Genomic DNA, 57671 nt, shown 5'->3' on the forward strand with positions numbered 1-57671 from the left:
TTCTATGTATGATAAGGAGCAGGGCGGCTTTTATTATCATCCGGGTGCAGTCATGTGCAATCTGTTTTTGGCAGATGAAATCAACCGTACTTCTCCAAAGACCCAGTCAGCCCTGTTAGAGGTTATGGAAGAGGGAAAAGTGACGGTAGATGGCATCAGTCATCCGGTTCCGAAACCATTTCTTGTAATGGCAACCCAGAATCCGAAGGGAAGTGCCGGGACACAGATGCTGCCGGAATCCCAGTTAGACCGTTTCATGATTTGTATGAGCATGGGATACCCGGATTTGAAAAGTGAGATTGAGATTGCCAAAGGAAAGAGCATCGGACAGAGCTATGAGAGCATAGAAGGTGTGATGACAGGGGCGCAGCTGCAGGCAATGAAAGAAACCGTAGAAAATATTTTTATTCATGACAGAATTTATGAATATATGATGGCGTTGATTCATGCCACCAGAAAAAATCCTTATATTGAGCTGGGCGTCAGTCCGCGTGGAATGGTGGCACTGACGAAAATGGTGCGTGCCAATGCATTTTTAAATGAGAGAGATTATGTGATTCCGGCTGATGTGGAGGATGTTTTTTATGATGTCACAAAGCATAGAATCGTATTAAATACCAAAGCACGGGTCACCGGGGTGTCCGGGGAAGCAGTTCTTGAAAAAATTATGGAAGATACCACAAAACCAACTTCGTTTAAGGGAAAAGAGTAGCCTATGGCAACAGGACTGATACTTGTACTTATTGTTGGTGCATTAGGATATCTTGGAACCATTTATACCAGCCCGGCATTGATACTTTTGTCGATTTGCTGCGGAGTAATGCTGTTTTTAGGCTATGGCTATATTTTATATATGATGTTTCGGGTAAAATGCCGGATTCAGATTCCGATTGTTATGGCAGAGCAGGAAGAAGGCATTATGATCTGTGCGGTGACGGAAAACCGGAGCAGGCTGCCATTGCCGAAGGTGGTATACCGGATCGATTATCAGAACTCCTTTGGCAGGAAAAAGAGAAAGTTATCCATACAGACGGCAGCGGATGCAAAGAGCAGCAGCCGGATGAGCGTGGAGGTAGCAGCAAAAAGCAGTGGAAATTATACATTCCGGCTGGTTCGGGTAAGATTTTATGGCCTGCTTGGAATCGGCTATCTGATCAGGTATGTGCGCTATGAGGAACGGCTTTCCATTATGCCAAAGATAACACCGGTAATGATAGAGGTGGGATTAGCTTCCCGGTATTTTCAGGGAGAAGCGGAAGTATATGATGATAAAACCGGAGGAGATGATGTATCGGAGGTGTTTCAGATCCGTTCCTTTCAGCCGGGAGATAAAATCCAGAATATCCACTGGAAGTTATCTGCAAAAGAAGATGAGCTGATGGTTCGGGAAAACAGTCTGCCGATGGGCTGTCCGGTGGTGATTCTGCTTGACATCAGCGGAGGGCAGAAAGAGACGGAGAAGCAGAGAAACCACTTTTTTGAAATGGTAATTTCGATTTCTTTTGGACTGGTGGAAAAACAGTGCCCTCATTATATCGCATGGTATGATGAAAAGGAACATGACCTTATCCGGGTAAGGGTAGATACAGAAGAGAAGGTATATTATTTTATTCTGCTTTTGTATGGAGCGGTTCAGAGCCGGGAAAAGATGGATATTGCACTTTTATATCAGGAGAAATACCGGGGTGAGACAGCAGTTACAAAGATAGAAATGAACCTTGCAGGAAAACTTATTGTGGCAGGAACGGAAATAGAAGATTTCGCAAAAGCGGAGATTAGAGTATGAGAAAAAAGAAGAAAACATATGCATCGGTTATGAAAAAGACTGGAAACATACGGTATTCGCAGAAAGGACGGCGGGCAGGAAAAATTGCATTGCCGCCGCAGGTCATGCGTGTGGGAATGCAGAGTCTGCTGGCTGTGCTTTGGGAGATTGCCATGTTCTTTATATTTGGAGACATCTTTCTGACTAACCGGTTTGGAAAGCCTGCATTGATATGGGTTTCTGTTTCTGCGGCAGCATTGACGGTTTCTTTTTCCTATTTTAAGAAGGCGGACAAGTGGCTGCTGCCTGTGGGAGAACTGCTGGTGGGACTGGTGCTTAGCCGGAAAGAGCTTTACCCAGGGCTGGCAGGACTGATCCGGCTGGTAGTGCAGAAAATCAATATGTACTATAATGTGCAGATTGTATCCGGATTTGAACGGTATCTTGATTTAAATCCGGTGGTAGCAGTAACAGCATGGCTGTTAGTTATCTTGTCTATTCTGCAGATTTATTTTCTGGTGGTAAGAAAACGGCTGGCTGGAGTGTTGATTCCACCGCTACTTCTTATAATGCTGGATTTTGCGGTGGGCTATGCACCATCAAAGCGGGCATTGATTTGTTTCTCACTGGCTGCGGCAGGAAGCTTTGGTTACCGGGCTGCCGGCCGGGTGGAATTAAAGCAGTTGGAATATCTAAGGCAGAAAGCAGTATGCCTTTTTCTGGTGGTGGCGGTAGTTGTTTCTTCGCTGGTATTTAGAGTGGCAGAACCGAAAGCCAAAGAAATGGTGGCAAGAAGAAGTGAAATTGAAAAAACTGCGCAGGATATGGTAACAGAAATGGCAATGACAGCTGCCAATCTTTTGGCAGAAATTCCTTTTGGTAAAGATATTTTCTCCTTCCATCAGCCGGGACGGGTCAGCAATATGGCACCGGAATTTGAGGACAAGCCGGTTATGGAAGTGACTGCTTATCAGATACCGGATGATACGGTATATTTAAGAGGTTATGTAGGCGATTATTACAAAAATGGAAGCTGGAAGACTTATGATTCCAGTGATTTTGTGACTGCCATGCAGGAAGTGGACAGCAGCCTTAAGGAACAGACCGCGGGACAGCAGGTACAGAATATTCTGGCATATACCCAGAGCTATTATACCTATTACTGGGATACCATTTACCGGGTGCAGTATTTTGATGAGAAAGATCCCTATGCATACCTGCCATACTATACGTTGGCAAGCTATTATCAGGATGAACGGCAGCCCGCCGGGGTTCTTATGGATGGAGACCGTACTGTGCTCCGGAATGGCAATGACGTTCTGGAAGTAGACGGAACCATAAGAAACAGCATGTCACATCTTTATATGAATGCTTTGTTTACAGCAGATTTGGCAGATGGTGCTTATGTGAACCGGAATGAGACACTGAGCGAATCTGAAGTAAATGAAATTATAGAGAATATGAATAGCTGGCGGTATGATTTGGCTGGGTTTAACAGTAAATTACCGGAAGACGAATGGGCATTTATAAAGAAATATAATAAGTATACGGAAAAGTATACGTATGTGCCGGAAAATCTCACAAGAATCCGGGAACTGGGAAATCAGTTGGAAGCGGAGTATGAAAGAGATTATTCGGATTTTGTAGATAACCGATTTACTGTGAATGGTACTTATTATGATAATATTTATAACTTTAAGGAAATCTATGCAGTCTATCTGGTGAAACGGGAACTGGCGAAGTGTAACTATAATCTGGAATTGGACAATGTGCCATGGGGACAGGATGTAACAGAACATTTTCTGTTTGATACGAAGGAAGGCTTCTGCCAGCATTTTGCCAGTGCGGGAACACTGCTTCTGCGGCAGATGGGAATTAAGGCACGGTATGTCAGCGGCTATGCTGTAAGTACATCGAAGTTTAAGAAGGACAGTGATGGTAATTATACGGCAGAGGTTCTTGATAATCAGGCACATGCCTGGACGGAAATCTATATAGACAGTGTTGGCTGGGTGCCGGTGGAAATGACGCCGGGAAATAAAACCGGCATTGACCGTCTGGAGATTCAGCAGGAAAGTGACAGCATTACCATCCGGATGAATGATGGCAGAACAGCAGACCTAATTACGCTGGAGCGAAGTGATTATCAGGACAGTTCCAAAGATGACAGTCAGTCGGATTTATCCGGCAGCGGAATGCAAAATACGGAAAATCAGAATACAGAAAGTCAGGATACAGAAAACCCAGATACAGAAAACCCGGATACGGAAAATCGGGGCACGGAAAACCGGAATACAGAAAATTCCATGCAGGATGGCAGCAAGGCAGGAAAACAGAATCAAAAGGGAAGCCGTTTAAAGGTCATTTTGATTGTTGTGGTAATCATCATTCTGCTTCTTACAGCAGGTATCTGGTATTACTTAAGAGAGATAGAAGGAAAACGGAAGAAGGGAACACATAGTTACAAGCGTATCATCCGTTGGAATTCGAACCAGATTTATCGCATTTTACGGCGGAAGGGCATTGTAAATGCAAAAGTACAATCCGACCGGACATTCCGGGAACAGCTTTTAAATTATGGGGGCTGGAGCATGGAAGAAAAGGAGCGTTATCTTCAGATTCTTGAAGTGGCAGCGTATAGCCATAAGAAACTTACCAGAGAGGATGTGCAGTTTGTACAGAAGCTTTACCGGAAACTGAAAGAATAAAAAGAGAAGCTTTGCAAAAAAACAACAGCCGCGCCAGTGTATACACTGATACGGCTGTTGCGATGGCATTATACGGTTTCTGGTTCGTCGTAATCAACACCAAAGGTTTCTACGGTAACGGTTTTCATTCGCTGGTCTTCCATTGGACGGTCGCTGTAGTCGGTTGCAACTTCTGCAATTTTATTTACCACATCCATGCCTTCGATGATTTTACCGAAAGCAGCGTAAGCACCATCTAAGTGTGGAGCATCCTTATGCATGATAAAGAACTGGGAGCCGGCAGAGTTTGGCATCATGGAACGAGCCATGGAAAGAACGCCTGCAGAATGCTTTAAGTCATTGGCAAAGCCGTTCTGTGCAAATTCACCCTTGATACCATATCCTGGACCGCCCATTCCGGTTCCTTCCGGGTCACCACCCTGAATCATAAAACCGTTGATGACACGATGGAAGATAAGTCCATCATAAAATCCCTTGTTGACAAGGCTGATAAAGTTATTTACTGTGTTAGGAGCAACCTGCGGATATAATTCCGCTTTCATAATATCTCCGTTTTCCATTTCAAATGTAATAATAGGATTCTGAGCCATTGTAAGATACCTCATTTCTGTTCATTGAATTCATCCTGCATAACAGAATGTAGTTCTACTATAGCGGAAAAAGGCTTTTTTGTAAAGAAAGAGAGAAGGAAATATGTGTCACTGGAATACTGTAAACTGGAACTGTATCATACGAAAAGAAACATTAGAAGAAAAACTTTCTGAAGAAGAGAAACATGCATTAAGCCGCCTGCAAAAAGAACTGTCAGAGCAGAAAAAAGTGGAACTTCTTTTTACAGATGCTGATTTGGAAAAAGATATCACATTTTTCCTGAGTGGACATCATGTAAAGCCGGAGGAATGTATGCTGCTTGCAACAGAACCGGAAGAAGTGGCATGGGCGAAAAAGGATGCAGATTCTGACTCAGACCAGCTTACCATCATTGGCTATGAAGTACCGGATTTTTCAAAACAGATGCCTTTAAGCAATGTGGATATGCTGCTTCTTGGACTGGAAGAAGTGGATACAGAATTTTTACTTCGGACATTTCAGCGGAAACACCATCTGCCGTGGCGGATATTAGAGACAAAGCGGTGTTATCTGAGAGAGATTACGTTAGATGACATGGACGATTTATTTGATTTATATAATAAGAAGGGAATCACCGATTATATCGAGCCCCTTTACGAAAGGCAGGAAGAGGAGGAGTACCAGAGAGCATATATTGAAAATATGTATGGCTACTATGGATATGGCATGTGGCTGGCAAAGGAAAAAGGTACCCACCGGCTGATTGGAAGAGCCGGAATCGACTATCGCATGCTGGGAGAAGAAGAAATTATTGAGATGGGTTATGTCATTGCACCGGAATACCAGAGGCAGGGTTATGCATATGAGGTCTGTCAGGCAATCATGGCGTGGGCAAAAAGCAATCTTGATTTTCGAAGAATTGACTGTCTGGTGGAGCCGGGGAATGAAGCATCGTTGGGACTGCTTCAGAAACTTGGCTTTCAGGAAACAGAGAAGATAAATCAGGATGGAAAAATATTCCGACATTTTCGGTATTTTTATTCGTGATTGGAAAGTTAAGCGGCAGGAGACATTTTTATACATAATATAAATCTTTTTTTCATATATAGTACAAAGCGAAACTGTATCCGGAACATGATATAAAAAATAAGTTACGGATGCAGGCGCAAGGTACGAAGATGGATGGAGGATATATGGGAAAAGAGAAGGTGGCAGGAAAAGGAAATCTTTTTACGACAATGGGCAAAGTGTTGCTGGTCATGTATATTCTGACGGGAATACTGCTTTTTATTCTGGCGGCAGTCTTATATAAAATGGAATTAAGCGAAGCTGCGGTAAATATCAGCATTATCATAAGCTATATTGTAGTGGGATTTGTCGGCGGCTTCATCATTGGAAAGATTAAGAAGAGCCGGAAATATCTGTGGGGAGCCGTGATGGGGCTATTATATTTTGCAGTGCTGCTCATTGTGTCCCTGATATTGAAAAAGGGACTGGATTCCGGAATGCAGCACATCCTTACAACACTGATTTTATGCACTGCTTCGGGAACTGTGGGAGGAATGCTCAGTTAAAAAAAGTGCTTTTCTTATGAAAGACTATGTGTTATACTAACTAGAGGTATTTTTTCGAAAGGAGATAACGAGATGAAACATATTAAGACCCTGAATACAAGAAAGTTACAGAATACAGTAAAGAAGGGCGGATGCGGCGAGTGCCAGACATCTTGTCAGTCAGCATGCAAGACTTCCTGTACTGTAGGAAACCAGACTTGCGAGCATTGCAAATAATTACCAGAAGTTCAGATTGAGAACGAACGAAACGACCGTACGCCTGCGCGGACGGTCGTTATAATGTTGTAAGAAAGTGAGGAAATATTGTAGTGGTTCACCAGTATAAAAACAACGGCTATAATATTGTCCTGGATGTAAACAGCGGCGCCATCCATATTGTGGATGACTTAACCTATGATGTCATTGCATTGTGGGAAGAGACAAGCCGTGAAGAAATCATACAGAGACTGAATAAGACCTATGATGAGGCGGAGATAAAAGAAGCAATTGAAGAGATAGAGGAATTGCAGAAGAACGGAGATTTGTTCACACCGGATGATTATGAAGAATACATCGGTGATGTAACAAAGCGTCCTACTGTAGTAAAAGCACTGTGTCTGCATATTGCCCATGATTGTAACCTTGCCTGCAGATACTGTTTTGCAGAAGAGGGAGAATATCACGGCAGACGTGCGTTAATGTCCTATGAAGTAGGAAAGGCTGCATTGGATTTCCTGATTGCCAATTCCGGCAACCGCCGGAACTTAGAGGTGGATTTCTTCGGTGGAGAACCTACCTTAAACTTCCAGGTGGTAAAAGATTTAGTAGCATATGGAAGAGAGCAGGAAAAAATACATAATAAGAATTTCCGGTTTACACTGACCACAAATGGCGTTCTTTTAAATGATGATATTATGGAGTTCGCTAATAAAGAGATGGACAATGTTGTATTAAGTATTGACGGAAGAAAAGAAGTCAATGATTATATGCGTCCGTTCCGTGGTGGTCAGGGAAGCTATGATGTGATTGTTCCGAAATTCCAGAAATTTGCAGACAGCAGAAATCAGGAACGCTACTACGTGCGTGGAACCTATACCCATCATAATTTAGATTTTTCCAAGGATGTACTGCATCTGGCAGACCTTGGGTTTAAGCAGATTTCCGTAGAGCCGGTTGTGGCACAGGAGACAGATGATTATGCCATCCGTGAGGAAGACCTGCCACAGCTTTTTGCAGAATATGATGCACTGGCAAAAGAGATGGTAAAACGGAAAAAAGAAGGAAAAGCATTCAATTTCTTCCACTTTATGATTGATTTGGAGGGTGGTCCTTGTGTTGCCAAGAGACTTTCCGGATGTGGTTCCGGAACCGAGTATCTGGCAGTAACACCTTGGGGAGACTTATATCCATGTCATCAGTTTGTTGGAAATGAAGATTTCCTGATGGGAAATGTTTTTGAAGGCTTAAAACGTACCGATATCCGGGATTCCTTTAAGAGCTGTAATGTTTATTCCAAGGAAAAATGCAGAGAGTGTTTTGCAAGATTCTACTGTAGCGGTGGATGTGCAGCGAACTCTTATAATTTCCATGGTGATATTCATAATACCTATGACATTGGTTGTGCATTACAGAAGAAACGTGTGGAATGCGCAATTATGATAAAAGCCGCAGAGGCGGAAATTTAAGTCAGGAGAAAGGAAGAAGAAAATGAAGAAAAGTAAGGGCGTAGCCATATTACTTGCAGTTCTCTTGGTTTTAGCAGGACTGTCGTATTATGCGTCTATCATCTTATCTTCAACCGGAAAAGGTGAAGATAAGAACATTAAGCTTGGATTGGACCTGGCAGGTGGTGTCAGCATCACATATCAGGTAGAATCTGAGAATCCGACTTCCGAGCAGATGAAGGATACTATTTACAAGCTTCAGAAGCGTGTGGAAGGCTACAGTACAGAAGCATCTGTATATCAGGAAGGTGATGACCGTATCACCGTTGAAATTCCAGGAGTAAAGGATGCCAACAAGATTCTGGACGAACTTGGAAAACCGGGTTCCTTAGAGTTCCGGGATCCAGACGGAAATGTTTACATGACCGGTAATGATGTAAAGGATGCACAGGCTGCAACACAGCAGGACAACCTTGGCAACAAGCAGTATGTGGTCCAGCTTACACTTACGGATGAAGGCGCACAGAAATTTGCAGATGCAACCACTGCCAACGTTGGAAAGGTCTGCCCAATTGTATACGATGATGAGGCAATCAGTACTCCTCGTGTAAAAGAAGCAATTACCGGAGGAAGCGCAGTAATCGATGGAATGAGTTCCTATGAAGAAGCAGAGACTTTAGCTTCTAACATCCGTATCGGTTCTCTTTCCTTAGAGTTATCTGAGTTACAGTCCCAGATAGTAGCAGCACAGCTTGGTACAGAAGCAATTTCAACGGCATTAAAGGCAGCAGCAATCGGTCTTGCCCTGATTGCAGTATTCATGATTGCTTACTACTGGATTTCCGGTGTGGCAGCAACCATAGCACTTGGAATTTATACTACAATGGTAGTTGCAGTTATTTATCTTTTTGAAATTACACTTACCCTTCCGGGTATCGCAGGTATCATCCTTTCCATTGGTATGGCGGTAGATGCAAATGTTATTATCTTCGCCCGTATCAGGGAAGAAATTGCATCCGGCAAGACTGTTTCGACAGCGATTAAGACCGGATTCCAGAAAGCGTTATCTGCAATTTTAGACGGAAATATCACCACCCTGATTGCTGCAGCAGTGCTGGCATTTAAGGGAAGCGGTTTCGTAAAAGGATTTGCTTATACACTGGCAATCGGTATCGTTTTATCTATGTTTACCGCATTAGTTGTAACAAGACTGGTATTACATGGACTGTATGTAATTGGTTTCCGTGATGCAAAATTCTATGGAAGACAGAAAGACCGCCGTCCAATGCATTTTATTGCAAAACGCCACGTATTCTTTATTATTTCAGCAGTAATTATCATTGCCGGATTTGTGGGAATGGGCGTAAACAAAGCCAATGGCAAGGGCGCATTGAACTTAAGCCTTGAATTTGTCGGTGGTACATCTACAACCGTAGATATGGGTAAAGATTATACTCTTGCAGAATTAGATTCTGAAGTAATTCCTCTGATTGAGGATGTGACTGGAGATTCCAGTGTACAGGCTCAGAAGGTAGAAGGAAGTACACAGGTTGTATTTAAGACCAGAAGCCTTGATTTGGACGAAAGAGAGCAGTTAAATACTACATTAGAAGAAAATCTTGGTGTAGATACTTCAACTGTTTCCTCTACTAATATCAGTTCCACTATCAGTGGTGAAATGACAAAAGATGCAGTCTGGGCAGTAGTAATTGCAACAATCTGTATGCTGGTTTATATCTGGTTCCGGTTTAAAGACATTCGTTTTGCAACCTCTGCTATTTTAGCACTGATTCATGATGTACTGGTTATTTTAACCTGTTACTCTCTGCTGCGGCTGTCTGTAGGAAGCACATTTATTGCAGTAATGCTGACAATCATCGGATATTCCATCAATGATACCATCGTTATCTTTGACCGAATCCGTGAGAATATGCATCTGGTAAGAAATGTGGATAAGGAAAGCTTAACCGAAATAGCTGACCGCTCCATTTCCCAGACAATTTCACGAAGCTTAAATACTTCAATTACAACCTTTGTAATGGTATTCCTGCTTTATATCCTTGGAGTTGCATCCATTAAAGATTTCTCACTTCCTCTTATGGTAGGTATTGTGAGCGGAACTTATTCTTCTATCTGTATTGCAACAGAGCTGTGGTTTGTATTCAAAACACGCTTTGCAAAGAAGAATGCATAAGTAACAGAAATGATTTCCCCTCTTCTGATTTGGAAGAGGGGATTTTTACATTTGGGCGTTGTTTAAAAATTAATATCCGGGGATTGCAAAAGGATAGAAGAGATTTGTTACAATAATATTACGTTGATTCGCAGCAGATTATCTTTCGTTATGAAATACCACAGTTCTAAAATGCGTGTTTTTCTTTTGGTTATGAAAACAGTCTTTCCAATGTTTGCCAGAATAGCTGCACGGTTCGTCGAAGTACAGATGCCTGATAAGGGCTGTTGGGGGCACTGGGAATTTCATCTGGCAACAGGCAACGCTGGTACAGGGATGTACCAGCGAGGCACATTTGAACATGGACGTGAATTTGTGCCGGTTGCCAGATGAAAGTATAATTATGCCGAAATTCCCTGTGCCCCTTGCAGGCGTTATGCGGCATCTGTTCTCGACGGACAGTGCAGCTATTCAGTCAAAGCAACCGGAAAGACAGTTTATCAGCAAGAAAAACACGCATTCTAAGAACTGCTGGCATTTCATAACGGATAAAGATAATCCGCTGTAAATCTCCGTAATATTTTCCAGCAAAGATTATTTCCGTTTGCAATCACCGAAAATTAATATTTGAAAAAGGAGAAAATAATGACTACAATTCAGAAAATAGTAATTGCATATGCAATAATTGCAAATATTGTTGGGCTATCCGTCATGGGAATAGATAAACGCAGAGCCATCTGTCATAAATGGCGTATTCCCGAAAAAACGTTATTTCTGGTAAGCATACTGGGAGGAAGCATTGGGACATGGGCAGGTATGTATCTGTTCCGTCATAAGACAAAACATTGGTACTTTGTAATAGGAATGCCATTTATACTGATTGTGCAACTGGTTTTATACTATTATTTTTGGTAAAAATATTTTCAAACCGGGATAGGCGTGATAAAATATATCAAACAGAAATGAGATATGGATAATAGGTGAGCAACAGTATCAGGGAGAAATGCAAATTATGGCAGGAATGATGGAGTTAAATGGCTGCCGGATTATTGTAAAGGAAATTGCCGGCGGGAAGATGGTATTAGATACAAGAATCAAATCTTATGATCCGATCCGTAAAGTAGTAAAGGTTAGTGCAGGAAGCCTTGACAACCGGATGGAGCATGCGGTGACGGTTATCATATTTGGACCGAATGGGAGCCTGGTAGAAGCTACCGGTAATCTTCGGAAGGTTATAATTGCCAATGAAGTAGAAATCGAGCTGGGCAGGAGTAAGAATGGTGAGAAGCGGAAGCATGCCCGTTATCCCTTAAAAGAAAAGGGATATATAGAATCTGTTATTGTGGATGGAACATTAATTGAATTGCAGAAGCCAATTGAAATGGAAACCTGTAATATCAGTGGAAATGGAATTCTGATTCAGACAATGGCAGGAAGCGGGACAGTTGGAACGGAACTGCGGATTTGTGTGAAACTTGGAGATACAATGTTACAGAAGACATATCGGATTGTCCGGATACAGAATGCAAATCTTAAGACAGAAGAGTATGGCTGCATGATGATTCGTGACAGGAATATATAAGGGCGGAGTGACAGAATGAGACTTAGAAAAATTCCAATTGATTTTTTATGGGAAGGCATGGAACTTTCCGGAGATATTTATAATGACAGAGGTTCGGTGCTGCTTTTAAAACGGGGCGAAGTCCTGACACAGGACCGGTTAGATAAACTTTCCAAGTTTGAACGTGGTGGATATATTACAACCAGTGAGGAAACTTATCAGGAAATTCTCAACAGTGGAAAAGCACCAAGAGCTGCATTGCAGAGAGTATACGAAGAAGCAGTCGGCTATACAGCATTAAAAAACGATGTAGACAGTATTTTTTCTGTAACCAGAAATGCTTCCGAAATTAATATGGAAGCAACGGAGACTGTTACAAAGGATATTTTTACTAAGATTAAGGTATTGGATTTCCCTAAAATATTTCAGTGTATTGATGCACCGAGAGAGATGGATGAGAATTTGCAGCGCCATTCCCTGAACGTAGCATTTACCAATGGTGTTATCGGGCAGTGGCTGAAGCTTCCGGAACCGATGATTAAAAAGCTGGTATGCGCCGGATTAGTGCACGATATCGGAAAGACGAAGGTACCGGAAGAAATCTTAAATGCACCGAGAAGACTTACGGAAGAAGAATTTGAAATCATAAAAGCTCATCCCGTTTATTCATATGAGCTGCTTTGGGATAATGTAGATGAAGATATCCGGTTAGCGGCAAGACATCATCATGAGCGGCTGGATGGAAAGGGTTATCCGGATCAGATTGCAGGAGATGAGATTTCTCTGCTGGCAAGGATTACCGCCATTTCCGATGTGTATGATGCCATGATTTCCCAGAGAAGTTATAAGGAATCCATGATTCCTTTTGATGTGCTGGAGAAATTTAAAAAGGGCGAATTTCCGGGACTGGATGAACGCCTGGTAGACTTATTTGTGAAAAATATGGTGGCAAATTACCGGGATGTAAAGGTACAGATGTCCGATGGAAGAATCGGTGTGGTGCGTTACATTCCACCAAATGACCTGAATCATCCGATTATCAACTGTAATCATGATGTCAGTCAGACAGATGATAAATGGTATTGCGTCTGCATTGCAAATCAGACAGGAAAATAGATTTTGCATAAATAAAAACCTCTTTACCAGAAAACTGGTAAGGAGGTTTATTATTTATAGGCTTTGTTTCAGGCAGGTTTTGATATCATCGGAAGCATTGCTGATTGGCTTTATGTGGAAGGTATCGGTAAGATACTGCAGCACATTTGGACTGATGAAGGCAGGAAGCGTTGGACCTAAATAAATATCATGAATGCCAAGGCTTAAAAGGGCAAGCAGGTCAGCAACCGCTTTTTGTTCATACCAGGATATAATCAGTGACAGTGGAAGTCCGTTTACGTCCGTTTCAAAAGCATCTGCAAGTGCAGTAGCAATGCGGATGGCAGAGTAGACATCATTACATTGTCCCACATCCAAAAGACGTGGCAGTCCAGCTACTTCACCAAAATCTAGTTTATTAAAACGGTATTTTCCGCAGGCAAGCGTTAGAATCATACAGTCGGATGGAACCATTTGGGCAAAGTCAGTGTAGTAATTTCGTCCCGGACGGGCACCGTCACAGCCACCGATAAGGAAGAAATGACGGATTAGTCCGCTTTTAACAGCTTCCACAAGCTGTGGGGCATAGCTTAAGGCAGCGTGGTGTCCGAAACCTACCAGAATCTCTTTTGCCGGCTGGTCTTCCTGGAAACCGCCAAGTTCAATTGCCTGTTTTATGATTTCACTGAAATCTTTGTCTCCATTTTCTTTCCGACCGACATGTTTCACACCATCCCAGCCTACTACATTCGTGCTGTAAATCCTGTCTTTGTAGGAATCTCTCGGGCGCATCAGGCAGTTGGTGGTCATCAGGATACAGCCTGGAATGTTGTCAAACTGTTTCTGCTGATCCTGCCAGGCTCCACCGAAGTTACCTACAAGATGAGAATATTTTTTCAGTCCATCATAACCGTGGCAGGGCAGCATTTCACCATGGGTATAGATGTTGATGCCGGTGCCTTCCGTCTGCTTCAACAGCATTTCCAAATCATTTAAGTCGTGGCCGGAGACAATGATAAATGGCCCTTTTTTAATAGTAACATTTACCTTATGCGGGGAAGGATTGCCATAAATAGTGGTATTGGCATCGTCCAGTTTTTTCATGACTTCAATAGCCATTTCACCGGTACGCATGGTCAGACGGATCAGGTCTTCGACAGTCAGCCGGTCATCGGTAATGGCTTCTAATGCCAGTATATAAAAGTCATCCACTTCATTACTGAAGTAACCTAATTCTCTTGCCTGATGACCATAGGCACTGATACCTTTTAAACCGTAGAGAATAGTTTGACGGAGGGAGCGGATGTCTGGGTCTAAGGATTTGTCATACATAATGCCCGCCATAGGAGCATCCTTTAACATATCCGTTTTTGAATCCGGCAGATGATAGGTGGCATGGAGTGTGGAATTCGAAATTTCACCTACCAAATTGTGAAGTTCTTCTTTGATTTGCTGTGATTGCCGGAGCAGTGCCACATGAACATCTGCATCAAAATTTACATTGGTAAGTGTCGTAAAAAGTACATTTTCAATAAAGCTTACAATCGATTTGTCCATATGTTGTCCCTGCTCCACCAGCACTTTTCCGTAGCAGCTGATCCCCTTTATCTGAAAAATAAGTAAATCCTGCAGGTTGGCAATTTCCGGTGTCTTTCCGCATACGCCAAGCTTTGTACAGCCTTTGCCACCGGCTGTCTGTTCACACTGATAGCAGAACATTTCATAATTTAAATCCATGTTATTTCCCATACGATAATCTCCTTTTATAGAAAATTTTTTGGACGATTGCGAAAAGATATATTTTTCTTTCAAAATTCTTACGTTCTTTTTCATAATCGCCTAAGAAAAGTTTAGATATCGGCATTAGCATGAGCCGGGAAAAGGAATATTATGCATGAAGAAATAGAGTAGATAAAATAGAAAGTTGACAATGGAATAAAATCTGACTAAAATACTTAGGAACCGAACTAATTAGAAATAGTAATAAGTTTAAAGAAAGGAACAGATTTGCCATGGAAACAGGAAAGGTAATTAATAAAATATCCAACCGGCTCCGCAGACGTTCTAAGAAAATACAGGAATCTATCGGAATCAGCGGAGCAAAGGGTAACATTTTAAATTATATTCTGGTGGAATCAGAAAACCATCCGGTATACCAGAAAGAGATTGAGGAAGAATTTGGCTTGCGTCCGTCTACTGCAACAGAGACTTTAAAGAATCTTGAGCAGGCAGAACTAATCTGCCGGGTGCCGGAATCAGAGGATGGAAGATATAAGAAGATTGTTTTTACAGAACAGGCGCGGAAGATTGAACATATTCTGCGAAAGGAAATTACGGAATCGGAAGAACTTTTATTACAGGGAATTACGGAAGAAGAAAGAAAAGAATTTTTAAGAATTGCAGAGAAGATGCTTCGGAATCTGGAATGAGAAATTTAAAGTTACAAGAGGTCGATGAGTGGCTTTGGAAAGCAGATTTTACCGGCAGAAAGGAAGGGTTACAATGGATGAAAATGAATTGATGGGCAGCATGAAGGTGTCGAAGGCAGTAGCAAAGATGGCAATTCCAAGTGTTATCAGCAGTCTGGTTACTGTCGTTTATAATATGGCGGATACGTTTTTCGTAGGGCAGACAGGGGATCCGTTGCAGGTGGCTGCGGTCAGTCAGACGAATCCGATTTTTATATTATTTATGGCATTTGCCAATATGTTTGGTATGGGCGGAAGCGCAGCGGCATCTATGGCATTGGGCGAAAAGAAGGAAAAAAGAGTAAAGCAGGTTTCTTCTTTTATTACCTATGCATCACTTATCGTGGGAATTGTTTTTGCTGTAATTTTACTGGTTGGAATGCAGCCGGTTTTACAATTGTTTGGAGCAGATGCAGATACTTATGAACTGGCGAAAGGATACACAACATACATTTCTTATGGTGCACCGTTTATTATCTGGTCTGCGGCAGCAAGCTTTGTTGTGCGTGCGGACGGAGCCAGCCGGGAAGCTATGACAGGAAGTATGATAGGAACCGTGGCCAATATTATTTTAGACCCGATATTTATCAGTGGATTTGGTATGGGTGCAGCAGGCGCGGCCATTGCAACGACTATTGGAAATATAATGGCGAGTGTATATTATCTTTGGTATTTCTGTAGAAAGAGCAGGAACATGTCTATGGCATTCCGGTATTTTAAATGTGGGGACAGAATTCTGTCCCAGGTATGCTCGGCAGGACTTCCAACAGCTATTTTTTCTGCATTGATGAGCATTTCTACGATTATTTTAAACCAGATTCTGGTGGCATATGGAAATGCACCGGTAGCGGCTATTGGAATTGTATTTAAGGCAAATATGTTTATCACATTTTTACAGATGGGACTGGCAAATGGAGTACAACCGTTATTAGGCTATAGTTACGGTGCAGGGAACAGGGAGCGTTTTATTGCAGTGGAACGTTATACGAAGAAATGCTGTCTGATTGTAGGTGTATTGGCGACAGCACTGTTTTTCTTTTTCCGGGAGCCGATTATCCGCCTGTTTATTTCTGATACAGAGGTCATAAATTATGGTGTGGAAATGCTGATTGCTTATATGATTTCCGGTCCGGTCATTGGCATTTTATTTATGAATATGAACTGTATGCAGTCTACCGGAAATGCACTTCCGGCAACGATTCTTTCTATATTGAGACAGGGCGTACTTTTGATTCCGGTGCTTTACGGCTTGAATGCATTGCTTGGTCTGCACGGTGTTATCTACGGACAGGCACTGACGGATTATGTGGCAGTTCTCCTTTCTATTGTAATCTGGCGGTGGAAACGCAGGAAAACTTTATAGGAGAAAGCGGTCAGGTTGCCTTTTTCACAGGTTGGTGCTATGCTGACGATAGTAGATTGGCAGAGTAAGTGGAGGAGAAGGCATGGAGCAGAATGTTCAGAAAGCAGAACAGATGAAATACCGGCTGGCAGATGCCATGAAGCAGTGTATGGCGAAGATGCCGATAGAACGGATTACAGTGCGGCAGCTTGTGGAACTGAGCGGAACGACAAGACAGACATTTTACCGTCATTTTCAGGATAAATATGATCTGATAAACTGGTATTTTGACAAAATTTTAGCAGAATCCTTTGAACATATGGGAGAGGGAAAGACGGTATATGAGGGGCTGGTAAAGAAATTTGAATATATTGAGCAGGAAAAATTATTTTTCCGGGCTGCATTTAAATCAGACAGCCAGAACTGCTTAAGAGACCATGATTTTGAACTGATTACCCGGTTTTATACGTATAAGATAGAAAAGAAATCAGGACAGAAATTATCGGAGCATCTTCATTTCCTTCTGGAAATGTATTGCCAGGGTTCAGTTTATATGACAATTCAGTGGGTGCTTGGAAGAAAGAAGGCTACACCGAAGGAACTGGCAAAGGCACTGACGGAAGCGGTGCCGGCGGAACTGAAAGCGGTATTTGAAAAATTGCAGATGATATAGTGGTGAAGGATGATGATTGAGAGTGGAATTTGCCCATGACAGATATTGAAAAATCAAGTGACAGAGTTGGCTTTTTGTAACTTTTTATTTGTCGCTTTCATTGGTAAAATAGAGGTATCAATAAAGGACAAAGGAGAAGATAAAATGGCAAACAGAATTATGTTAAACGAGACTTCCTACCATGGCGCAGGAGCAATTAAAGAAATCGCAAACGAGGCAAAGGCAAGAGCATTTAAGAAAGCATTTGTCTGTTCCGACCCGGATTTGATTAAGTTTGGTGTAACATCCAAAGTAACCGATGTATTGGATGAAGCAGGACTTGCTTATGAAATCTATTCAGATATTAAGGCAAATCCTACCATTCAGAACGTACAGCATGGTGTGGAAGCATTTAAAGCATCAAAAGCAGATTATATCATTGCAATTGGTGGTGGTTCTTCTATGGATACATCAAAAGCAATTGGTATCATTATTGCAAATCCGGAATTTGAGGATGTCAGAAGCTTAGAGGGTGTAGCTCCGACAAAGAAGCCTTGTGTTCCGATTATTGCTGTACCGACAACAGCCGGAACTGCAGCAGAAGTTACCATTAACTATGTGATTACAGATGTAGAGCGTAAGAGAAAATTTGTATGTGTAGACCCGCATGATATGCCGGTTATCGCAGTAATTGACCCGGAGATGATGTCATCTATGCCAAAGGGACTGACTGCTTCCACCGGAATGGATGCACTGACACATGCCATTGAAGGATATACTACAAAGGCTGCATGGGAAATGACAGATATGTTTCATTTGAAGGCGATTGAAATTATCAGCAGATCTTTAAGAAGTGCAGTTGCAAATGAAAAAGAAGGCCGTGAAGGAATGGCATTAGGACAGTATATTGCAGGAATGGGATTTTCTAATGTAGGACTTGGAATTGCACATTCCATGGCACATACATTAGGTGCTGTATATGATACTCCACATGGAGTTGCCTGTGCAATGATGCTTCCAATCGTAATGGAATACAACGCAGAATGCACTGGTGAGAAATATCGTGAGATTGCAAGAGCAATGGGTGTAAAAGGCGTTGATGATATGTCTGTAGAAGAATACAGAAAGGCAGCCATTGATGCGGTACAGCAGTTATCTGTAGATGTTGGAATTCCAACAAAATTAGAGGCGTTAAAGGAAGAAGACTTAGAATTCCTTGCAGAATCCGCTTTTGCTGATGCCTGTGCACCGGGCAATCCAAAGGATACAAATGTAGAGGATTTGAAAGTTTTATTCCGTAAACTGATGTAATCAGAAACTTGGAAAATATATGATAGAAGAAAAAGATAACAGACTCCCGGAGCATCGGAAAAACGATGTTCCGGGAGTTCTTTATGAAAAATTTATTTGCGTCTGATAGGATGGAACCGTATAATGAAATTGGATTGATATTCAATAGAGCATACTTTGTGAAGGGTTTGAGAGAGGAATCGGAAACAAAGGAGGCTATTAATCTGAACAGCGAAATTACAAATGCAGTAAAAGCTGCAAGAAATCGGGCACAATATGATGAATGTGCCAAAAGACTCTTAGGACAAAAAAGTATTCTGGCGCATATTTTGGTGAATACTGTGGATGAATTTAAAGGTATGAATCCCAAGGATGTGATACCGTATATTGAAGGAGAACCACAGGTTGGTGTTGTGCCCATAGAACCGGGACTTACAAATGCAAGCGATATGGCAGGACATATTGGCGGATTTAATTCAGAAAATGCAGAAATAAATGAAGGAACGGTCAGGTTTGATATTGTTTTTTATGTGCGCATGAGAGATGGAATTTCTCAAATTATAGTAAATATTGAAGCTCAGAAGAACAAACCTGTTACATATAAAATATTGAACCGGGCGATATTCTATGTAAGCAGGCTTATTTCATCCCAAAAGGAACGTGATTTTTGGCATTCGGATTATGATGACATAAAACGGGTATTTAGTATCTGGATTTGCATGAATATGGATATGAATTCGATGAGTTATATTCATCTGATGAAAGAAGATATCGTAAATGAATATGACTGGGAAGGAAATATAGACCTTTTGAATATTGTATTGCTTGGTGTAACAAATGAAGTTCCCAAAAGAGAGGAACGCTATGAGCTGCATCGGCTGATAAGCACACTTTTGTCAAATGAAATAGAAGCAGAAGAAAAATTAAATATGATAGAACTGGAATATCAGATTCCGGTAAGTGAAGAATTGAGAGAGGAAGTGAACCTGATGTGTAATCTGAGTGAAGGAATAGAAGAAAGAGCAGCAGAAAAGACATTAAGAGAAACAAATAAAAAAGTAATTACCAATATGCACAGGAAGGGCTATACCTTAGAACAGATAGCAGAGATTGTGGAAATCAAACCGGAGGAAGTAGGAAAAATCATAGAAGAAGAATCTATGTCAGTATAGAATAGAAAGAAGAAGTAGAAAAATGGCAGCATAATTAGCGTTTGCAAGTGATTATATGGAAGGAGCCCATCCGGCGATTCTAAAAAAGTTAGCGGAGACAAATCTGATAAAAAGTGCCGGATACGGACTGGATGAATATTCGGAAACTGCAAGGGAAAAGATTCGGAAGGCCTGCAATGCACCGGAGGCAGAGGTGCATTTTCTGGTGGGAGGAACGCAGACCAATGCCACGGTAATTGGTGCCCTGTTAGCATCCTGTCAGGGAGTGATTGCGGCAGAGACCGGACATGTCAGTTCCCATGAGGCAGGAGCTATTGAAGCGGGTGGACATAAAGTGTTGACGATTCCGCAGACAGACGGAAAAATCAGTGCAGAAAAGGTAGAAGAAGTCTTAAATACATTTAAAGAGGATGGCAACCGTGATCATATGGTGATGCCGGGAATGGTATACATTTCCCAGCCGACAGAATATGGAACCTTATATAACAGGCAGGAATTAGAAGCATTAAGTAAAGTATGCCGCAGCAAGGGTATTCCACTTTATTTAGATGGAGCAAGACTGGCTTATGCACTGGCTTGTTCGGCGAATAATGTGACATTAGAAGATATTGCAGCATGCTGCGATGCCTTTTATATCGGAGGAACAAAATGCGGTGCATTGTTTGGAGAGGCAGTGGTATTTCCGAAGCCAGGACTTATTCCGCATTTCTTTACCATTATAAAACAGCATGGAGCACTGCTTGCTAAGGGACGGATACTTGGCATCCAGTTTGATGTCTTATTTGAAAATGATTTGTATGAGCATATCGGAGAGCCGGCAATTGCAGCGGCAGATAAGATTCGGAAAGGCTTAAAGGAAAATGGAATTGAGCTTTATCTGGATGCTCCCACCAATCAGGTATTTTGTGTGGTAGACAATGCATTTATGGAAAAGCTTGCGCAAAAAGTTGAATTCAGCTTCTGGGAGAAAAAGGATGAGACGCATACGGTAATTCGTTTTGCAACCAGTTGGGCAACGACAATGGAAGACGTAGATGAACTGATAAGATGGATTGAACAGAAGAAAAATAGAAATTAACAAAAATTGTCTGAAAATTTTAGCACTCACCTCTTGACAGTGCTAATAATGCGTGCTATATTTATGCTTGGAAACAGAAATAACAGGAATTCGTTCATAGCACAGTGGGAAATGAGGTGAAAGATATGAACATTCAGAAATTTACACAGAAGTCAATGGAAGCAATCCAGGATTGCGAAAAATTAGCATATGAATATGGCAATCAGGAAATCGAGCAGGAACATCTTTTAGTGGCATTACTGCAGCAGGAAGATGGACTGATTTTAAAACTGATTGAGAAAATGGAAATCCAGAAGGAGCATTTTGTAGACAATGCAATCCGCCATCTGGAAGCAAGAACCAAGGTGTCCGGCGGCCAGGTTTATGTCGGCCAGGCATTGAATAAGGTATTGATTAGTGCAGAGGATGAGGCAAAGCAGATGGGAGATGATTATGTCTCCGTAGAGCATCTGTTTTTATCCTTGTTAAAATATCCGAACCCTGCATTAAAGGAAATTTTTAAGGAATATGGTATTACAAGAGACCGTTTCCTGCAGGCACTGTCTACGGTGCGTGGCAACCAGCGTGTGACCTCCGATAATCCGGAAGCTACTTATGATACCTTAAATAAATATGGTTATGATATGGTAGAGAGGGCGAGAGACCAGAAGCTGGATCCGGTCATCGGACGAGATGCAGAAATCCGGAATGTAGTGCGTATTTTGTCCCGTAAGACGAAAAACAATCCGGTACTGATTGGCGAACCCGGTGTAGGTAAAACCGCAGTTGTAGAGGGACTGGCACAACGGATTGTACGTGGTGATGTTCCGGAAGGATTAAAGGATAAGAAGCTCTTTGCACTGGATATGGGTGCATTGGTAGCCGGAGCAAAATACCGTGGTGAATTTGAGGAACGTCTGAAAGCAGTATTGGATGAAGTAAAGAAATCCGAAGGACAGATTATCCTCTTTATCGATGAGCTGCATACCATTGTCGGTGCAGGAAAAACCGATGGAGCCATGGATGCCGGACAGCTTTTAAAACCAATGCTTGCCCGTGGAGAACTGCATTGTATCGGTGCTACCACATTGGATGAGTACCGGGAATACATTGAAAAGGATGCCGCATTGGAACGAAGATTCCAGCCGGTTATGGTAGACGAACCAACGGTAGAAGATACTATTTCTATCCTGCGTGGATTAAAGGAGAGGTATGAAGTATTCCATGGAGTAAAGATTACCGACAGTGCACTGGTTTCCGCAGCAGTGCTTTCGAACCGTTATATCTCAGACCGGTTCTTACCGGATAAAGCAATCGACCTGGTGGATGAAGCCTGTGCACTGATTAAGACAGAGCTTGATTCCATGCCGACCGAGTTAGACGAACTGAACCGTCGTGTCATGCAGTTAGAGATTGAAGAGACTGCATTGAAAAAAGAGGATGACCGTCTGAGCCAGGAGCGTCTGGCAGACTTACAGAAAGAGTTAGCAGAGCTTCGGAGTGAGTTCCAGAATAAGAAGGCACAGTGGGACAATGAAAAGAAATCCGTAGAGAAAGTCCAGAAGCTGCGTGAGGATTTGGAAAGCCTGAAAAATGAAATCCAGCAGGCAGAGCAGAGCTATGATTTAAATAAAGCGGCAGAATTAAAATATGGTAAGCTGCCGCAGTTACAGCAGCAGTTGGAAATTGAAGAAGAAAAAGTCAAAGGTGAAGATTTATCACTGGTACATGAAAGTGTCAGCGAAGAAGAAATCGCAAAGATTATCTCCCGCTGGACCGGAATCCCGGTAGCAAAACTGACTGAGAGCGAACGAAATAAGACACTGCACCTTGATGAAGAACTGCATAAACGTGTCATTGGACAGGACGAGGGCGTTACCAAGGTAACCGAAGCAATCATCCGTTCCAAAGCCGGAATCAAAGACCCGAGCAAGCCAATCGGTTCTTTCCTGTTCTTAGGACCAACCGGTGTAGGTAAGACAGAGCTTGCCAAAGCATTAGCAAGCTGCCTTTTCGATGATGAATCCAATATGGTCCGTCTCGATATGAGCGAGTATATGGAGAAATATTCCGTCTCCCGTCTGATTGGAGCACCTCCTGGATATGTAGGCTATGATGAAGGTGGTCAGCTGACGGAGGCAGTCCGCCGGAAACCGTATTCCGTAGTCCTCTTTGATGAGGTGGAAAAAGCACATCCGGATGTCTTTAATGTACTGCTTCAGGTACTGGATGACGGACGAATTACCGATTCTCAGGGACGTACCGTAGACTTTAAGAATACCATTATTATCATGACTTCTAACTTAGGCTCCATGCATCTGTTGGAGGGCATTGACGAAAACGGCGAGATTCGTCCGGAAGCAGAAGAAGCTGTCATGGAAGAACTGAAGGGTAACTTCCGACCGGAATTTTTGAACCGTCTGGATGAAATCATTATGTTCAAGCCGCTGACCAAAGATAACATTGGTAACATTATCAAGTTACTGATGGCAGATCTGAATAAACGTCTTGCAGACCGTGAACTGAAAGTGGAACTGACAAAGACTGCAGAGGATTATATTACCGAGAAAGGTTATGACCCGGTATATGGTGCAAGACCGCTGAAACGTTTTCTGCAGAAATATGTGGAGACATTGGCAGCAAAATTGATTCTTGCAGATAAAGTCAGAGAGGGAGATACCATCCTTATCGACCTTACCGATGGAGAACTGACTGCCAGCGCAAAACCGGCGACCGCCTGAAATGGTTCAAGCCTGACATAATAAGAAATGCCGTTGCTGCATATATTGTCAGGAGAGCAGAAAAGTAACGGTGTAAAATGAGTCGAATCCGAAAAGCATTGATATGGATGAATCTGGCACTGGCGGTATTGGTAATTGCCGCCGGAGCCTGTCGGATCCGTGTCAATCATCTGGCAAGTGCAGAGAGCATGAACACAAAGAAAACAAGTGGAATAAAAGAGGTTGCATTGACATTTGACGATGGACCAAGCCCGGAATGTACAAAAGATTTACTGGAAGGGCTGAAGGAGCGCAATGTCAAAGCAACCTTTTTTGTGATAGGAGAGAAAGCAGAGGCATATCCGGATTTGATAAAGAAGATTCAGAATGACGGGCATATCATAGGAAATCATTCCTATACCCATGTGAACCTTGGCATCTTATCGAAGGAGGATGCCTGTGAGCAGATTCGAAAGACCAATGATGCCATTTATCAGATAACCGGGGAATATCCGCAGTTTTTGCGTTCTCCTTTCGGAAGCACCCAGAAGAATCTGGACTGTCAGATGAATATGATAGAGGTGCTCTGGGATGTAGACCCAAGGGACTGGGAGGTGCAGAATAAGGAAAAAGTCGTCGATAAAGTAATGACGGATGTCAAAGATGGTGATATTATTTTATTACATGACGGTTATGACAGCAGTATGCTGGCAGCCTTTGAGATTATTGACCGGCTGCAGGCACAGGGTTATGAATTTGTAACGGTAGATAAGCTGATATTTGAGTTACCTTGAGAAAAAAGGAATGTTTCAATGGATTTTTGGTGTGTTTTCACTGGAAAATCGAGAAAAAATACCAGAATAGACTTGTCAAAAGACAAAAATTAAGGTATGGTATCTTAGGATGAAATGAATTATTTTAAAGCTCAAATGTCATTTTGAAACCCAAAAAGTATAAAAATGAAGAAAAATAAGAGTAAAAATGCAAGATTCGTTTTGAAATTATGCAAGGAGCAAAAATGGATTTATTTGATTACATGCGGGAACAGAATATGGAAAAAGAGTCTCCCCTTGCGGCAAGACTTCGTCCCACGACCTTAGACGAAGTAGTCGGGCAGGAACATATTATCGGAAAGGACAAGCTGTTATATCGTGCCATTAAAGCAGATAAGTTAAGTTCTATTCTTTTCTATGGACCGCCGGGAACCGGAAAGACCACGCTGGCAAAAGTGATTGCCAATACCACCAGTGCTGAATTCCTTCAGATGAATGCTACATCTGCAGGAAAGAAGGACATGGAGGAAGTGGTGCAGCAGGCAAAGAACAATCAGGGAATGTATGGAAAGAAAACGATTCTTTTCATCGACGAGATTCATCGTTTTAATAAAGGACAGCAGGACTACCTTCTGCCTTTTGTAGAAGACGGAACGATTATCCTGATTGGTGCCACAACGGAAAATCCATATTTTGAAGTCAATGGAGCTTTACTATCCCGTTCCATTATTTTTGAACTGCATGCACTGGAAAAAGAAGATATTAAGAAGCTTTTGGTGCGGGCAGTTACTGATAAGGAAAAAGGAATGGGTGCATATCAGGCAGTCATCGATGAGGATGCACTGGAATTCATGGCAGATGTAGCCAATGGAGATGCAAGGGCAGCCCTTACCGCCATTGAACTTGGAATCTTAACCACACCACGAAGCGAAGACGGACTTATCCATATTACAATCGATGTGGCACAGGAATGTATCCAGAAGCGTGTAGTGAAATATGATAAGGCAGGCGATAATCATTATGATACGATTTCTGCATTTATCAAAAGTATCCGTGGAACAGACCCGGATGCGGCCCTTTATTACCTTGCAAGAATGTTATATGCAGGAGAAGATATCCGTTTCATCGCAAGAAGAATCATGATCAGCGCGGCAGAGGATGTTGGTACAGCAGACCCGATGGCATTGAATGTAGCGGTTTCTGCAGCACAGGCAGTAGAACGCATCGGTATGCCGGAGGCACAGATTATTCTTGCAGAAGCAGTTGCCTATGTGGCAAGTGCCCCAAAGAGTAATGCATCCTATATGGGACTGAATCGCGCGATGGATGTGGTAGAACATATCAAAACGGCACCGATACCAAATCACTTAAAGGATGCACATTACAAATCCGCCGGAAAATTAGGACATGGTCTGGGTTATCTTTATTCCCATGATTACCCGCACCACTATGTCAGACAGCAGTATCTTCCGGATGGGCTGACGGATTCGGTATTTTACGAGCCGACCGACAATGGAAAAGAAAAAGAAATCGCCCAGTGGCTTCACTGGTTAAAAGAAAATGATGAATGATACAGGAGGAAGGAATAAGATGCAGTCTTATCAGGAAATGTCAAAAGAAGAATTGTATAAGGTAAAGGAAGGTCTTGAAAAAGAGTATGCAAAATACAAGGGAATGGGTCTTTCTTTAAATATGGCAAGAGGAAAGCCGGCAGCAACCCAGCTCGACCTTGTCATGCCGATGCTGGATGTATTAAACAGCAGCAGTGAATTAATTGCAGAAGATGGTACAGATTGTAGAAATTATGGAGAATTAAAAGGAATTCCGGAAGCAAGAAAATTAATTGCAGATATGGTAGGAAGCACACCGGACCATGTTTTTGTATACGGTAATTCCAGTTTAAATGTTATGTACGATACCGTATCCCGTTCCTTTACCCACGGTGTCATGGGAAGTACACCATGGTGCAAACTGGATAAAGTAAAATTCTTATGTCCGGTACCGGGCTATGACCGTCATTTCGGAGTAACAGAATTTTTCGGTGTAGAAATGGTAAATGTACCGATGACTTCCGAAGGACCGGATATGGATATGGTAGAGCGTCTGGTAAGCAGCGATGATTCCATTAAAGGAATCTGGTGTGTACCAAAATATTCCAATCCTCAGGGAATCACTTATTCCGATGAAACTGTCTGCCGTATGGCAGCATTAAAGCCGGCAGCAGAAGACTTCCGTATTTACTGGGACAATGCCTATGTAGTACATCATCTCTATGAAGATGAGCAGGATGACCTTTTAGATATCATCAGCGAATGTGAGAAAGCCGGCAACCCGGATATGGTATATGAATTCTGCTCTACATCAAAGGTAAGCTTCCCGGGAAGCGGTATTGCAGCAATCGTAACTTCCAAGGCAAACCTTGACTTCATTGAAAAACAGTTTACGATGCAGACCATCGGACATGATAAGATTAATCAGCTTCGTCATGTACGTTATTTCAAAAATATTGACGGAATCAATGCACATATGATGAAACAGGCAGCAATTATGCGTCCGAAGTTTGAAATGGTAGAAAGAACATTGCAGGATGAATTAGGCGAGCTTGGAATCGGTTCCTGGATTAGCCCGAAGGGTGGATACTTCATCTGCTTTAATACTTTACCGGGATGTGCAAAGAGTGTTGTTGCCAAAGCAAAAGAAGCAGGCGTTGTTTTGACACCGGCAGGAGCACCTTTCCCTTATGGAAAAGACCCGGAGGATTCTGTTATCCGTATTGCACCAAGCTTCCCGACTATGGAAGAACTTGAGACAGCAACTAAAATTTTTGTACTTTGCGTCAAACTTGCAAGTGTAGAAAAACTGCTTGCAGAATAGAAAGAATCATATGAAACAGGAAAAAAGACAGGGAATTTTATTTATTATAGGAGCAGGCTTCTTCTTTGCACTGATGACATTTTTTGTCCGGCTGTCAGGAGACCTGCCTACGATGGAAAAGGCTTTTTTCCGAAATGCAGTAGCTGCCGTTGTGGCAGCTTTTCTGCTCATCCGGGCAAAAGAGCCATTCTATGCACCAAAGAAAAGCTGGGGCGGACTCTTCATGCGAAGCTTCTGCGGAACGGTAGGATTAATCTGTAATTTCTATGCCATTGACCGGCTGAATATTGCAGATGCCAATATGTTAAATAAGTTATCGCCTTTCTTTGCAATTATTATGTCAACCTTTATCTTAAAGGAAAAGGCAAATAAAGTAGAATGGGGAGCAGTCGTGCTGGCATTTACCGGAGCACTGCTTGTCATTAAGCCATCCTTTGATATACAGTTTGTTTACGGACTGATTGGAGCACTGGGCGGACTGGGTGCAGGAATTGCTTATACCTATGTGCGTAAATTGGGGAAAATGGGAGTGAAGGGACCGGTTATCGTCCTTTGTTTTTCACTCTTTTCCTGTGTTGTCACATTGCCGTTTTTTATCATCGGATATAAGCCTATGAGCATGACACAGTTTGTCTGCCTTATGCTGGCTGGCGTATGTGCAGCAGGCGGACAGATCTGCATTACCACAGCATATACGAAAGCACCGGCAAAAGCGATATCTGTTTTTGATTACACCCAGATTGTCTTTGCGGCACTTCTTGGCATTCTGTTCCTGAATCAGATACCGGATGTCCTCAGTATTGCAGGCTATATTGTTATCATTGGAACTGCCATATTTAAGTGGCAGTATAATATGAAATACGACACCTAGAAAAGGGAACTGGAAAAGATATTTGAAAATGCACTTTTTTACGGTAATGCGTAAAAATACTGTTGCGTTGAATCAGGCTATCACTTATAATGATACTCAAAGTAAATTTATTGGGCGATTGCGAAATTGGATAGATGTACATTCCGTTGCTTTGACAGGGTCGCTGTACTGTCCGTCAACTGCAGATGCAGCATAAAGTCTGCAAGGGGCACTAAGAATTTCGGTATAATGCCATATGTTCCGGCAACCGGCGCAAATTCACATCCATGTTCAATTGCGCCTCGCTGGCACGTCCCTGTGCCAGCGTTGCCAAAGAACAGACGAAATTCTAAGTGCCCCTAACAGCCCTTATCATGCATCTGAAGTTGACGAACAATGCAGCGACGATGTCAAACATTGGAAAGACTGTTTTTATCGCGTTACGCAAAACATACCTTTTAGAACTGCGGGATTTCAGTGCAGACTTCAAATCCCCTTTCATAGCAAAATTTTGAAAGAAAAGCTGTCCCCTTTCGCAATCGCCTAAAGAAAATCACATAGAGAAGGAGAAGAAACATGTATACATTAGAAGATATTCAGGCAGTGGACATGGAAGTTGCAGATGCCATTACCAAAGAATTTGACCGTCAGAACAGCCACATTGAGCTGATTGCATCTGAGAACTGGGTAAGTCCGGCAGTAATGTCAGCAATGGGCAGTGTAATGACTAATAAATATGCAGAAGGCTATCCGGGAAAGAGATATTACGGCGGATGTGACTGCGTTGATATTGTAGAGAACCTGGCAATTGAGAGAGCAAAAGAGCTGTTTGGCTGTGACTATGTAAATGTACAGCCACATTCCGGTGCACAGGCAAACATGGCTGTACAGTTTGCTATTTTAAAACCGGGTGATACCGTAATGGGAATGAACTTAGACCATGGTGGACATTTAACACACGGAAGTCCGGTAAACTTCTCCGGAACATATTTCCATATTGTGCCTTATGGTGTAAATGATGAAGGCTTCATTGACTATGACAATGTTATGCAGATTGCAATGGAATGTAAGCCAAAGATGATTATTGCAGGTGCATCCGCATACGCAAGAACCATTGATTTCAAGAAATTCCGTGAAATTGCAGATGCCTGTGGTGCAGTTCTTATGGTTGATATGGCACATATCGCAGGACTTGTTGCAGCAGGACTTCATCCAAGCCCAATCCCATATGCAGATGTTGTAACAACAACAACCCATAAGACCTTAAGAGGACCAAGAGGCGGAATGATTCTCTGCAATCAGGAAGCAGCAGATAAATATAACTTTAATAAGGCAGTATTTCCGGGAATCCAGGGTGGACCTTTAATGCATGTCATTGCAGCAAAGGCAGTCTGCTTAAAAGAAGCGTTACAGCCGGAATTCAAGGTATATCAGCAGGGTATTATTGATAATGCCCAGGCACTTTGCAAGGGATTATTAAGCCGTGATATCAAGATTGTATCCGGCGGAACTGACAACCATCTGATGTTAGTAGACCTTACTAATTATGATTTGACAGGTAAGGCAGTAGAAAAATTATTAGATGCTGTAAACATCACATGTAATAAGAATACCATTCCGAATGATCCGAAGTCTCCATTCGTAACCAGTGGTGTTCGTCTTGGTACTGCAGCTGTTACATCAAGAGGCATGAATACAGAAGATATGGACAAGATTGCAGAGGCAATTGCCATGATGATTAAAGAGGGCGAGGCAGCTTCTGAGAAAGCAAGAGCAATTGTAGCAGAATTAACTGCAAAATATCCTCTGAAATAAATCGTAAAAATTTTTGTCGGGAAATTAATGATTTCTTAAGAAATCTTAGGAATTATCCACGCTGTATTTCGAATAAGAAAATGATAAAATAGTCGTAAAGTATGAAAGCTTTACGGCTATTTTTTTCGAAGTCAGGCATCCATAAAAAGCTGCCAACGGCAGTTTCTACAGGTAAAAGGCAGGAAAAAGGAATTATTCAGGAGGAGACAGATGAGCAAAAAGAAGGTAGGCATTATTATTGGAGTTATTGCAGCGGCAGTAGTTGCAGCCGGAGTAGGATTCTATTTCCTAAAGGGAAGAAGCAGCGGTGGAAATTCTGCAGACAAGGTATATGTAGAAAAAGTATCTGCAATTATGAACCAGTCAGCAGGAATCAATAATCGTTACAGTGGTGTGGTAGAACCACAGGAGACCTTAGAGATAAATAAGGATTCCGAACGTAAAGTAAAGGAAGTATACGTTTCTGTTGGTGATGAAGTAGAAGAGGGAACCGTATTATTTTCTTATGATACAGAAGAACTGCAGATGCAGATAGACCAGGCAAAGCTTGAGATGGAAGGCATTGCAAATGACATTTCCAATTCAAATGCACAGATTGCAGAATTGCAGAAAGAAAAAGCAAGCGCACCGGAAGACCAGCAGTTTGAATATACCACACAGATTCAGACACTGCAGACTTCCATTAAGCAGTCAGAATACAACAAGAAAAGCAAACAGGCAGAGATTGACAAATACCAGAAATCCATCGACAACTCAGAAGTAACCAGTAAGATGGCTGGTGTTGTAAAAGAAATCAATGAAAACGGGGTGGATCCCAATGGAAATACTGCAGCATATATGAAAATATTAGCGACAGGCGAGTACCGTGTAAAAGGAACGATTGATGAGACTTCTGTAGGAACAATTTCAGAGGGAACACCGGTTATTTTACGTTCCAGATTAGATGAGACGCAGACCTGGACAGGAAGTATTTCCAAGATTGATACTGAAAGCAGCCAGACGGACAGTAATTCTTCTTATATGTATGATGGAGGCAGTTCTGGAGATTCTGCGTCTAAGTATTCATTCTATGTTACTTTGGACAGTACAGACGGACTGATGTTAGGACAGCATTTATATATAGAGCCGGATTACGGACAGGGCGAGGTTGAAGAAAAGGAAGGAGTCTGGCTGTACGGCTATTATATTGTGCAGGATGATGGAGACCCATATGTATGGGCAGCAGACAAGAAGAACAGACTGGAAAAACGCAAGGTAGAATTAGGCGAGTATGATGAGAATCTCGATGAATATGAGATTAAATCCGGACTTTCTGAAGATGACCTGATTGCATTCCCGATGCAGGGACTGTATGAGGGTGTAACAGCAGTTACCAATATGGAAGAAGTAGATTATTCTTCTCCGTTATATAATCAGGAATCTACAGATGATTCTGGTATGGACGAAGGAATGTATGATGAATACGGAACTGAATCTATGGATGAAGGCATGTATAATAATACTGACGGAACCGAATACATGGACGAAGGAATGTATGATGAAGCCGGAACTGAATTTACAGATAGCGGCGAGTCAGGTGCGACAGATTCGGAGGTGGTTGAATGATTCTGAATCTGCAGCATATCTATAAAGATTACAATCAGGATAAACTGGTAGTTCCGGTATTGAAGGATGTATCTTTACAGGTAGAAGAAGGAGAATATGTTGCTATCATGGGACCGTCCGGTTCCGGGAAGACAACATTGATGAATATTATCGGGTGTCTGGACAGACCGACTTCCGGAACCTATGAACTGGCGGGAAAGGATGTCTTAAACTTAAAAGACCGCGAGATGTCTGCTGTCCGACTGAACAGTATTGGATTTGTATTTCAGAGTTTTCAGCTGATGCCAAGGGAAAGTGCACTGGATAACGTATCACTTCCACTGAGCTATGCCGGTGTAAAGAAGAAAGAACGGAAAGAAAGAGCACAGAAGGCATTGGAGCGTGTAGGATTAGGAGACCGTTCCGGGTTCCGTCCGACACAGCTTTCCGGTGGACAGAAGCAGAGAGTAGCAATTGCCCGTGCCATGGTAAATAATCCGAAGATTTTACTGGCAGACGAGCCGACCGGAGCATTGGACCAGAAATCCGGTAAACAGATTATGGAATTGTTCCAGAGCCTGAATGATGAGGGCGTTACCATTGTCATGATTACCCACGATATTAACATTGCAAAACAGGCAAAGAGAATCCTCCATATAGTAGACGGAGAAATATTTACAGACGATGAGGAGGGCAAGGCATGAAAAAGAAAGTTGTAATTGCAATTCTAATCGTAGTTTTAGCCGGAGGTGGAATCACCGGAGGAATAGTAGGATACCGGGCATACCAGAATAGTAAGCTGGTAGCAGAGGTACAGTCAGTATCCATGTTAAATACTGGTTCCTGGGATGACAGCATGGAAAGTGACGGAACCGTGACCAATGGACAGCAGCAGGATGTTTATGTCAGCACAGAGCAGACCATTCAGAAAGTGTTTGTAACAGAAGGACAGGAAGTATCCGAAGGTGACCCGCTGTTACAATATGATATGACCAATATTGACCTGGCAATTGAGATGAAGAAATTAGACATCCAGACAATCGAAAATAATAGTGCTGTAGCACAGAAGGAATTGGAAAAGCTTAAAAATACCAAGCCAATCAGCAATGCCACAACAAGTACACCGTCTGTAGACAGTGTGACGCCATCAGCACCGGAAACACCATCTACGGATACTTCTGTAACCACACCGGATACGGTAGAAGAGAAGAACGGAGATGCCTATAATTATATTTCAACAACGGCGCAGCCATATACCGGAGATGGAAGCCAGGAGAATCCATACCGCTTCTTATGTACAAAGGAAGCATATGTCTATGGAAGCTATCTGAATACATTGAAAAGTGAGGGGAAGGTTGCGGTATTTGAAATTCATGACGGAAATATCGTAGCCGGAACCTTAATCAGTGCATGGACAAAAGTCGGTGCAGCTTTAGAGGAAGCAGACCCGGATGCAAAATGGTATGTTATTGATGGAAGTAAAGTAATTAATGAGCCGGATGTCCCGGATACCCCGGTCGAACCGGTTGTACCGGATACACCATCTGTACCGGATGATAACCAGCAGAGCGGATATACAGCAGATGAACTGGCAAAAGAGATTGCGGATAAAGAAAAAGAACTGACTAAGCTTGATCTGGATAAAAGAAAAGCGGAGCTTGCGTTGAAACAGATGGAAAGCCAGTCAGAAGATGGAATGGTTTATGCTGAGTTTAATGGTACCGTAAAGAAAGCAGGAGATCCGGATAATCTTCCAAATGATGGAAGTGCATTTTTGACACTTTCCGGTTCAGATGGTCTATATGTAAAGGGAACTCTAAATGAGCTTGCATTGGAACAGGTGAAAGTCGGACAGAGTGTTACAGCAACCTCCTGGAGCACCGGAATGGTATTTGATGCAACAATAACAGAGATTAATGATTACCCGGAGGATTCCAATGGCTATTATTATGGCAATGGCAATCCGAATGCATCCTATTATGGCTATACCGCATATATTGAAGACAGCACTGGACTTAGCAATGGAGACAACTTAAGTCTTTCCATTAATCTTGGTGGAGATGAAGATTCTTCCGATAAGATTTATCTGGATAAAGCATATGTGCGTAAGGAAGATGGTAAGAGCTATGTCATGAAGGATGATGGAACTGGTCATCTTGTAAAACAGTATGTGAAGACAGGAAAGACCATATATGGATATGCAGTAGAAATTAAATCCGGAGTTACAATGGATGATTATCTTGCTTTTCCATATGGTAAGACAGCAAAAGAAGGAGTCAAAACCAATAAGGATGAAGATTCCGGAACTGTAATGTATTAGTAGGAGGGACGAACATGTTAGAAAATTTAAGATTATCTTTTCAGGGTATCTGGTCACACAAGATGCGTTCCTTCTTAACTATGCTGGGTATTATTATTGGTATTGCAGCGATTATTGCAATTGTATCTACGATTAAAGGAACGAATGAACAGATTGAGCAGAACCTGATTGGCGCAGGTGATAACAATGTTACAGTGCAGTTGTATCAGGGAGATTATTCCATGGATTTTTCCTATGGAAGTGTACCGGGTGGAATTCCGGTAATTACAAATGAAGCACTGGAGCAGATTAAAGATCTGGATGAAGTAGAGGATGCATCTTTATTCCTTTCCAGACAGGATTATGATGGGGCATACTATAAAAATACTTCTCTTTCCGGCGGTTATATTATGGGAGTAGACAATGGCTACTTTAATACTGCGGGAATGATTATGAAGAGCGGACGCTGCTTTACCGAAGAGGACTACAGTGATTTTTCAAAGGTCGCAATCTTAGATGAAGATTCTGCAGAAGCATTATTTCAGGGAGAGAATCCAATTGGAAAGACCATTGAGATTAAGCAGCAGCCATATATTGTTGTAGGAATTGCAACCAAGAGCGAGCAGTTCGAGCCGGTTATCAATTCCATTGATGATTATTATACTTATTCCCAGGACAGCAGTGGTAAGATTTATGTACCATCTGTAACCTGGCCGATTATCTATCGTTATGACGAACCACAGCAGGTTCTCATTAAAGCAAAGAGCACCAGCGATATGACCAATGCAGGAAAGAAGAGTGCCGATATTTTAAATGGCTATCTTGCAGCATCGGATGATACCATTAAGTACAAATCCGAAGACTTACTGGAGCAGGCAAAACAAATTCAGCAGTTGAGCCAGTCCACCAATACCATGTTAATCTGGATTGCCGGAATTTCCCTTCTGGTTGGCGGTATCGGTGTAATGAATATCATGCTGGTATCCGTAACGGAGCGTACCAGTGAGATTGGTCTGAAGAAAGCAATCGGAGCAAGAAAGTCTGTTATCTTAGGACAGTTCTTAACCGAGGCAGCAGTACTTACCAGTTTAGGCGGATTGATTGGAGTTCTGGTGGGAATCATATTAGCTGAGATTATCTCGAAACTGAGTACCACACCGGTTGCCATCAGTGCACCGGCAGCCGTAGGCGGCGTGGTATTCTCCATGATTATTGGAATTATTTTCGGTCTTCTGCCATCCTATAAGGCAGCAAACTTAGACCCAATCGAGGCATTGCGTCACGAGTAAAAAATAGAAAAAGTGTAAAAAAAGAGGAAAATTCAGATTTCATTGAATTTTCCTCTTTTTAGATTTTACTGTCATGGTGTAAATGAGCTGTTTTTATATCAGAAAGACCAAGAAAATAATCGGAAGAAACACTATAGTAATGGCAGAGCTTCAGAAGATGGCGGATAGGAAGCTCATTAGCACCACGCTCATAGCGGGCGTACATGGTCTGGGAAGTTCCGAGAACGTCGGCAATTTCCTGCTGGGTTTTGTCATGGTCTTCGCGTAAATTACGCATTCGCTGTATATAATCCATATAATCTCCAAATCTAAAAATAAATCCGGAATTTTTCAAAAATAAATTTATATAATTCTCAAAAAATCCAGAATATATCCTAAAAATAATATGTCTTGCAGAGGACTTTTTTAATTTATCATAATAAAGATGTTTACTATTGGCTTTAGTAAATATATGTACTAAAATAGAGAGCAGTTCAAATGATAAAAGGAAGATAAACAGGAAAGGCGGACATTTATGAAAAACAGAAAGATTTCAACAGCAATAGCGGAAAAAGTTATGACAGGAGTATTAACGATACTTATGGCAATATCAGTTACAGCCTGCGGCAGCACGAAGGAGCAGGAAAATTCAGCTGCCACAGAAGTGACCGAAGCAGTTGTCACAACTGAGACAGAGAGCGAGACAGCAACGGAGGCAAAGGTAGAAAATGCGATCGTGACAGAGACCGAGGAGCCGGTGCTGTTTCGGGTGAAGGTTACGAATTCAAATGGAGCATATTTAACAGACCAGCCAAGTGACAAAGAGTATCACGATTTTATTTTGACGGATTATGGAACCGAGTTTGATGTATTAGAAGTATTTAATAATGAGGCAGAAGGATATACCTTTTATAGGGTTAATTGGAATGGACATAGAGAGTTTTTGTGGGATAGAGATGCAACAGTTATCGACTAACCATACATTCATCACATTTTTCAGCAACACAGTATTTTAGATATAAAGAACTGCAAAAATTTTCTTAAAAGAAAAGTCGCTTAGATCGTGAATGTGCCAAGGCACATTCTTTTTCCAGAAATGAACATGGATATAGTAAAAAGTAACAAAAATCCCTTCCGAATTTTGTTATGGGTTTTATGGTTTTACGATGGTTTACGATGGGTTTACGAATGGAAAACTTGATAACATAGTCAAATTATGATATGATGTGACTATAATATAGGCGGAGGTGTTTTTTATGCATGCATTACAGGAAACAATACGACCATCTGCAGATTTAAGAAATCATTATAGTGAAATTTCAAAACAATGCAGAGAAGAAAATGAAGCGGTTATAATCACAGTAAACGGTCGTGGTGATACAGTCTCTCTTTCGTATGAGGAATATAAAAGAATGAAGTCAAGAATAGAACTTTTGGAAATTCTTACAGAAGCGGAAGATGATGTAAAGAATGGTAGAGTAGCACCGGTTCGTGAAACATTTGATGATTTAAGACAAATGCTTGGGGAGGAATAGAATTATTGAAATATGAAGTTGTTCGTACAGAAACGGCAGATGCGCAGATTAGAAAAATCGTATTGTATATAGCCGAAAATTTTGGTAATAAGGTTGCACTGGAAAAATTAGAAGAACTGGAACAGAATATTCTTGATTTGGCAGTTCATCCATTAAAGGGGGGAGAAACGCATTATCTGGTATTGAAAAGACAAGGGTATCGGGTGTTGATATTGGAAAAAAATCTGGTTTTCTATAAGATAAATGAAGAAAATAAAAGAGTTATAATCTATGCTGTTGTTGACCAACGCCAGGATTACTTAAATATAATCAGAGGATTGTAGAATCCCCTTGCGTAAATCCACTCCCCGCGCTATAATAGGAAACAGAGTAAAAACAGCGTTTGACGAAAGCTAAGATTGACGGAATAATTCAGAGAGCTGGCGGCTGGTGTGAGCCGGTATTAGGAAGCAATTGGTCCACTTTCGGAGGCTGGTGGTGAAAGCCACGGGTTCGTACCCCTTATGATACGCAATGAAGTGGTCGCAGGCAAAGAAGAGAAGACGTAAAAAGAGATGCGGCAAAATGGGTGGCAACGCGGAACGGTAGATAAGCCTTTCGTCCCATGTATGAAAATGCATGGGATGGAAGGCATTTTTTACGCGAGTAGCGAGAAAAACCGCATGCTTACGAATCAATCCTATAAAATTTTCAAAAAAGCACATGATATCAAAGAAGGAGAACAAAGATGATTGATTTAAAATTCTTACGGGAAAATCCGGACATCGTAAAAGAAAACATTAAGAAGAAATTCCAGGATCACAAATTGCCACTGGTAGACGAGGTAATTGAGTTAGATGAGCAGGCAAGAAGTGCACAGCAGGAAGCAGATGCATTACGTGCAAACCGTAACAGTATTTCCAAGCAGATTGGTGCATTGATGGGACAGGGCAAGAAAGACGAAGCTATGGCATTAAAAGAGCAGGTAAGCAAAGATGCAGCCCGCCTTGCAGAGTTAGAAGAGCAGGAAAAAGATTTACAGGAAAAGATTACCAGGATTATGATGACAATTCCAAACATCATAGACCCATCCGTTCCGATTGGAAAAGATGATTCCTGTAACGTAGAAATTGAAAAATTTGGTGAGCCGGTTGTTCCGGATTTTGAAATCCCATATCATACCGATATCATGGATCGTTTCCATGGTATTGATTTGGACGCAGCAGGAAAAGTTGCGGGAAATGGATTCTACTATCTGATGGGAGATATTGCAAGAGTACATTCTGCAGTTATTTCTTATGCAAGAGATTTCATGATTGACCGTGGATTCACATACTGTGTACCACCATTTATGATTCGGAGCAATGTTGTAACCGGTGTTATGAGTTTTGATGAAATGGATGCCATGATGTATAAAATCGAAGGCGAGGATTTGTATCTGATTGGTACTTCTGAGCATTCCATGATTGGTAAATTCATTGATACCATCAATGATGAAGAAAAACTTCCATATACCCTGACCAGCTACTCTCCATGTTTCCGTAAAGAAAAAGGAGCACATGGTATTGAAGAACGTGGTGTATATCGTATCCACCAGTTTGAGAAGCAGGAAATGATTGTTGTATGTAAGCCGGAAGAGTCCAAAGAGTGGTATGACAAGCTCTGGAAGAATACCGTAGATTTGTTCCGCAGCTTAGATATTCCGGTACGTACCCTTGAGTGCTGTTCCGGAGACTTAGCAGACTTGAAAGTGAAATCCTGTGACGTAGAAGCATGGTCTCCACGTCAGAAGAAATACTTCGAAGTAGGAAGCTGCTCTAACTTAGGCGATGCACAGGCAAGAAGACTGAAAATCCGTGTCAAAGGCAAGGATGGAAATAAATATTTCGCACATACCTTAAATAATACTGTAGTTGCACCACCTCGTATGCTGATTGCGTTCTTAGAGAACAACCTCAATGCGGACGGAAGCGTAAATATTCCAAAGGCATTGCAGCCATATATGGGTGGAAAAGAAAAACTGATTCCACTGGATTAATTGAAAATAAGAATTTTGGAAACTGATTTTGAAAAAATAAGTTTCAAATAGTGAGAAAATCAAAAGAAACAGGAAACTGTGTTTTGTGTATAAAATTCACAAGACACAGTTTCTTTTTTATGAAGAACTATTGTGAAAAGTGTGATAATTATTGATAAAAATAACCGGATATTGTATAATATATACAAATATTGTAATGGATCACGGCAAAAAACAACCTGTGAGGGGAGCAATACAGGTATCATACAAAGGAGGGGCACATGGCAGAACCAAGAGAATTGATTCTGAAACTTGGTCAGAAGATTACAGACCGAATCGGAGTAAAAGTTACGGAAAATGACCCGGAATACTGGGGCTTGGCAAGTGTAGTGACGGATGAGATGGCAGAAGTTGCACTGGCAATGAAAGTCAGAGTACCGGCTACCGTAGCAGAAGTAGCAAAGAAATGTAAGAAGAGTGTAGAGCGGACCGAAGAACTCTTAGAAGAAATGAGTGTCATCGGAGTCATTGAGTACAACTGGGAGAACGAAGACCATCACAAACAGTATGTACTTCCAATGTTCGTACCGGGATGCGCAGAATTCATGGTAATGAACAAAGAGCAGGTGGAAGAGCATACCGAAATCGCAGATTTCTTTGAGCAGATGGCAAGACTACCACTGGAGAAAGTAACACCGATGGTTCCGCTGGGGGGAGCAGGAATCGGAATGCATGTTATTCCGGTAGAGAAAGCAATCCCGGCAAACCAGCAGTCGGCAAGCGTGGAGCATATTTCCCACTGGCTCAATAAATATGATAAATATTCCGTGGGCGCATGTTCCTGCAGACGGCAACAGCGAATCCGTGGGGAGGGAACCGGAGACTTAGAGGATGATTTATGTATTGGTGTCGGTGATATGGCAGATTACTGTGTAGAGACCGGAAAGGGCCGTTACATTGATTATGATGAAGTAATGGAGATTCTGCAGCGAGCAGAGGATAATGGCTATGTCCATCAGATTACCAACATTGATGGAGAAGATAAAATCTTTGCAATCTGTAACTGTGCAGTCGGTGTATGTAATGCATTGCGTACATCCCAGCTTTTCAACACACCGAATATGTCACGCTCCGCATACCGTGCCAGCGTAGAGCCGGAGAAATGTGTAGCCTGCGGAAGATGTGTAGAGTACTGTCCGGCTGGTGCAGCAAAGCTCGGACAGAAATTATGCACCAAAGATGGCGGACATATTACCTATCCGCAGCAGGAGCTTCCGGATACCACCAAGTGGGGACCGGAAAAATGGAATCCAAATTACAGGGATGATAACCAGATTAACTGTTATGACACCGGTACCGCACCATGTAAGACAGCATGCCCGGCACATCTTCCGGTACAGGGATATATTAAAATGGCATCTCAGGGAAGATATCTGGATGCATTGAAGCTGATTAAGACGGAGAATCCGTTCCCGGCAGTATGTGGAGCAATCTGTAACCGCCGCTGCGAAGATGCATGTACCAGGGGAACCATTGACCAGGCAGTAGCCATTGATGAAATCAAGAAATTCATTGCGGAACAGGAGCTCCATGCAGAGAAGCGTTATATTCCACCAATGTTGAATTATTCCGGAAAGCCTTTTGAGGAGAAGGTAGCAGTAATCGGAGCAGGACCGGCAGGGATGTCAGCCGCATTCTATTTAAAGAAAATGGGTTATCCGGTTACTGTATTTGAAAAAGAAAAAAGACCGGGTGGTATGCTGATGAACGGTATTCCATCTTTCCGTCTGGAAAAAGATGTGATCAATGCAGAAATCGATGTGCTGCGCGAGATGGGGGTAGAATTCAAGTGCGGCGTAGAAGTTGGCGAGGACATCACCATAGCACAGCTGCGTGAACAGGGGTATAAAGCATTTTACATAGCAATTGGTGCACAGGGCGGACGTATGACCGGAGTACCGGGAGAAGATGCCGTAGGCGTAGAAACCGGAGTAGACTTCTTGCGTCGTGTCAATTTAAATGAAGAAGGCGTGAAATTATCTGGCAAGACCGTAGTAATCGGTGGAGGAAATGTAGCAGTAGACGTTGCAAGAACCGCACTTCGTACCGGATCTTCCGATGTATCCATGTTCTGTCTGGAATCAAGAGATATTATGCCGGCAGCCGATGATGAGGTGGCAGAGGCAGAAGAAGAGGGCATTGTGGTAAATAATTCCTGGGGACCAAAGGAAATCCTTACCGAGAATGGCAAAGTAACCGCAGTAGTATTCAAAAAATGTATCTCTGTACTGGATGAGAATAAACGGTTTTCACCAAAATATGACGAAGAAGAATTATTAACTGTTCCTTGTGACCAGGTATTATTATCCATTGGACAGTCCATTAAGTGGGGGGCTTTATTAGAAGGAACCAGAGTGGAATTTAATCCGAACGGAACCTTAAAGGCAGACCCGGTAACATACCAGACTGCAGAGCCGGATATTTTTACCGGTGGAGATAACTATACCGGACCAAGATTTGCTATTGATGCTATTGCAGCAGGAAAAGAAGGCTGTGTATCTATTCACCGTTTTGTCCATGAAGGACAGAGCCTTACTTTGGGACGTAACAGAAGACAGTTCATTGAGCTGGATAAAGACAATATTAAAGTTGAGACCTTTGACAATGCAAAACGTCAGGTGCCGGGACATAAGGCTGGAGATGCAAAGCATACCTTCCGTGATTTACGAAGCACCTTTACCGAGGAGCAGGTACAGAAGGAAGCAAACCGCTGCTTAGGCTGTGGTGCTACCGTAGTAGACCCGAATAAGTGTATTGGCTGTGGAATTTGTACAACGAAGTGCGAATTTGATGCCATCCACTTAAGCCGTGACCTGCCGGATGCAAGCCGCATGGTAAAATCAGAAGACAAGTTAAAGGCAATCTTCCCATATATGTTAAAGCGTGAGATTAAGATTAAATTCAAAGGCAGGAAGAAATAAAAAGCAGGATGTGAGTGTATGCATGAACTGGGAATTATCATTCATATTTCCAAAACATTAAAGGAAGTAGCAGAAGAAAATGAAGTGACGAAGATAGGTTCTGTTACTCTGGAAATTGGAGAAGTCAGCGGAATTGTCCCGGAATACCTTTTAGACTGCTGGGACTATTACCGGAAGAAATCGGACCTGTTATCGGAATCGGAATTGCGTATCGAGACGCTTCCGGCGGTAACCATGTGCGAGAATTGCAAAAAAACTTATCCGACTGTAAAATTCGGCAGACAATGTCCGTACTGTAAGAGTGATGACACCTATCTGCTGACGGGAAATGAATGCAGTATCAAAGAAATGGAGGCCTGCTGAGGCAGGCTTTCCAATAAATAATTTACCAAAGAAAGAAGGGGTTAAAATGTTGTTTCATGTTTATGGAGGAAATGGAATTTATCAGTGGATTGCCATGCTGGCAGTCTTAGCCGGACTTATTTTATTAAATGAGTTTGCAAGAAGAACCAAGTTTGGTGGACTTATGATGTTTGGAATTATTCCGCTGGCACTTACCGTTTACTTTGTTGTAATTGCAGTATGCGCAGGACAGGGCGTAGAATGGGCAGTCAATAACCAGACACATCTTTATATGAATGGATGGTTCCATTATGCAAAACTGTATGCAGCACTTGCCGGATGTATCGGCTTTATGATGATTAAGTATGAATGGGGTATTGGAAAGAAACAGTGGTTCCGCGCATTCCCATTTGTAATCGTAGCAATTAATATTTTGATTGCAGTAGCCAGCGATTTCGAATCCGCAATCAACGGCTGGTATTCCTGGTGGTTATCTTCTGAAGATGTATGGCTTTATGGTGGCTGGCACAACGTAATGAACGGAATCGCAGGAATCTTAAATATCCTTTGCATGACAGGCTGGTGGAAAGTATATTCTTCCAAAGACAAGAAGGATATGATCTGGCCGGATATGATCTGGGTTTACATTGTAGTATATGATATCTGGAACTTCGCTTATACCTACAATTGTCTGCCAACCCACTCCTGGTTCTGTGGTGTAGCACTGCTTTTAGCACCTACTATTGCAGCATTAATCTGGAACAAGGGTGGCTGGATTATGAACCGTGCAAATACACTGGCAATCTGGTGTATGTTTGCCCAGATTTTTCCACTGTTTCAGGAGACTACTGCCGATGGAACAACCTATTATCCATGGGCAACCGTTTCCAGACAGTATGCAGACGGAACGGTAAATGGCATTGTAGCAGGAACTTCGAACAACGCAGATCCGACCGCAATGACCATCGTCAGCGCACTGGCACTGATTGTAAATGCCATTGCATTAGGATACATCATTTACAAATCGGTAAAGAACAAGAAGAATCCGTATACCAACGAAGTATTTACAGACTTCAAGTATTATAAAGATGCACTGGCAAGAGCAGATGTAAAATAAGATATAATTGAGGAACTGGAAATGAAAGTAATTGAAGTAAAAAGAAGTATATTTGAAAACAATGATAAGGATGCTGCCAGCTTAAGAGAACAGTTAAAGAGAGAGAAAACATTTCTCTTAAATCTGATGTCTTCACCGGGAAGTGGCAAGACTTCTACCCTGGTGCCAACGGTCAATGAGCTGTTAAAGGACTACCGGGTAGGAGTCATGGAAGCGGATATTGATTCCGATGTAGATGCATGGACGATTGCTGATAGGACAAAGGCAAAGGTTGTGCAGCTTCATACCGGCGGTATGTGCCATCTGGATGCAGACATGACCAGACAGGGCTTGAAGGAGCTTGGCACGGAGGATGTAGATATTGCTATCCTTGAAAATGTAGGAAACCTTGTCTGCCCGGCAGAGTTTGATACCGGAGCAGTGAAGAATGCAATGATTTTGTCCGTACCGGAAGGACACGACAAGCCATTGAAATATCCATTAATCTTTACTGTATGCGATGCACTTATTATCAATAAAATTGATGTGCTGCCATATTTTGACTTTGATATGGATAAGGTAAAGGAGTATGCATGGAAACGGAATCCGAATCTTAAGATATTCCCAATCTCCGCAAAGACCGGAGAGGGAATGGAAGCATGGTACTCCTGGCTGAAAGAAGAAGCAGATAAATGGATGAAATAAAGCATCCTTTTGGGTGAGAAAACAGCCGGAAACATCACAAAAAAACTAGCAAAAGAACGAAAAATAATTAATTGATTTAAAAATCCCCTTGCAATAGGAATAAAAAAGTGCTATAGTCCTAGCTGTAGACGAAGATGTCAAAAACACGGAAACGTGTTTTTGGCATCTTTTTTTTACTTTACAGGAAATTGCTTTCCTGTAAAGTAAAAAACGCTCCGCGAGGATGCGCACTGCGGCGTATAAGGTAGATATCGCAAGCGACCGCCGCAGGCGCGAGAATGTGCCAGGGCACATTCTTTGTTACGTGCGCTACTCGCATAAAGAGTTTCTCAAGTGAAAAGAAGGAGGATTAGATATGAATACTGGAGATACAGCATTTATGCTGATTGCAACAGCACTTGTGTTTTTTATGACCCCGGGACTTGCATTTTTCTATGGAGGTCTTGTACGAAGAAAGAATGTATGTAACACGATGATGGCATGTGTGGCAATCATGGGATTGTCGGTAGTGCTTTGGACACTGTTTGGTTATTCCCTTGCATTTGGTGGCAACCACGGAGGTATCATCGGAGATTTCCGTTGGATAGCCTTGAATGGTGTAGGCTGGGAGGCAGGACCTTATGCAGATACCATTCCACATCTTGTATTCTGTGCATTCCAGATGATGTTTGCCATGATTACACCGGCACTGATTACCGGTTCCTTAGTAGGAAGAATGAAGTTTAGGGCACTGTTTCTCTTTGTAACACTATGGTCCTTTGTTGTATATTATCCACTGGCACATATGGTCTGGGGAGAAGGCGGACTTTTAGCAGCGATTGGCTCTGTTGACTTCGCAGGAGGAGATGTGGTACATATCAGTTCCGGAATCAGTGCACTGGTTCTGGCAATCATACTTGGAAGAAGACGTGGCTATGAGCAGGTAACTTATCGTATTCATAATATCCCGTTTGTTGTATTGGGAGCATCCCTTTTATGGTTTGGCTGGTTTGGATTTAATGCAGGAAGTGCACTGGCAGCCGATGGACTGGCAGCCCATGCATTTATGACATCTGCAATTTCTGCAGCAGCAGCCTTATTATCCTGGATGTTTATTGATGTTGTAAAAGAAGGAAAGCCAACCCTGGTAGGCGCATCCACCGGACTTGTAGTAGGACTTGTGGCAATTACACCGGGTGCAGGATTTGTTCCAATCTGGTCAGCATTTATTATCGGAGCTTTGGTCAGCCCGATTTGTTACTTCGGAGTTGCACTTATTAAGAAAAAACTGAAAATTGATGATGCGCTGGATGCATTTGGATGCCATGGAATCGGCGGTATCTGGGGTGGAATTGCTACCGGAATTTTTGCACAGAAATCCATTAACAGTACTGCAAAATGGGATGGTCTGGTGTTTGGAGATTACCGCCTTTTCCTGGCACAGCTGGAAGGAATTTTAATTACCATTGTAATTGCAGTGGTTGGTACCCTGCTTTGTGTAGCAGTGGTAAGAATCTTTACTCCGCTTCGTGTGAGCTTAAAAGAAGAACAGCTTGGACTGGATGTAACACAGCATGGAGAAAATGCTTACCCAAGCTTCAATGGATTAGACCAGTAGGATAGAAAAGGAGATAATCAGATATGATGATTAAAATAGATGCAATTGTGCGGGAAGAAAAATTCGAAGATGTAAAAGCAGCATTAAATGCCATCGGAGTCAACGGTATTACGGTATCGCAGGTTATGGGCTGTGGTGTGCAGAGAGGATATAAGGAAATCGTCCGGGGCATGGAAGTGGCAGTGCAGATGCTTCCGAAAATCAAATTTGAAATCGTAGTATCTTCCGAAGAATGGGAACAAAAGACCATCGAAGCCATTCAGAAGGCAGCCTTTACCGGAGAAGTCGGCGATGGCAAAATCTTCAGCTATGAGATTCGCTCCGCCCAGAAAATCCGTACCGGAGAGACCGGCTATGACGCATTACAGAGCAACGATTAAAGGAAGGATAGATTAAAAAAGTAATACAAAATTGATTAAATTTAGACCTTGACATTAAATTTAAAAGGGAGTAAAAACAATAATTAAATAATTCATATGAGGAGGAATTTGAAAATGAATGGTTTAGTTATTGTATTAATAGCCATCGTATTGTTGGCTGCCGGTTATTTACTTTATGGACGCTGGCTGGCTAAGAAATGGGGAATCGACCCGAAAGCTGAAACCCCTGCAGTAAAATATGAAGACGGAGAGGACTTTGTTCCTTCATCCAGATTTACCGTATTCTCACATCAGTTCTCATCTATCGCTGGTGCAGGCCCTGTAACGGGACCAATCCTTGCCAGTGTGTTCGGATGGGTACCTGTATTCTTATGGATAGTAGTTGGTGGATTGTTCTTCGGAGCAGTACAGGACTTCGGTGCTCTGTACGCATCAGTTAAGAATGAGGGAAAATCCATGGGTATGATTATTGAAAAGTACATTGGTAAGATGGGAAGAAAACTTTTCATGTTATTCTGCTGGTTATTTACCCTTTTGGTAATCGCAGCATTTACAGATATGGTTGCCGGAACCTTCAATGCATATCCGGCAGGTGATGGTAAGGCTGTATATGCTAATGGTGCAGCAGCAACCGTTTCCATGTTATTTATTGGTGTTGCAGTTATCCTTGGTATTATCTTAAAGAAAGCACCAAAGATGAACGAAATCGTAAAAGGTATCGTTGCAATTGCATTAATCGTAGTAATGTTTGCAGTAGGTATGAAACTTCCAATCTATACCAATAAGACCATGTGGATCTACATTATCATGATTTACTTATTCTTGGCATCGGTACTTCCAATGTGGCTTTTGATGCAGCCAAGAGATTATATGACAACCTTTATGCTTCTTGGTATGATTATCGGCGCAGTTGTTGGTGTAGTAGTTGCACATCCTGCAATGCAGTTAAATGCATTTAACGGATTCGTTTTAACCGGAGCAGACGGAAGCAAATCTTATCTGTTCCCGACCTTATTTGTAACCATTGCCTGCGGTGCTGTTTCCGGATTCCACAGTCTGGTATCTTCTGAGACATCATCTAAGACCATCCGCAATGAAAAAGATATGCCTATGGTTGGTTATGGTGCAATGGTAGTAGAGTCATTACTTGGAATTATCGTATTGGTCGTTGTTGGTGCAGTAGCTGTAAATGGTACAAAACCAGATGGAACACCATTTGCAATCTTCTCATCCGGTGTTGCCGGTTTCCTTGAAATGTTAGGTGTACCAAATGATGTGGCAACTGTATTTATGACCATGTGTGTATCTGCATTAGCACTTACTTCACTGGATTCTGTAGCACGTATCGGAAGAATGTCCTTCCAGGAATTATTCTATGAGGATACAACAGACCCTGCAAAAATGGGTGGTGTCCGCAAAGTATTAACCAATAAATATTTTGCAACAATCGTAACCTTATTCTTTGGATACTTATTAACACTGGGCGGATACAACAATGTATGGCCGCTGTTTGGTTCCGCAAACCAGTTGCTTGCAGCACTTGTTCTGATTGCACTGGCTGTATTCTTAAAGACTACCGGACGTACCGGCTGGACGCTGTATGTACCAATGGTAAGCATGCTGGCAGTAACCTTTACTGCACTGGTTCAGAAATTCATTGCACTGGTAAGCAATGTAATGAATGGAACTGCAGTATTCTTAGTAGATGGTTTGCAGCTCATTGTTGCAGTTCTTCTGATGGTATTAGGTGTTATGGTAGCAGCAAGCTGCTTTACCAAACTATTAAAGACCAAAAAACAGGAAGAAGCATAAATTGAATAGAAATTAAATTGAAATTTTTAAATGGAAATTACATTTACTTCTTTTCAAATGGGGAAAAATAAGATACAATCTTGAGTTATGAGATAGTAAAGGAGCAAATGACGATGATTAAGGTAGTTAAATTTGGTGGAAGTTCACTTGCAAGTGCAACGCAGTTTGCAAAAGTAGGCAGGATTATCACATCAGACCCGGAACGCCGCTATGTTGTACCAAGTGCACCGGGAAAACGAAATTCCAAAGATACCAAGGTAACAGATATGTTATATGCATGTTATGCTCTGGCGGAAAATGATGAGGATTTCGATAAGGAATTAAAAAAGATTGCAGAACGTTATGATTCCATTATTAACGGATTGAACTTAAAGCTTTCTCTGAAAGATGAGTTTGAAGTAATTGAGAAGAACTTTGCAGCTAAGGCAGGTTCTGATTACGCAGCTTCCAGAGGCGAATATTTAAATGGTATTGTAATGGCGAACTATTTAGGCTATGAATTTGTGGATGCAGCAGAAGTAATTTTCTTTGATAAAGATGGTAACTTTGATGCAGACAAGACAGATAAAGTGTTGAGCAAACGTCTTTCCAAGGTTGAACGTGCTGTAGTTCCTGGATTTTATGGTTCCATGCCGGACGGAAGTGTTAAGACCTTCTCCAGAGGCGGCTCTGACATTACAGGATCTATTGTTGCAAAGGCTGTTCATGCTACAGCATATGAGAACTGGACTGATGTTTCCGGTTTCCTGATTGCAGACCCAAGAATTATTGACAATCCGGAACCAATTAAAGTAATTACATACCGTGAGTTAAGAGAACTTTCCTACATGGGAGCAAGCGTATTACATGAAGATGCAGTATTCCCGGTCCGTAAAGCCGGTATTCCAATCAACATCCGTAATACCAATGCACCGGAAGATGAGGGAACATGGATTGTGGAAACAACCTGTCACCAGTCCAAATATACCATTACCGGTATTGCCGGAAAGAAAGGCTTCGTATCTGTAAATATTGATAAAGATATGATGAATTCAGAAGTTGGTTTTGGACGTAAAGTGCTTTCTGCATTTGAAGAAAACGGTATTAACTTTGAACATATGCCATCTGGTATTGATACCATGACCGTATTTGTACATCAGCCGGAATTTGAAGGCAAGGAACAGGCGGTTGTATCTGCAATTCACCGCCTTGCAAAGCCGGACAGCGTAGAATTAGAGTCTAACATCGCCCTGATTGCAGTTGTAGGACGCGGTATGCGTTCCACCAGAGGAACATCCGGAAGAATCTTCTCAGCACTGGCACATGCGAATGTCAATGTTAAGATGATTGACCAGGGGTCATCTGAGTTAAATATTATCATTGGAGTAAGTAATTCTGATTTTGAAAATGCCATCAAGGCAATTTACGATATTTTCGTAACAACGCAGTTATAAGAAAACTGAAGAAAATATATAAAGAAGATGTAGAAAAAGAGACCTGTTATTTTGCAGGTCTTTTTTTACTTTACAGGAAATTGCGTTCCTGTAAAGTAAAAAACGCTCCGCGAGGATGCACACTGCGGCGTATAAAAATGTCTGGTAAATAAATTTAAGGAGTTTAATAAAAAGTGGGTGGAAAGTCGGAATATTTGTGGTAAAATAAAAGAAATATGCTGGAGGGAACATAATGGAAGAACTGGGTAATATTGCAGTCTTTTTAGCTGGATGGAATAGTGAATATCAGACCAGATTAATCAATGGTATTATTCGTAAGGCAAAGGAAGCAAACTATGCAATCTCTATTTTTTCCTGTCAGGCAGGGAGTGAGATTTCGGACAAGCATGTGCTTGGAGAAAATAAAATATATTCGCTGGCTAATCTTTCGCGTTTTGATGGCGTAATTCTTGCGACCAATACAATTTGGGAGAAACCAACAAAAGAGGAAATTATTCGAAGAATACATCACGCTGGCATTCCTGCAGTAAGCTTTGAGGAAAAGGTAGAAGGCTTAAGCCTGATTGGAATAGATAATTATAAGGCAATGCGGGAGATGATAGAGCATGTTGACAGTCATGGCTATCATCCAATTCATTTTGTAGCTGCAAATGCAACAAATGAAGAGAGTAATATCCGCCAGAAGGCATTTGAAGATTTTGTGGAAGAAAAGAACTATTCAACAGAAGATTATGCGGTATGGCATGGGGATTTTTCCTTTGACAGTGGCGTACGGGTAGTGGATGCCATGGAAGAGGCTGGAAAGATACCACGGGCACTTTGCTGTGCCAATGATGAGATGGCATTAGGTGCCTGCAACCGTTTGAAACAGTTGGGATATCAGGTGCCACAGGACATAGCAGTAACAGGATTTGATGGCTCTTATGATACCCAGCGCTATATTCCGGGAATTACTACGGTAGCCAGACCAAAGGAGACACTGGGCTATACCGCTATGCAGTTACTTTTGCAGGAAATTGAGACAGGGAAGAAACAGGAGCTGATTTTATCTTCCCGTGTTGCAGTGCATGAAAGCTGTGGCTGTGTTTTAGAGGATAAAAAGCGCGTGGTATCTGCGATAGAAACGTTATACTTTGAAAAAAAAGAAAATGAAAAATATACTTATCAGATACGCAATATGGAAGATGAGATGATGGAGTGCGAATCATTGGAAGAATTAATCTTCTGTATCCGCCAGAATATTGGGAAGTTTACGACAGAGGATGTATATCTGTGCCTGAATAAGAGTATTTATTATGAGATGACCGGCCGTGGTAACAGCATTTTACGCAACCGCACAATTACCCGGGATTATGAAAACAAGATATACATAACCAAATTAAATAATGAGGACGGCATGCCGGAATTTTATTCTTTTACCAGTGAGCAGATGTTCCCGGCAATGTGGAATGGCAGAGGTTCAGGGGAATATCTCTATATGCCGGTTCATTTCAGGGATAATTGCCTGGGATATATGATACTGACCGGTACATTGGATACAAAACATATTCCGAATTATTATGTCTGGATTCGTAATATCAGTAATGCATTGGAAAAGTTAAAGAATGTATCAGAACTTCGGAATGCTGCCCGTAACATTGATAATATGGCAGTCCGCGACAGCCTGACAGGAGTTTATAACCGGATGGGAATCAACCGTTTTGTGGTAGATATGGTAAAACAGGCAAATACCAGCAGACGTCGATTGTTATTTATCTTTGCTGATATGGACGGGTTAAAGAAAATCAATGATGAGTTTGGTCATGAAGCGGGTGACCAGGCAATCTGCTTTGCAGCAGAGGCATTACAGGAGGCGTTCTGTGAAAAGGAACTGATTATCCGTTATGGAGGGGACGAATTCTTAGTGGTTTCTGATGCTTTATGCTGGGAACAGGCTGAAGAAAAGAAAGCTCAGATAACAGCCTTGTTAAAGCAGTGGCAGAGGGATGAGAAGCTGCCGTACCGTCTGTCTATGAGTATTGGTTATTACCAGAAGGAGCCGGATACCGAGGCATCCATGGAACAGTATATTAACTGGGCAGATGAGCGAATGTATGAGATGAAATGTAAGAACCGTGAGCAGCGAAAATAAATAATAAGTATAAAAAGCATGAAAGGCATTGGAGCAGAAAAATTTCCTGTTCCGATGCCTTTTTGACAGTTGCAATGCATCTGCAGGTTAAGCCATCTGATTTGCAGTTTTATAACGGTAAATCATTTCTGCATGCTGCTGTTCTTCCGTCTGGATATGGTTTAAAATCTGACGGACTTTTGGAGAAGCAAAGCTGAATAAATCGTTGTTGTATGCGGAAGATACATACTTTTCACTGGAAATGGAATCACTGCACAATAATGCATCATGCTTCTTGTCGGCATTTTCACTGGATGCATGGTAAGCAGCTTTTGGCTGATAGTTCTTCGGGGCAGCTATACCAACATCAGGCGTATCACCGGAAAGCAGACTGCTGATGGTGTCATAGTGTTCTGCTTCTTCTTTCTGAATGACCTCAAATAACTGTTTTAATTCAGGGTCTTTTGCTTCGCTGCTGTAAAAGGCATATTTGTCGCGGCAAAGTTCTTCCTGCTGTTTTAAATCATTTAACAGCATAGTCTCTTGTTCGGTTAAAATCATTTTGTCATCACCTCATCCGTAATATAACCCTAAAGGAGTATTTTTATACAAATTATGCAAAAAAAAGATAGAATTATTGATTGCACTTGATAACTGTGCTATGCTAAAGTGTATTTAACCATTTAAATTGGAATCAAAAGAGAATAGGAGCGAACAAAAATGTTAGACCAGATTAACAACATTCTTGGTAAAATTGATAATTTTGTCTGGGGTGTACCACTTATTGTATTGATCCTTCTGGTGGGAATTTTTCTTACCATCCGCCTGAAGGGACTTCAGATTAGGAAATTACCATTAGCAGTAAAATATTTGTTTGAAAATGAAAAGAGTGGCGAATCCGGCGAAGTATCCAGTTTTGCAGCACTTTGCACTGCATTATCAGCAACCATAGGAACCGGAAATATTGTCGGAGTAGCAACTGCATTGGTAGAAGGTGGACCGGGTGCGTTATTCTGGATGTGGATAGCAGCACTGGTAGGAACTGCCACAAAATATAGTGAGTGTCTTCTGGCAATCAAGTACCGTGTGGTGGCAGAAGATGGTCATATCATCGGCGGCCCATTTTATTATATTGAAAAAGGAATGGGACCAAAGTGGAAATGGCTTGGAAAATTATTTGCCTTCTTTGGTGTAGGTGTAGGCTTATTTGGAATCGGAACCTTTACACAGATTAATGGTATTACCAGTGCAGTAAAGGGTTTCTTTGACCCGGATACCATCTGGACAGTTGACCTCTTTGGAAGAACTTATTCCTGGACTGTAATTATTGCAGGTATTATTCTTACCATCTGTGTGGCGCTTGTTATCATCGGTGGAATTAAGAGAATCTCTACAGTATCACAGGTCATTGTACCATTTATGGCACTGACTTATGTGGTTGTTGTTTTAATTATTATTGTGATGCATATTACAGAGGTTCCAGCAGCATTTGCAACCATTATAAAGAGCGCCTTTGGATTTAAGGCGGTAGCCGGTGGTGCAATGGGAAGTATTATTGTAGCAATGCAGAAAGGTATTGCCCGTGGTATTTTCTCAAATGAAGCAGGACTTGGTAGTGCACCAATTGCGGCTGCAGCAGTCCAGACCGATTATCCGGTAAAACAGGGACTGGTTTCCATGCTTGGAACTGTAATTGATACACTGATTATCTGTACCATGACAGGTCTTGCAATCGTACTTACAGGTACATGGGACATGGGCTTGGAAGGTGTTGCCGTTACAACCAAGGCATTCCAGCTCGGACTTCCGTTCCCAAATCAGGTAGCATCCTTTATCCTGATGGTATGTCTGGTATTCTTTGCATTTACCACAATCTTAGGATGGGATTATTACAGTGAGCGCTGTCTGGAGTATCTGACCGGACATAAGAAGGCTGTTGTAAAGGCATACCGCTGGTTATACATCTTAGCGGTATTTATCGGACCGTTTATGACAGTATCTGCTGTATGGACCATTGCAGATATTTTCAACGGACTGATGGCTCTGCCGAACCTGATTGCAGTTACTGCATTGAGCGGTGTGGTTGTGGCTGAAACCAAAGTTTATATGGATGGATTAAAAAAAGATAAGATTCAACCATAGAAAGATAGGAAAAAGGGAATATTAGGTGATCACTAATTAGGAGCAGGTACAGTGAGAAAGTTATTGCGTTTTTTAAAGGATTATAAAAAAGAGAGCATTTTAAGTCCATTATTTAAATTATTAGAGGCATCCTTTGAATTGTTTGTGCCTTTGGTTATGGCAGCAATCATTGATACCGGTATTGGCAATAAAGATGGCGGATTCATCTTGAAAATGTGTGGAATCTTGATTTTGCTGGCATTAGTGGGACTGACCTGTTCCATTACTGCACAGTATTTTGCGGCAAAAGCGGCAGTAGGTTTTGCAACTAAGGTACGTCATGCATTATTTGACCATATTCAGAAATTGTCCTATACAGAGATGGATACCGCAGGAACGGATACCATGATTACCAGAATGACCAGTGATATCAATCAGGCACAGTCCGGTGTCAATATGGTACTCCGTCTGTTTTTGCGTTCTCCTTTTATTGTATTTGGTGCCATGATTATGGCATTTACCATTGACGTAAAGGCAGCGCTTATCTTTGTGGTAACGATTCCTGTTTTATCCGTTGTGGTATTTGGAATTATGATAATTACAATTCCGTTGTTCCGCCGGGTGCAGGCATCTTTAGATAAAGTCCTTGGAGTAACAAGGGAGAATCTGACCGGAAGCCGTGTTATCCGTGCCTTTAATAAAGAGCAGGAAGAAATTGCAGATTTTGATGAGAGTAATGAGAGGCTGACGGATGTACAGCTCTTCGTAGGAAAAATTTCAGCATTGATGAATCCGCTTACCTATATTATCATCAACGTGGCACTGGTTATTCTTATCTGGACAGGTGCAATTCAGGTAAATATCGGAAAGATTTCACAGGGTGAAGTAGTAGCACTGGTAAACTATATGTCCCAGATTCTGGTGGAATTAGTAAAGCTTGCAAACCTGATTATTACGGTAACCAAGGCAATTGCCTGTGGAAACCGCGTGCAGAGTATTTTTGAGATGGAGACTTCCATGGTGGATGGAAATGGAAGCAAAAAGGAAGATACCGGATATACCGTAGAATTCCGCAATGTTTCCATGCGTTATAAAGGTGCCGGAGCAGATACTTTAACCGGCATTGATTTTAAAGCAAAGCCAGGAGATACCATTGGTATTATCGGTGGAACCGGTTCCGGGAAGTCCTCTGTGGTCAATCTGATTCCTCGTTTCTATGATGTCACGGAGGGACAGGTTATGGTAGATGGCATGGATGTCCGGGAATATAAGATTACGGATTTAAGAGATAAGATTGGTATTGTGCCGCAGAAAGCAGTGCTGTTTGCGGGAACCGTCCGAAGTAATCTTGCCTGGGGCAAAGAGGATGCGACGGAAGAAGAGATGCAGCAGGCACTTTCCGTTGCACAGGCAGCAGAAGTTGTAGATAAGAAAGACGGTAAGCTGGATGCGGAAGTAGAACAGGGTGGAAAGAATTTCTCCGGTGGACAAAAGCAGCGTCTTACAATTGCCAGAGCACTGGTAAAACAGCCGGAAATCCTTATCATGGACGACAGCTCATCTGCACTGGATTATGCTACCGATGCTAAACTGCGTCAGGCAATTCATAATATGCCAAACCGTCCGACCGTATTTATCGTATCACAGCGTGCCGCATCCATTATGTATGCCGATAAGATTATCGTATTAGATGATGGAACTGTTGCAGGAACCGGCACCCATGAAGAGCTGTTAAAGGATTGCAGCGTATATCAGGAAATCTATTATTCGCAGTTTAAGAGGACGGAAGGAGGACACTGATATGAAAAAGGAATCAAGACAGAAGGAAAGCCTTGGAAGAATCCTTAAGTATATGAAAAAGTACTGGTTATTCTTAGGTTTGTCCATTGCATTAGCGGTGATCAGTGTAATTTTAACCTTATACATTCCGATTCTTACCGGAGATGCCATTGATTATATCGTAGACAAAGAAAAAGTAGATTTTACTTATATTACACCAATCCTTAAGAAAATGGTGGTAGTCATTCTGATTACGGCAGTTGCCCAGTGGATTATGAATGTCTGCAACAATAAGATGACTTATAATATTGTCCGGGATATCCGTAAGGATGCTATCCGTAAAATAGAAATTCTTCCACTGAAATATTTAGATGCTCATTCCTATGGTGAAATAGTCAGCCGTGTAATTGCAGATGTAGACCAGTTCGCAGATGGACTTCTGATGGGTTTTACCCAGTTGTTTACCGGTGTGGTAACAATTATCGGAACTTTAGGTTTTATGTTGAGCGTCAATGTAAAGATTACGGCAGTGGTCGTATTTTTAACACCGTTGTCTTTTGTGGTAGCAGGATTTATTGCAAAGAAAACATTCTCCATGTTTAAACTGCAGTCAGAGACAAGAGGAGAACAGACTGCTTTAATCGATGAAATGATTGGAAACCAGAAAATTGTCCAGGCATTTTCCCATGAAGATGAGGCGTTGGAAAGTTTTGATGAAATTAATGAAAGACTGGAAAAATATTCCCTTCGTGCCTTATTCTTTTCCAGCATTACCAATCCGAGTACCCGTTTTATCAATGCGTTAGTTTATGCAGGTGTTGGCGTGTTTGGCGCAGTTTCGGCTATCCATGGTGGAATCAGTGTTGGGCAGTTATCCTGTTTCTTAAGTTATGCAAATCAGTATACGAAGCCCTTTAATGAGATTTCCGGTGTCGTAACTGAGTTACAGAATGCACTGGCTTGTGCAGCAAGAGTATTTGAGCTGATTGATGAAGAGGCACAAGTACCGGATGCAGAAGATGCAGTGGTATTAGAGGAAGTAAAGGGAGATGTGGATTTAGAGCATGTTTACTTCTCTTATGAGCCGGGGCAGAAGCTGATTGAGGATTTTAATCTCCATGTCAATCCGGGTGAGCGTGTGGCAATTGTCGGACCGACCGGATGCGGTAAGACAACATTGATTAATCTTCTGATGCGGTTCTATGATGTCAACAGCGGAACCATCCGTGTCAGCGGCGTGCCGGTGAAAGATATGACAAGAAGCAGCCTGCGCAGCAGCTATGGTATGGTATTGCAGGAAACCTGGTTAAAGGAGGGAACCATTCGTGAGAACATCTGTATGGGAAAACCGGATGCTACCGATGAAGAAATCATGGAGGCAGCAAAAGCTTCCCATGCCCATAATTTTATCAAACGTCTGCCCAAGGGCTATGATACGGTAATAGCAGAGGACGGTGGCAATCTTTCCCAGGGACAGAAACAGCTTCTTTGCATTGCCAGAGTTATGCTTTGCCTGCCGCCAATGCTGATTTTGGATGAAGCAACTTCATCAATTGACACACGAACTGAGATGAAGATTCAGGAAGCTTTTGGCCGGATGATGAAGGGAAGAACTAGTTTTATCGTTGCCCATCGTCTGTCTACCATTGAAGAGGCAGACATTATTCTGGTTATGAAAGACGGACATATTATCGAACAGGGCAATCATGAAGAACTGCTTCAGAAGAATGGCTTCTATGCAGCCCTTTATAACAGCCAGTTCGCACAGTCATAGAATTGATTTATAGTGTTACATGTTGTAACAGCATTTCGTACGTTACCCCAAGTTCCGGATTAAAATTCCATGGAACGAGAGCTGCCTGGCAGCCGGGGTAACGTTTTTTGATGTCTAAAATGCATTCCATGGCGCCGATTACGGGAGAATCATTAAGGGAAGAAGTCCGTTCATTTCCAAAGAAAGCGTCTTTCCCGGTAGAAAGCAAAATGGTATCATTAACCCGTTTTACAATCTCATCGGTCTGGGAGGCAATATATTCCGTTACCCGTTCGTCCTGCCAGTGACAGGCTTCTGCAATGGTATCCCAGATCCACGCAGCCATATTATTAAGCTGGCTGTGAAGACCAAAAGCTACAGAATAATCAAAAGCATGGCTGCCATAGCGTATGACATGCTTTTTGGCTTTCTCATAAGTCTGATGCAGAAATGCCAGTGCCGTACTGACCGGAAGCTCCGTATCGATGGAAGCACCAAAAAGCTTTTTCTGCTCAAAGAGTGTATCACAGAAATTCTCGTAGTCACTGCCGTATAAACCGGTAAGATTGCATTCGTCAAGGTGAATGGTAGGATAAGTTTCCAGTTGATAGCGTTTAAGAGCCTGTTTCATGGCAGGAAGATTATTATCAATTAAAGTAATCGATGAAAAGTGTCCGGCAAGGAGTGACAAGTCCCAGTCGTTACAGCAGCCAGCACCAAAGATAGCAAGAGTACTGTCAGCAGCAGTAGATGCAATCAGATAGTTGCTGATGGCATT

At 42.0% G+C, this 57671-nt stretch carries 48 protein-coding genes and 1 pseudogene (2 of these 49 cut by a window edge); 44 read left to right on the forward strand and 5 right to left on the reverse strand.

Features of this window, described 5'->3' with window-relative positions; genetic code table 11:
* The 3 genes in view from LKD41_RS09835 to LKD41_RS09845 are tightly spaced (at most 3 nt apart) and all read left to right on the forward strand, a layout consistent with a single transcriptional unit that may run on beyond the window.
* Positions 1-712, forward strand: partial view of an AAA family ATPase gene (locus tag LKD41_RS09835; protein ID WP_022244175.1) — the 3' portion only. The gene continues 248 nt to the left of window position 1, outside the view; the window shows 712 of its 960 coding nt (coding positions 249-960); the start codon falls outside the window, past its left edge; the stop codon is at positions 710-712.
* Positions 713-715: 3 nt separating this feature from the next.
* A complete protein-coding gene (locus LKD41_RS09840) occupies positions 716-1786 on the forward strand; it encodes a DUF58 domain-containing protein (RefSeq protein ID WP_227701074.1) in 1071 nt (356 codons plus the stop codon).
* Entirely contained in the window at positions 1783-4473 is a 2691-nt protein-coding gene (locus LKD41_RS09845) for a transglutaminase-like domain-containing protein (RefSeq protein ID WP_227701075.1), read from the forward strand. Before LKD41_RS09840 ends, LKD41_RS09845 begins: the two co-directional genes overlap by 4 nt.
* 68 nt (positions 4474-4541) lie before the next feature.
* On the opposite strand, the gene LKD41_RS09850 is transcribed toward LKD41_RS09845, so the two are convergent.
* Entirely contained in the window at positions 4542-5063 is a 522-nt protein-coding gene (locus tag LKD41_RS09850; protein ID WP_117840572.1) for a peptidylprolyl isomerase, read from the reverse strand.
* 103 nt (positions 5064-5166) lie between these two features.
* On the opposite strand from LKD41_RS09850, the gene LKD41_RS09855 reads away from it, so the two are divergent.
* The 9 genes from LKD41_RS09855 to LKD41_RS09895 all read left to right on the forward strand — a co-directional run bounded on the left by LKD41_RS09855 (position 5167) and on the right by LKD41_RS09895 (position 13110).
* Positions 5167-6090 (forward strand): GNAT family N-acetyltransferase, encoded by a 924-nt coding sequence (locus LKD41_RS09855; protein WP_227701076.1) that lies wholly within the window; start codon positions 5167-5169, stop codon positions 6088-6090.
* A gap of 146 nt (positions 6091-6236) precedes the next feature.
* Positions 6237-6617 (forward strand): TIGR04086 family membrane protein, encoded by a 381-nt coding sequence (locus LKD41_RS09860; RefSeq protein WP_022244180.1) that lies wholly within the window; start codon positions 6237-6239, stop codon positions 6615-6617.
* A 72-nt stretch (positions 6618-6689) separates the two neighbouring features.
* The gene (scfA, locus tag LKD41_RS09865; protein ID WP_022244181.1) at positions 6690-6833 is read left to right on the forward strand and encodes a six-cysteine ranthipeptide SCIFF; all 144 of its coding nucleotides are present in this window, start codon (positions 6690-6692) and stop codon (positions 6831-6833) included.
* Positions 6834-6925: 92 nt separating this feature from the next.
* The gene (gene scfB, locus LKD41_RS09870) at positions 6926-8281 is read left to right on the forward strand and encodes a thioether cross-link-forming SCIFF peptide maturase (RefSeq protein ID WP_022244182.1); all 1356 of its coding nucleotides are present in this window, start codon (positions 6926-6928) and stop codon (positions 8279-8281) included.
* Between the two features lie 22 nt (positions 8282-8303).
* Positions 8304-10454: a protein translocase subunit SecDF gene (locus tag LKD41_RS09875; RefSeq protein ID WP_022244183.1), complete on the forward strand. Its 2151-nt coding sequence runs from the start codon at positions 8304-8306 to the stop codon at positions 10452-10454.
* Between the two features lie 210 nt (positions 10455-10664).
* Positions 10665-10826 (forward strand): hypothetical protein, encoded by a 162-nt coding sequence (locus LKD41_RS09880; RefSeq protein ID WP_227701077.1) that lies wholly within the window; start codon positions 10665-10667, stop codon positions 10824-10826.
* A gap of 252 nt (positions 10827-11078) precedes the next feature.
* Positions 11079-11348 carry a DUF1294 domain-containing protein gene (locus LKD41_RS09885; RefSeq protein WP_118172963.1) on the forward strand — a complete coding sequence of 90 codons (270 nt, stop codon included), beginning with the start codon at positions 11079-11081 and terminating at the stop codon, positions 11346-11348.
* Between the two features lie 97 nt (positions 11349-11445).
* Positions 11446-12015 (forward strand): PilZ domain-containing protein, encoded by a 570-nt coding sequence (locus LKD41_RS09890; protein WP_022243911.1) that lies wholly within the window; start codon positions 11446-11448, stop codon positions 12013-12015.
* A gap of 15 nt (positions 12016-12030) precedes the next feature.
* Positions 12031-13110, forward strand: coding sequence for an HD-GYP domain-containing protein (locus LKD41_RS09895; protein WP_227701078.1), 1080 nt, complete (start codon positions 12031-12033; stop codon positions 13108-13110).
* A gap of 54 nt (positions 13111-13164) precedes the next feature.
* Here the strand turns inward: LKD41_RS09895 and hcp are convergent, their stop codons facing one another.
* Positions 13165-14838, reverse strand: a complete 1674-nt coding sequence (hcp, locus tag LKD41_RS09900; protein WP_227701079.1) for a hydroxylamine reductase — start codon at positions 14836-14838, stop codon at positions 13165-13167.
* Between the two features lie 263 nt (positions 14839-15101).
* Between hcp and LKD41_RS09905 the strand changes: the two genes are divergently transcribed.
* The 16 genes and pseudogenes from LKD41_RS09905 to LKD41_RS09980 all read left to right on the forward strand — a co-directional run bounded on the left by LKD41_RS09905 (position 15102) and on the right by LKD41_RS09980 (position 35274).
* The gene (locus LKD41_RS09905) at positions 15102-15518 is read left to right on the forward strand and encodes a MarR family winged helix-turn-helix transcriptional regulator (RefSeq protein ID WP_022243914.1); all 417 of its coding nucleotides are present in this window, start codon (positions 15102-15104) and stop codon (positions 15516-15518) included.
* Positions 15519-15591: 73 nt separating this feature from the next.
* A complete protein-coding gene (locus LKD41_RS09910) occupies positions 15592-16920 on the forward strand; it encodes an MATE family efflux transporter (protein ID WP_022243915.1) in 1329 nt (442 codons plus the stop codon).
* A gap of 82 nt (positions 16921-17002) precedes the next feature.
* Entirely contained in the window at positions 17003-17572 is a 570-nt protein-coding gene (locus LKD41_RS09915; RefSeq protein ID WP_227701080.1) for a TetR/AcrR family transcriptional regulator C-terminal domain-containing protein, read from the forward strand.
* Between the two features lie 144 nt (positions 17573-17716).
* Positions 17717-18862 carry a lactaldehyde reductase gene (fucO, locus tag LKD41_RS09920; RefSeq protein ID WP_118541314.1) on the forward strand — a complete coding sequence of 382 codons (1146 nt, stop codon included), beginning with the start codon at positions 17717-17719 and terminating at the stop codon, positions 18860-18862.
* Positions 18863-19065: 203 nt separating this feature from the next.
* The gene (locus LKD41_RS09925) at positions 19066-20013 is read left to right on the forward strand and encodes an Rpn family recombination-promoting nuclease/putative transposase (protein ID WP_227701107.1); all 948 of its coding nucleotides are present in this window, start codon (positions 19066-19068) and stop codon (positions 20011-20013) included.
* Between the two features lie 34 nt (positions 20014-20047).
* Positions 20048-21091: pseudogene (locus LKD41_RS09930) on the forward strand (threonine aldolase family protein); the annotation flags it as partial.
* Between the two features lie 125 nt (positions 21092-21216).
* Positions 21217-23811 carry an ATP-dependent chaperone ClpB gene (gene clpB / locus LKD41_RS09935; RefSeq protein ID WP_227701082.1) on the forward strand — a complete coding sequence of 865 codons (2595 nt, stop codon included), beginning with the start codon at positions 21217-21219 and terminating at the stop codon, positions 23809-23811.
* Between the two features lie 77 nt (positions 23812-23888).
* The gene (locus LKD41_RS09940; RefSeq protein ID WP_227701083.1) at positions 23889-24584 is read left to right on the forward strand and encodes a polysaccharide deacetylase family protein; all 696 of its coding nucleotides are present in this window, start codon (positions 23889-23891) and stop codon (positions 24582-24584) included.
* Positions 24585-24808: 224 nt separating this feature from the next.
* The gene (locus LKD41_RS09945) at positions 24809-26134 is read left to right on the forward strand and encodes a replication-associated recombination protein A (RefSeq protein ID WP_227701084.1); all 1326 of its coding nucleotides are present in this window, start codon (positions 24809-24811) and stop codon (positions 26132-26134) included.
* Positions 26135-26153: 19 nt separating this feature from the next.
* Positions 26154-27437: an aminotransferase class I/II-fold pyridoxal phosphate-dependent enzyme gene (locus tag LKD41_RS09950; protein WP_227701085.1), complete on the forward strand. Its 1284-nt coding sequence runs from the start codon at positions 26154-26156 to the stop codon at positions 27435-27437.
* 10 nt (positions 27438-27447) lie between these two features.
* Complete coding sequence (locus tag LKD41_RS09955; RefSeq protein WP_022243924.1) at positions 27448-28308, forward strand: DMT family transporter; 861 nt, start codon at positions 27448-27450, stop codon at positions 28306-28308.
* Between the two features lie 555 nt (positions 28309-28863).
* Positions 28864-30102 carry a serine hydroxymethyltransferase gene (gene glyA / locus LKD41_RS09960; protein WP_022243925.1) on the forward strand — a complete coding sequence of 413 codons (1239 nt, stop codon included), beginning with the start codon at positions 28864-28866 and terminating at the stop codon, positions 30100-30102.
* A gap of 210 nt (positions 30103-30312) precedes the next feature.
* Entirely contained in the window at positions 30313-31707 is a 1395-nt protein-coding gene (locus tag LKD41_RS09965; protein WP_227701086.1) for an efflux RND transporter periplasmic adaptor subunit, read from the forward strand.
* Positions 31704-32390, forward strand: coding sequence for an ABC transporter ATP-binding protein (locus LKD41_RS09970; RefSeq protein WP_022243927.1), 687 nt, complete (start codon positions 31704-31706; stop codon positions 32388-32390). Before LKD41_RS09965 ends, LKD41_RS09970 begins: the two co-directional genes overlap by 4 nt.
* Positions 32387-34006: an efflux RND transporter periplasmic adaptor subunit gene (locus tag LKD41_RS09975; RefSeq protein WP_227701087.1), complete on the forward strand. Its 1620-nt coding sequence runs from the start codon at positions 32387-32389 to the stop codon at positions 34004-34006. The genes LKD41_RS09970 and LKD41_RS09975 overlap by 4 nt, the downstream gene beginning before the upstream one ends.
* A 14-nt stretch (positions 34007-34020) precedes the next feature.
* Positions 34021-35274 (forward strand): ABC transporter permease, encoded by a 1254-nt coding sequence (locus LKD41_RS09980; RefSeq protein ID WP_227701088.1) that lies wholly within the window; start codon positions 34021-34023, stop codon positions 35272-35274.
* Positions 35275-35332: 58 nt separating this feature from the next.
* Here LKD41_RS09980 and LKD41_RS09985 read toward each other — a convergent pair whose 3' ends face one another.
* Positions 35333-35569, reverse strand: coding sequence for a helix-turn-helix domain-containing protein (locus tag LKD41_RS09985; RefSeq protein WP_227701089.1), 237 nt, complete (start codon positions 35567-35569; stop codon positions 35333-35335).
* 219 nt (positions 35570-35788) lie between these two features.
* Here LKD41_RS09985 and LKD41_RS09990 point away from each other — a divergent pair, with 219 nt between their 5' ends.
* From LKD41_RS09990 to LKD41_RS10050, 13 genes are all read left to right on the forward strand, one after another.
* Positions 35789-36229 (forward strand): hypothetical protein, encoded by a 441-nt coding sequence (locus LKD41_RS09990; RefSeq protein ID WP_227701090.1) that lies wholly within the window; start codon positions 35789-35791, stop codon positions 36227-36229.
* A 280-nt stretch (positions 36230-36509) separates the two neighbouring features.
* A complete protein-coding gene (locus LKD41_RS09995; protein WP_022243932.1) occupies positions 36510-36788 on the forward strand; it encodes a type II toxin-antitoxin system Phd/YefM family antitoxin in 279 nt (92 codons plus the stop codon).
* A 5-nt stretch (positions 36789-36793) separates the two neighbouring features.
* Entirely contained in the window at positions 36794-37111 is a 318-nt protein-coding gene (locus LKD41_RS10000) for a type II toxin-antitoxin system RelE/ParE family toxin (protein ID WP_117947828.1), read from the forward strand.
* A gap of 404 nt (positions 37112-37515) precedes the next feature.
* Positions 37516-38805, forward strand: a complete 1290-nt coding sequence (gene serS, locus LKD41_RS10005; RefSeq protein ID WP_022243934.1) for a serine--tRNA ligase — start codon at positions 37516-37518, stop codon at positions 38803-38805.
* 260 nt (positions 38806-39065) lie between these two features.
* Entirely contained in the window at positions 39066-41765 is a 2700-nt protein-coding gene (locus tag LKD41_RS10010) for an FAD-dependent oxidoreductase (RefSeq protein WP_118088273.1), read from the forward strand.
* An 18-nt stretch (positions 41766-41783) separates the two neighbouring features.
* Positions 41784-42128 (forward strand): hydrogenase maturation nickel metallochaperone HypA, encoded by a 345-nt coding sequence (locus tag LKD41_RS10015; RefSeq protein ID WP_117697576.1) that lies wholly within the window; start codon positions 41784-41786, stop codon positions 42126-42128.
* A gap of 46 nt (positions 42129-42174) precedes the next feature.
* On the forward strand, positions 42175-43224 hold the full coding sequence (locus tag LKD41_RS10020) for a DUF5692 family protein (RefSeq protein ID WP_022243937.1): 1050 nt from the start codon (positions 42175-42177) through the stop codon (positions 43222-43224).
* A gap of 21 nt (positions 43225-43245) precedes the next feature.
* Positions 43246-43908, forward strand: a complete 663-nt coding sequence (hypB, locus tag LKD41_RS10025; protein ID WP_227701091.1) for a hydrogenase nickel incorporation protein HypB — start codon at positions 43246-43248, stop codon at positions 43906-43908.
* Between the two features lie 355 nt (positions 43909-44263).
* Positions 44264-45505 carry an ammonium transporter gene (locus LKD41_RS10030; protein WP_227701092.1) on the forward strand — a complete coding sequence of 414 codons (1242 nt, stop codon included), beginning with the start codon at positions 44264-44266 and terminating at the stop codon, positions 45503-45505.
* A gap of 23 nt (positions 45506-45528) precedes the next feature.
* A complete protein-coding gene (locus LKD41_RS10035; RefSeq protein WP_022243940.1) occupies positions 45529-45885 on the forward strand; it encodes a P-II family nitrogen regulator in 357 nt (118 codons plus the stop codon).
* Between the two features lie 114 nt (positions 45886-45999).
* A complete protein-coding gene (locus LKD41_RS10040; protein ID WP_118088276.1) occupies positions 46000-47697 on the forward strand; it encodes a carbon starvation CstA family protein in 1698 nt (565 codons plus the stop codon).
* A 113-nt stretch (positions 47698-47810) separates the two neighbouring features.
* Positions 47811-49130 (forward strand): aspartate kinase, encoded by a 1320-nt coding sequence (locus LKD41_RS10045; RefSeq protein ID WP_117947834.1) that lies wholly within the window; start codon positions 47811-47813, stop codon positions 49128-49130.
* A 232-nt stretch (positions 49131-49362) separates the two neighbouring features.
* The gene (locus LKD41_RS10050) at positions 49363-51261 is read left to right on the forward strand and encodes a diguanylate cyclase (protein ID WP_227701093.1); all 1899 of its coding nucleotides are present in this window, start codon (positions 49363-49365) and stop codon (positions 51259-51261) included.
* An 87-nt stretch (positions 51262-51348) separates the two neighbouring features.
* Here LKD41_RS10050 and LKD41_RS10055 read toward each other — a convergent pair whose 3' ends face one another.
* Positions 51349-51801 carry a ferritin-like domain-containing protein gene (locus LKD41_RS10055; protein ID WP_022243944.1) on the reverse strand — a complete coding sequence of 151 codons (453 nt, stop codon included), beginning with the start codon at positions 51799-51801 and terminating at the stop codon, positions 51349-51351.
* Between the two features lie 159 nt (positions 51802-51960).
* Here LKD41_RS10055 and LKD41_RS10060 point away from each other — a divergent pair, with 159 nt between their 5' ends.
* The 3 genes from LKD41_RS10060 to LKD41_RS10070 are packed head-to-tail and all read left to right on the forward strand — an operon-like array spanning position 51961 to position 56914.
* Positions 51961-53382 (forward strand): alanine/glycine:cation symporter family protein, encoded by a 1422-nt coding sequence (locus LKD41_RS10060; RefSeq protein ID WP_227701094.1) that lies wholly within the window; start codon positions 51961-51963, stop codon positions 53380-53382.
* 51 nt (positions 53383-53433) lie between these two features.
* Positions 53434-55161: an ABC transporter ATP-binding protein gene (locus tag LKD41_RS10065; protein WP_022243946.1), complete on the forward strand. Its 1728-nt coding sequence runs from the start codon at positions 53434-53436 to the stop codon at positions 55159-55161.
* A gap of 1 nt (position 55162) precedes the next feature.
* Positions 55163-56914, forward strand: coding sequence for an ABC transporter ATP-binding protein (locus tag LKD41_RS10070; protein ID WP_227701095.1), 1752 nt, complete (start codon positions 55163-55165; stop codon positions 56912-56914).
* 7 nt (positions 56915-56921) lie between these two features.
* Here the strand turns inward: LKD41_RS10070 and LKD41_RS10075 are convergent, their stop codons facing one another.
* Positions 56922-57671, reverse strand: the 3' portion of a protein-coding gene (locus tag LKD41_RS10075) for a hypothetical protein (protein WP_227701096.1). 72 nt of this gene lie beyond the right edge of the window; 750 of the gene's 822 nt are visible here — the last part of the coding sequence; its start codon lies off the right edge, out of view; it ends in the stop codon at positions 56922-56924.

The sequence above is a fragment of the Roseburia sp. CLA-AA-H209 genome, assembly GCF_020687575.1.
In the GTDB taxonomy this organism is placed as follows: Bacteria; Bacillota; Clostridia; order Lachnospirales; family Lachnospiraceae; genus Roseburia_C; species Roseburia_C amylophila.

Bases quoted from the DNA above. Each gene is read 5' to 3' on its own strand.
- LKD41_RS09880 (WP_227701077.1), top strand. From the start codon at position 10,665: ATGTTTGCCAGAATAGCTGCACGGTTCGTCGAAGTACAGATGCCTGAT.
- LKD41_RS09975 (WP_227701087.1), top strand. From the start codon at position 32,387: ATGAAAAAGAAAGTTGTAATTGCAATTCTAATCGTAGTTTTAGCCGGA.
- LKD41_RS09910 (WP_022243915.1), top strand. From the start codon at position 15,592: ATGGATGAAAATGAATTGATGGGCAGCATGAAGGTGTCGAAGGCAGTA.
- LKD41_RS09950 (WP_227701085.1), top strand. From the start codon at position 26,154: ATGCAGTCTTATCAGGAAATGTCAAAAGAAGAATTGTATAAGGTAAAG.
- LKD41_RS10070 (WP_227701095.1), top strand. From the start codon at position 55,163: ATGAAAAAGGAATCAAGACAGAAGGAAAGCCTTGGAAGAATCCTTAAG.
- hypB (WP_227701091.1), top strand. From the start codon at position 43,246: ATGAAAGTAATTGAAGTAAAAAGAAGTATATTTGAAAACAATGATAAG.
- fucO (WP_118541314.1), top strand. From the start codon at position 17,717: ATGGCAAACAGAATTATGTTAAACGAGACTTCCTACCATGGCGCAGGA.
- LKD41_RS09845 (WP_227701075.1), top strand. From the start codon at position 1,783: ATGAGAAAAAAGAAGAAAACATATGCATCGGTTATGAAAAAGACTGGA.
- serS (WP_022243934.1), top strand. From the start codon at position 37,516: ATGATTGATTTAAAATTCTTACGGGAAAATCCGGACATCGTAAAAGAA.
- LKD41_RS10015 (WP_117697576.1), top strand. From the start codon at position 41,784: ATGCATGAACTGGGAATTATCATTCATATTTCCAAAACATTAAAGGAA.
- LKD41_RS09875 (WP_022244183.1), top strand. From the start codon at position 8,304: ATGAAGAAAAGTAAGGGCGTAGCCATATTACTTGCAGTTCTCTTGGTT.
- LKD41_RS10035 (WP_022243940.1), top strand. From the start codon at position 45,529: ATGATGATTAAAATAGATGCAATTGTGCGGGAAGAAAAATTCGAAGAT.
- scfA (WP_022244181.1), top strand. From the start codon at position 6,690: ATGAAACATATTAAGACCCTGAATACAAGAAAGTTACAGAATACAGTA.
- LKD41_RS09915 (WP_227701080.1), top strand. From the start codon at position 17,003: ATGGAGCAGAATGTTCAGAAAGCAGAACAGATGAAATACCGGCTGGCA.
- LKD41_RS09985 (WP_227701089.1), bottom strand. From the start codon at position 35,569: ATGGATTATATACAGCGAATGCGTAATTTACGCGAAGACCATGACAAA.
- LKD41_RS10060 (WP_227701094.1), top strand. From the start codon at position 51,961: ATGTTAGACCAGATTAACAACATTCTTGGTAAAATTGATAATTTTGTC.
- LKD41_RS10030 (WP_227701092.1), top strand. From the start codon at position 44,264: ATGAATACTGGAGATACAGCATTTATGCTGATTGCAACAGCACTTGTG.
- LKD41_RS10020 (WP_022243937.1), top strand. From the start codon at position 42,175: ATGTTGTTTCATGTTTATGGAGGAAATGGAATTTATCAGTGGATTGCC.
- LKD41_RS09990 (WP_227701090.1), top strand. From the start codon at position 35,789: ATGAAAAACAGAAAGATTTCAACAGCAATAGCGGAAAAAGTTATGACA.
- LKD41_RS09890 (WP_022243911.1), top strand. From the start codon at position 11,446: ATGGCAGGAATGATGGAGTTAAATGGCTGCCGGATTATTGTAAAGGAA.
- LKD41_RS09945 (WP_227701084.1), top strand. From the start codon at position 24,809: ATGGATTTATTTGATTACATGCGGGAACAGAATATGGAAAAAGAGTCT.
- LKD41_RS09995 (WP_022243932.1), top strand. From the start codon at position 36,510: ATGCATGCATTACAGGAAACAATACGACCATCTGCAGATTTAAGAAAT.
- LKD41_RS10050 (WP_227701093.1), top strand. From the start codon at position 49,363: ATGGAAGAACTGGGTAATATTGCAGTCTTTTTAGCTGGATGGAATAGT.
- LKD41_RS09905 (WP_022243914.1), top strand. From the start codon at position 15,102: ATGGAAACAGGAAAGGTAATTAATAAAATATCCAACCGGCTCCGCAGA.
- LKD41_RS09895 (WP_227701078.1), top strand. From the start codon at position 12,031: ATGAGACTTAGAAAAATTCCAATTGATTTTTTATGGGAAGGCATGGAA.
- LKD41_RS10045 (WP_117947834.1), top strand. From the start codon at position 47,811: ATGATTAAGGTAGTTAAATTTGGTGGAAGTTCACTTGCAAGTGCAACG.
- glyA (WP_022243925.1), top strand. From the start codon at position 28,864: ATGTATACATTAGAAGATATTCAGGCAGTGGACATGGAAGTTGCAGAT.
- LKD41_RS09940 (WP_227701083.1), top strand. From the start codon at position 23,889: ATGAGTCGAATCCGAAAAGCATTGATATGGATGAATCTGGCACTGGCG.
- LKD41_RS10010 (WP_118088273.1), top strand. From the start codon at position 39,066: ATGGCAGAACCAAGAGAATTGATTCTGAAACTTGGTCAGAAGATTACA.
- LKD41_RS09965 (WP_227701086.1), top strand. From the start codon at position 30,313: ATGAGCAAAAAGAAGGTAGGCATTATTATTGGAGTTATTGCAGCGGCA.
- LKD41_RS09970 (WP_022243927.1), top strand. From the start codon at position 31,704: ATGATTCTGAATCTGCAGCATATCTATAAAGATTACAATCAGGATAAA.
- LKD41_RS10055 (WP_022243944.1), bottom strand. From the start codon at position 51,801: ATGATTTTAACCGAACAAGAGACTATGCTGTTAAATGATTTAAAACAG.
- LKD41_RS09980 (WP_227701088.1), top strand. From the start codon at position 34,021: ATGTTAGAAAATTTAAGATTATCTTTTCAGGGTATCTGGTCACACAAG.
- LKD41_RS09850 (WP_117840572.1), bottom strand. From the start codon at position 5,063: ATGGCTCAGAATCCTATTATTACATTTGAAATGGAAAACGGAGATATT.
- hcp (WP_227701079.1), bottom strand. From the start codon at position 14,838: ATGGGAAATAACATGGATTTAAATTATGAAATGTTCTGCTATCAGTGT.
- LKD41_RS09885 (WP_118172963.1), top strand. From the start codon at position 11,079: ATGACTACAATTCAGAAAATAGTAATTGCATATGCAATAATTGCAAAT.
- LKD41_RS09855 (WP_227701076.1), top strand. From the start codon at position 5,167: ATGTGTCACTGGAATACTGTAAACTGGAACTGTATCATACGAAAAGAA.
- LKD41_RS09840 (WP_227701074.1), top strand. From the start codon at position 716: ATGGCAACAGGACTGATACTTGTACTTATTGTTGGTGCATTAGGATAT.
- LKD41_RS10040 (WP_118088276.1), top strand. From the start codon at position 46,000: ATGAATGGTTTAGTTATTGTATTAATAGCCATCGTATTGTTGGCTGCC.
- LKD41_RS09955 (WP_022243924.1), top strand. From the start codon at position 27,448: ATGAAACAGGAAAAAAGACAGGGAATTTTATTTATTATAGGAGCAGGC.
- LKD41_RS09860 (WP_022244180.1), top strand. From the start codon at position 6,237: ATGGGAAAAGAGAAGGTGGCAGGAAAAGGAAATCTTTTTACGACAATG.
- clpB (WP_227701082.1), top strand. From the start codon at position 21,217: ATGAACATTCAGAAATTTACACAGAAGTCAATGGAAGCAATCCAGGAT.